Raw genomic sequence first — 50,923 nt, 5'->3', positions numbered from 1 at the left:
CATTAGCCGCTTGAACCCCAGCCAGCTACCCTTGATCGCGCCATATTTGACGATCGCCTGTATCGTATATTCCGAACAGGACGGGGCATAGCGGCAGGTGGGGGGCAAAATGCGCGAAGGGCCGACCTGCCAGAAGCGCGCAATCAGGATCAGCAGGCGGGCGATCACGATTCGCGCCGGTCGCGATAACCATCCCCTATATGCGCCTGCGAAGGCAGGAGCGCAGGGCGATCAGGCGCAGACGCTGCGTCGCTGGATGCCGGGCCTTCCTTCAACCGTGCCGCCCCGGTTCCGCTATCTGCCAAAGGCGCGACATCGCCGCCGGGCATGTGCCCTTCGCGCCCTTTGGCGACGGGCTTTGCTTTGCCGCGATCCTTGCCGCCACGCGGCCGCGAATCGCGCGGCGCGTCGACAGGCCGGGTCATGATCTTGCCCAGCGCCTTGTCCAGTTCGGCGCGCAACTGCGCGAAATCGCGTTCGATCCCGCCTTCGCGGCCGATCAGCACATGGTCCGCGCCCTCAATGCCATGCATCGGTAACAGCTCACGGGCCAATACGCGAAAACGGCGCTTCATCCGGTTACGGACGACAGCGCCGCCAATCTTTTTCGTGACCGTGATGCCGAAACGCATCGCCGGATCGCCATCGCCGCGCTCGCGCACCAGCAGGACGAATCCCGGCATGGGGGCGCGGCGTCCGCGATTCGCCGCCAGAAAATCCGCGCGCCGGACCATCATGGCCGGCGCGATCGTATTTTCAGGCAGGGAAATCAGGCGCAGAGATTCTTGCGGCCGCGGGCGCGACGGGCGCGCATCACATTGCGGCCACCGGGGGTCGCCATGCGGGCGCGGAAACCGTGACGGCGCTTCCGAACCAGATTGCTCGGCTGAAAAGTGCGCTTCATCGTTCATTCCTCAAAACAAAAAAAGAATCGGGGTGACAAAAAAGGGCCGCCAAAACAGCGGCCGCAAGTCAGGGGCCGTCCGATAGGGAAAAGGGGTAGGGAAGTCAATGGCGGCCTTACGCCTCCATCCATTTCCTGTTCCTGCCCGACACATCGCGTCGTCGCAGTCGCCCGGCCGCTGCCTGATCGGCGCACATGCGGCCCGCCCTTATTTCCCCGCCCTTATTTCCCCCGCGCCGCCGCGACGCCGTCTTTCAGCGCATCGAATCCCACGGCGCCGTTCAGCACCTGATCGCCGATGACGAATGTCGGCGTTCCGCTCGCCTGCAATTTCTGGGCGAGCGCGATGTTCGACTGGATTTCCGAATCATATTTGCTCGACGCAATGGCCGATTCGGCTTCCGATCTGGTGATGCCTGCCTTGGCGGCGGCGGCGATGATGGTGTCGCGCGACACCTTGCCCGCGCCATAGAGCGCCTTGTGATAGGTCATATATTGTCCGCGCTCGGCGGCGAAGAGCGACACCTTGGCCGCATCGCTGCTGGCTTCGGACAGGATCGGCAGTTCGCGATAGACCACCTTCACCTTCGCGTCCGACCCTACCAGCCTGGCAAGGTCGGGCAGCGATGCCCGGCAATAGCCACAGGCATAATCGAAAAATTCGACCACGGTGACGTCGCCATTGGCCGCGCCTTCCCACGCCCCGGCATAGGGTTTTTCCAGCGCGCTGCGGCTCGCCTCGATCGTGCCTGACATCCGCTTGGCCTGCAATTTCTCGACCGCCTGCGGGATGATTTCGGGATGCTCCAATATATAGTCATGCACGATCTTCTCGATCGCTGCCTTGTCGGTCGCATTGACGCTGGCAGGCGCCTGCACGGCCAGCGCGGTTCCGGCCGCAGCCGCTATGATGGTAAAGGCGCCAAGGGTCATCTGCATCGTCCTGTTGGAAAGGGCCGCACGAAATCCGGGCCGGTTCTGGTCTGTCATGTCTATCTTTTCTTGCGCTGCTGTTCGATCGCCGCGCGCGATGTCATCGCTATGTCCTGGGCACGCAAATAGTCAACCGTGCCCGGCTTCAACCCCTGCATCGCCGCGTCCGCGCTGCGCAGCGCCATGGGGTGCTGCCCCATCATCGCATATCGCTCCGCCGTCGCCAGCGCGGCGCGGGTGGTGTCGCCCCGCCGTTCGTACACGACGCCCAGCTGATACCAGGCAAAGGGATTTTCCCGGTCCCGCTGTACGGCCAGCCGCAACACCTGCTCCGCCTCGGCGAAATTGCTCTCATCCTCGGTCGCGATCAGCGCGTGGGACAACAGCACGGAAATCAGTGGCTGGTTGGTGATCTTCACCGCTTCGCGCAGCGGTGCGACGGCATCCCTGGGGCGTCCGCTTTCCAGCAGGATCTGCCCCTTCAGCTCCAGATAATAGGGGTCGTGCGGCGCGATGGCCAGCAACGCGTCCGCTTCCTCCAGCGCCTTTTGCGGATAGGCGCTTTTGTGCCAGGCATAGGCGCGGGCATAATGGGCCGGGGCCGACTGGTCGGTCTCAGGATATTTCTGCAGGGTCTGCGTCGGTTCGGACACGAAACCGATCAGCTTTGCCTTCACCCGTTCGAACTTCGCTTCCAGCGCCTTGTCGGGCGGACGGTCCCATGCCGGGTCGATGGTATAGACTTCGCGCAGCACGCTGATGCGTTCGCCCGACAGAGGGTGGGTGCGCCCGTAACTATTATCCTGCGGAATGGCGAGCCGATATTCCTGATTTTGCAGTTTCTTGAAGAACTCCAGGCTCCCCTTGCCGCTCAGCCCCGCCTTGGACAGGTAACGCGCCCCGGCAAGGTCGGCGGAACTTTCCTGCCCGCGCGAAAAGGCCAGAAACTTGCTCATCGCCGCCTGCTGGCCCAGGCCCATGATGCCCATGCCCGCTTCCGCGCCGCCCGCCGCGATCGCCGCCGCGCCCAGCACCAGCGACAGCAGCGTCACGCCGGTTGCTTCCTTGATCCCCTCGCCGAAACGCACGACATGGCCGCCCTCGATATGGCCCAGTTCATGCGCGACCACGCCCTGCAACTGGTTCACATTGTCGGCCTGCGCGATCAGCCCGCTATGGACCCACACGATCTGCCCGCCCGCGACGAAGGCGTTGATTTCCGGATCGTTGATGACCAGCACCTGGACATTTTTCGGCTCCATGCCGGCGGCCTTGACCAGCTGGCCCGACATGTCGGCCATGAAGGCCTCGGTTTCCGCGTCGCGCAGGATCTGCTGCGCGGCGGCCGGGCGCGCCATGCAGGCGATGGTGGCGATTGCCAGCATGCAGAATTTCAGCCGCCGCCGCATCAGTCGCGGCTCCGGGGCAGGGGATTACAGACCGTCACGCGCCCGTCCTGACAGGCGGGGGCTGAACCTGTCGTGAAGCCGCCATGAAAGAAAAGCGCCGCTGCGCACCGGTCGGGACCGGAAGGGCAGCGGCGCTTGTTCATTCTATCGTGTATCCGGCCTTATTGACCGAAGGTGCGCTGCCACCAGCCACGGCGCGGCTCGCCACCGTCCGCTTCACCCTCTTGGGCAGCGGCGGCTTCGGCCACCGGTGCTTCAGGGGCGGGGGCGGGCGCTTCGACGGCCACTTCCGCGACCGGCGCGGCGGCTTCCGCTTCGGCGGGCGCAGCCTTCTTGCGACGGGTGCGCTTGGGCTTGGCGGGCGCTTCCTCGGCCGGTGCCTCTTCCGCAACGGCGACAGCCGGGGCAGGCGCGGCTTCCTCGGCGACCACATCGGCCTTCTTGCGGCGAGTGCGCTTGGGCTTGGCGGGCGCGGCCTCTGCCGGGGCTTCCTCGGCCACGGTTTCGACCGGCGCAGCCGCTTCGACCGGCGCGGCAGCAGCCTCTACGGCCTCCGCAACCGGTTCGGCATCCGCTTTCTTGCGGGCGCGCGGGCGACGACGGGTCTTGGGCGCTTCCTCGGCGGGCGCTTCGGGCGCAGCTTCGACCACGGCTTCCGCAACCGGCTCGGCGACTTCGGCGACGGCTTCCGGCGCAGCGCTTTGCGCTCCATCGGCATCCACGCCATCGGCCTCGACCGCGGCGCCTTCTTCGCCACCTTCGCGACGGCGACGGCCACCACGACGACCACGGCGGCCACGGCGACGACCGCTGCCTTCTTCCTCGGCTGCGGGCGCAGCATCGGCGACGGCTTCCTCGCCATCCTCGACGGCTTCACCATCGGCGTCCGAACCGGCGACGTCATCGCCAGCGTCCTCGCCAGCTTCGCCATGCGGCTCATCGCGCTGGCCGCCACGACGGCGACGGCGACGACGGCGGCGACGACCACCTTCCCGTTCCTCGTCCCCGCGCTCGCCACGCGGCGCGCGCTCTTCGCGCTCGGCCTCGGCTTCCGCCTCTTCGACTTCGATGTCGTCTTCGTCTTCGTCCTCGATGACGTCCAGATCGTCATCTTCGTCCGGCAACGGCGCATAGGTCACGACGCGCTCAGGGCGCGGCCCGCTGGCCTCTACCGACATGCGTGCGCCCTCGATCTCGCCATCGGGCAGGATCGCGATGCGCACGCCATAACGCTGCTCGATCTCGTCCAGCTCGCGGCGCTTGTTGTTGAGGACGTAGAAAGCGGCTTCCTGGCTCGCGCGCAGCGTGATCAGGCTGCCGCGACCACGCGCCGCTTCTTCCTCCAGCATGCGCAGCGCGCCCAGACCCGCCGACGATGCCGTGCGGACCAGACCGGTGCCTTCGCAATGCGGGCACTGGCGGGTCGATGCTTCCAGCACGCCGGTGCGCAGCCGCTGGCGGCTCATTTCCATCAGGCCAAAGCCGGAGATGCGGCCAACCTGAATGCGGGCGCGATCGTCCTTCAGCGCCTCCTTCATCGCCTTCTCGACCTTGCGGATGTTGGAGTTCACCTCCATGTCGATGAAGTCGATGACGACCAGCCCCGCCATGTCGCGCAGGCGCAGCTGGCGCGCGATTTCGCGGGCCGCTTCCAGATTGGTCGCGACGGCGGTCTGTTCGATGCCATGTTCGCGGGTCGACCGGCCGGAGTTGATGTCGATCGACACCAGCGCTTCGGTCGGGTTGATGACCAGGTATCCGCCCGATTTCAGCTGCACGACCGGATTATACATCGCCGCCAGCTGATCCTCGACGCTGGCGCGCTGGAACAGCGACACCGCATCGGCATATTGCTTCACGCGCCGCGCATGGCTCGGCATCAGCAGGCGCATGAAGTCCTTTGCCGCGCGATAGCCATCCTCGCCCTCGACGATGACTTCCTCGATGTCCTTGTTATAGATGTCGCGGATCGCGCGCTTGATCAGGTCGCTGTCATTGTGGATCAGCGCGGGTGCTGCGGCCTGCAACGTCTTTTCGCGAATCTCGTCCCACAGGCGCGCCAGATAATCGAAGTCGCGCTTGATTTCGGGCTTCGTGCGCTGAAGCCCCGCCGTGCGCACGATGCAGCCCATGCTGGACGGCAGCGCCATTTCTGCGATGATCGACTTCAACCGCTTGCGGTCCGCCGCATTGCTGATCTTGCGCGAAATGCCGCCGCCATGACTGGTGTTGGGCATCAGCACGCAATAACGACCGGCCAGCGACAGATAGGTGGTCAGCGCTGCGCCCTTGTTGCCGCGTTCTTCCTTGACGACCTGGACCAGCAACACCTGACGGCGCTTGATGACGTCCTGAATCTTGTAACGACGGCGCAGCGCCATGCGCTTGCGGCGCAGTTCGTCGGCGGCGTCGTCGCCCCCACGGTCACGCCCGCGTCCGCCGCGACGGCCACCGCGCTCACCACCGGTTTCGGCATTTTCGCCGCCCTCGGCCTGCTCGCTTTCTTCCTCATCGTCATGATGATGGCTGGCTTCGACATATTCCACGCCGCCTTCGGGCGCGACATGATCATGATGATCATGGTCGTCGTCATCATCGTCATAATCCGCGCGCAACGCGGCTTCTTCTTCGGCATGGGCGCGTTCTTCGCGCAGCAGTGCTTCGCGGTCTTCGCGCGGGATCTGGTAATAATCGGGATGGATTTCGCTGAACGCCAGGAAACCGTGGCGGTTGCCGCCATAATCCACGAAGGCCGCCTGAAGCGACGGCTCCACGCGGGTGACCTTGGCCAGATAGATATTGCCCTTGAGCTGCTTGTGCTCTGCGGACTCGAAATCGAACTCCTCGATCCGGTTACCCTTGACGACCGCGACCCGGGTCTCTTCCCGGTGGCGCGCATCGATCAGCATACGCATTGTCATTTATGAATCTCCGGCGTGGTCGGGCTGCGGCACAGGGCCGCGCCGCCACGCGATTGTGAAGGGACGGCCGGGCGCGCATCATGAAAGGCGCGGATGTCGGCATCGTCCGGGTTTGAAGGAAATTATGCGCGTCTGCTGCGTCGGCAGGGCCGGACATGTCGCCGGGCCGGACCATCCACGCCGCAACGCCCGTTTCCGGGGTCAGCGTGGAATGGAAATCATGCCTCATGCAGCGTCAACCTGTTTGCGTCATCGACGGGGGTGCGATCCCGCGTCCGTCGATGCTTCTCAATTGCCCTGACACCGGCCCTTTCCATATGGGCGGACCTGTCAGGAATGTTATGGGTAGCAGTCTAATAGGCAGGGGGCAACGGCTGGCTGAAATAATGTGGCAGCTTTGCGACATCGTGCCGCGAAATCCACTTTTCATGCTGAAGCGCCTGTTAACCCTCTCATTTTACGCGACTCAAACCGGTGATCCTTAATCCGGGGTTTAGCGTGGGGACGCTGACACGGATTAGCCCAAATGAAATTTGGCTGGACGGCCAAGCGGGCGGCGTTGCACAAGCGGCGCATGCTCCAAAGCCTTGCCCTGGCAGGCACCATGTTGATGGCGGTGCCCGGCAGCGCCGGTGGAATATCCGGCGTCGATGTGCAGGACGACCGCGTCGTCGTGCGCTTCGATGAACGCATCGATGGTGCATCGGCATTCCTGCTCGATGCGCCGCGCCGCATCGCGCTGGACATTGACGGCGCGCAGATGGGGCGTGGGCGTTTCAACCCCGGCAATGGGGCGATCGCCGCCGTGCGTCAGGGGCAATTGAACGACGGCACCACCCGCGTGGTGCTCGACCTGTCGACGCCTGCGACCTTCGGCAATCCGCAGCTGGCCGCCGACGGCAAGTCGCTCAGCTTCTCGCTACAGGGCGTCAGCGACAGCCGCTTTCGCAGCGAACTGGGCAGGGGGCGCACCCATTTCGACGGCGCCGCCCATATGGCCGCGCGTCCGCAAAAGCCGCTCCATTCCATCACCGTGCCGATCCCGGCCGCCGCGCGCGGCGTCAGCCTGCCTTCGGTCGAAGGCGTCAATGACGGCGCCCGTCCGCTGGTGGTGATCGATGCGGGGCATGGCGGGCATGATCCGGGCGCGATCAACAAGGAAACGGGCAAGCGCGAAAAGGACGTCACGCTCGCTATCGCGCAGGCCATTCGCGATCAGCTGGTCAAATCGGGCCGCGTCCGCGTGGCGCTGACCCGCGACGACGACAGATTCCTGATCCTTCAGGAACGCTATGGCATTGCGCGGAAACTGGGCGCCGATCTCTTCATTTCCGTCCATGCCGACGCCGCCGAAAATACCGAAGCCCATGGCGCGACCGTCTATACCCTGTCCGAAACCGCGTCCGACCGCGAAGCGGCCCGGCTTGCGGCGCGGGAAAACAAGTCGGACATCATCAACGGCGTCAACCTTGGCAACCAGTCGGGCGACGTATCCTCGATCCTCATCGATCTGACGCAGCGCGAATCGATGAACATCTCGGCCAATTTCGCGCGCCTGCTCCAGCGGGAGGCCGCACCCTTCGTGCCCTTCCGCAGCGCCTATCACCGCTTCGCATCGCTGATGGTGCTCAAGGCGCCCGATACGCCGTCGATCCTGTTCGAAACGGGGTATATCAGCAATGCGGCGGACGCGGCCTTCCTGTCCTCGCGCGAAGGGCAGGGGCGGATCGCCCGTGGCGTCGCCCGCGCGATAGAGGTGCATTTCGCCCGCAAACTGGCGATGCGGGGCGGTATGGCGGGGGGCTGACCTGTCCTACCGGGCGTCGTCCTGCTATCATGGCGACGCTTTCCGATAGGATCGGGGCCGCGCAACAAAATGTCGCAATGAGCGGAAAATGTGCGAAGTTAACGGGGGCACCGGCCCGGCGCAAAGGCCGTCCGGGCCACCCGATGCGGCGGATTGCATGATCCCCACTGGCATTGGCGTCATTTTGACCCTAGAGCCTCTCCCTTATGGAAGAGGCCCGTTCCGATACCGCCCATTCGTCCTTCGCCTATCGTCTGCGTCGTGACGCAGGGGGCTTTTTCAGCCGCTTGCGCCCGCTCTGGTCGCGGCGCCTGTTCCGCTGGGGGGCGATCGCCTTTGGCGGGCTGCTGTTTGGCATCTTCCTGTTCTGGCTGATTTTCGCGCGCGGCCTGCCCGATGCCGCGACGCTACTGGAATATGAACCGCCGCTCCCCACCATCGTGCGCGACATCAATGGTCAGCCGGTCCACAGCTATGCCCGCGAACGGCGCGTCCAACTGCAATATAGCGATTATCCGCAACAGCTGATCCACGCCTATCTGGCGGCGGAGGACAAGACCTTCTTCGACCATCATGGCGTGGACATTCCCGGCTTTGCGGGCGCGGTCGTCGACTATGCCAGCAAACTGGGTTCGGGCCAGCGTGCGCGCGGCGGCTCCACCATCACGCAGCAGGTGGCCAAAAATCTGCTGATCGGCGACGAATATTCCCCGACCCGCAAGGTGAAGGAAATGATCCTCGCCTGGCGCATGGAAAATGTGCTGTCGAAACAGCAGATCCTCGAACTGTACCTGAACCAGATTTTCCTCGGCCGGAACGCCTATGGGGTTCAGGCGGCGGCCCGCGCCTATTTCGACAAGGACGTCGCCGACCTGCATCTCCATGAAATGGCCTATCTCGCCATTCTGCCCAAGGGGCCGGCCAATTATCGTCCGGAAAGCGAAACCGGCCATGCCCGCGCCATCGACCGTCGCAACTGGGCGCTGGGCGAAATGGAGAAGAATGGCTGGATCACCGCGGCGCAGCGCAGCGCGGCGCAGGCCTTGCCGCTCGGCACCGTTCAGGCGCACGGTTCCAGCTTCGATGCGCGCGCCGGCGGCTATTATATGGAAGAAGTCCGCCGCCGCCTGATCCAGCTGTTCGGTGAAAAGGCGGAAGATGGCCCCAACAGCGTATATGCCGGTGGCCTGTGGGTACGCAGCCCCTATGACCCGGTGGTGCAGGACAATGTCGCCACCGCCCTGCGCAACGGCCTGCTGCGCTTCGATGCCGGGCGCGGCTGGTCCGGCCCGGTCGGTCATCTCAACATCGAAAATGGCTGGGAACGCGAACTCGCCGCCAGCTATATCGACGTCGATTATGCCCAGTGGCGCGTCGCCGTCATCATCAGCCGGTCGTCGTCCGACGCGCAGATCGGCTTTGCCGACGGCAGCACGGGAACGCTCCCGGCAGGATCGGCGCAGCTCCCCTATCGCAAGAGCGGCGGCCCCGCCTTCTCCGCGATGAAGCCCGGCGACCTGATCGTCGTCGCGCGCAACGGGTCCAGCTGGGCGCTGCGCAACATTCCCGAAGTGTCGGGCGGCATGGTCGCGCAGGAAGTGCATTCGGGCCGCATCCGCGCGATGCAGGGTGGCTTTGATTCGCGCCTGTCCAGCTATAACCGCGCCACCCAGGCGCAACGTCAGCCCGGCTCCACGATCAAGCCCTTCGTCTATGCCGCCGCGCTCGACAACGGCATGACCCCGGCCTCGATCATCGTCGATGGCCCGCTATGCGTCTATCAGGGCGCGGGTCTTGGCCAGAAATGCTTCCGCAACTTCTCCGGCGGCAGCGCGGGTCCGCAGACGATGCGCTGGGGCGTGGAACAGTCTCGCAACCTCATGACCGTGCGCGCCGCCAGCCAGACCGGCATGGACCGCGTCGTGCGCACCATCAAGAATATGGGCATCGGCGACTATCAGCCCTATCTGTCCTTCGCGCTGGGCGCTGGCGAAACCACCGTGGAACGCATGGTCAACGCCTATGCCACGCTCGCCAATCAGGGGCGGCAATTCCCGTCCAAGGTGATGGATTCTGTGCAGGATCGCCGGGGCAAGGTGATCTGGCCCGAACGCTGGCGCCCCTGCGACAATTGCAACATGGCCAACTGGGACGGCAAGCCCATGCCCCGCTTCGGCATGGAGGGGAAGCAGGTGATGAACCCCATGACCGCCTATCAGGTCGTGCACATTACCGAAGGCGTCATCCAGCGCGGCACCGCCACGGCGCTGGCGGATCTGAAACGCCCGCTCTTTGGCAAGACCGGCACCACCAACGGCCCCACCAACGTCTGGTTCGTGGGCGGTTCGCCCGACATCGTCGCGGGCGTCTATATCGGTTACGATCAGCCGCGCAGCCTCGGCGGCTGGGCGCAGGGCGGCCGCATCGCCGCGCCGATCTGGAAGGCGGCGATGGCGCCGGTACTGGAAACCATGCCCAAAACGCCCTTCGTCGCCCCGGCTGGCATCCGCATGGTCGCGATCGATCGTCGTTCGGGCAAGCGCGTCTATGGCGCATGGCCCGGCACCGATGCGAAGCCCGCCGTCATCTGGGAAGCGTTCAAGCCCGAATCCGAACCCCGCCGATCGATCCGCAAGGAAGAGGCGGAGGCTGAGGCAAAGGTCGCCGCCGCCCGCGCTGCATCCGCCACCCGCCGCACCCGCACCGACGCCGATTTCCTGGAAGGACAGGGCGGCATTTACTGACCGGGTGCCCGCCTTTTGACAGGCGGGTCTTCGGGCAGGATTATCTTCCCAAAATCCGCTGCGTCGGATAGGGGCGATCGCTTGATGCGTTGACGCGCCAAGACATTTCTGGAGAATTCCCATGCGCGCCGAAGCGCAGCAACATATCGACCGTATCGACGCCGCCCTTGGCCTGCTGCGCCAGTCGCTCGACTGGGACCGTGCGCTGCGGCGTCTGGACGAACTCAATGCCCGCGTCGAAGATCCGACCCTGTGGGACAATGCGAAGCTGGCGCAGGAGGTGATGCGCGAACGCACCCGTCTCGACAGCGCGATCGGCGCGACCCGCGCCATCGAGACGGAAAAGAGCGACACCGCCGAACTCATCGAAATGGCCGAGGCCGAAGGTGACGAGGATATGGTGGCCGAAGCCATCGCGTCCTTGAAGGCGCTGGCCGACCGCGCGGACGAAGACAAGATCAAGGCGCTGCTGTCGGGCGAGGCGGACGCGAGCGACACCTATCTGGAAATCCATGCCGGCGCTGGCGGCACGGAAAGTCAGGACTGGGCCGAAATCCTGTCGCGCATGTATCGCCGCTGGGCCGAACGGCGCGGCTACAAGGTGGAACTGGTCGATTATCAGGCGGGCGAAACCGCGGGCATCAAGTCCGCGACCTTCCTGTTCAAGGGCGAAAACGCCTATGGCTATGCCAAGACCGAAAGCGGCGTCCACCGCCTCGTCCGCATCAGCCCCTATGACAGCGCGGCGCGCCGCCACACCAGCTTCTCGTCGGTCTGGGTCTATCCGGTGATCGACGACAATATCGACATTGAGGTCAAGGAAAGCGACCTCAAGATCGATACCTATCGCGCATCGGGCGCGGGCGGTCAGCACGTCAACACCACCGATTCGGCGGTCCGCATCACCCACGTTCCGTCGGGCATCATCGTCGCGTCGCAGAATGACCGGTCGCAGCACAAGAACCGCGCGACGGCCATGAACATGCTGAAGGCGCGCCTGTACGAAGCGGAACTGCGCAAGCGCGAAGAAGCTGCCTCCACCGACTATGCGGCAAAGACCGAAATCGGCTGGGGCCACCAGATCCGCTCTTACGTCCTCCAGCCCTATCAGCTGGTGAAGGATCTGCGCACCGGCGTCACCTCCACCGCGCCCGACGATGTGCTGGACGGCGCGCTCGATCCGTTCATGGCCGCCGCCCTGTCGCAGAAGGTGACGGGTGAAAAGGTTGATGTGGAGGATGTCGACTGATGATCCGGGCGGTACTGGCGGGCGCGTTTCTCCTGCTGACCGCCTGCGACCAGATTGGCGGCGGCAATCAGAGCGACCGGTCGGCCGTGGCGGACCCGTTCCCGCAGGCTGACCGCCCCGTCGCCCCCATCGTATCGACCCGCTGGTCGAGCGAGGAAGCCCGCGACCGGGTCAATGAAGCCGAAGACATCATGAACCGGGCGGGCATCCGTCCGGGAATGACGGTGGCCGACATCGGCGCGGGAGAGGGCTATTATACCGTCCGCCTCGCCCGGCGCGTCGGGGCCGAAGGCCGCGTGCTGGCCGAAGACATATTGCCCGAAGTCATAGAAGCGCTGTCCCGTCGCATCACCCGCGAAAAATGGGACAATGTCAGCGTGAAACTGGGCATGGCGGAAGATCCGCGCCTGCCCGAAAACAGCTTCGACCGGATATTGATGGTCCATATGTATCATGAAATCGCCGAACCCTATGCCTTTCTCTGGCATCTCAGCCCTGCGCTCAAAAAGGACGGCGAACTGATCGTGGTGGACGCCAACCGCCCGACCGATCAGCATGGCACGCCGCCGCGCCTGCTCGCCTGCGAAATGGCGGCCATGGGGTTCCGCATGGAAGAACTGATCGCAAAGCCGACGGCGGGTGGCTATCTCGCCCGCTTCCGCCGCATCGCCGCGCGGCCCGATCCCGTCAGCATCGTTCCCTGCGCCTTGAATGGATAAGGGCTGTAACCATGCATTTCGATGATCAGCTGCAACGCTATTTCGGCACGACCGACCTCGACGCCCTGCCATCGGGCGCGCTGGACGCGGGGATCGACCGGATGCGCGTGGACCTTGGGCTGGAGGAGGATCGCGGTCGCCGCTTCGCGCTCTGGTCGCTTCTCTATCTGCTGGGCGCCGCGCCCGACCTCGACATCGCGTTCGAGGACTCCGCCGATCGCGAAGCTGCCCGCAATTTCATGGACCTGACGGACCACGGCTGACCCGCTCATCAATCGATGAGTTTTGCGCAGCCATCTTCCCTTCGCCTGATCGTCAGCTAATACAGCGGCATATCAGCCAGAAAGAGGATTGCATGGACTATCGCACGCTCGGCCGCACGGACCTTCGGGTCAGCCTGATCTGCCTAGGCACCATGACATGGGGTTCGCAAAATAGCGAGGCGGAGGCGCATGCCCAGCTCGACTATGCGACCGCGCAGGGCGTCAATTTCATCGACACGGCCGAAGGTTATCCGGTCACCCCGGTGGCGGCCGATACGCAGTTCCTGACCGAAACCTATATCGGCAACTGGATCGAGCGGCGCGGCAAACGCGACGACATCATCCTGGCGACCAAGGTGTCCGGTCCATCGCGCGACCCCATCCGCAAATTTCGCGGCGGCGACAATCGCCTCGATCGCCGCAACATCCTCGCTGCGGTGGACGACAGCCTGCGTCGCCTGAAAACCGATTATATCGATCTTTATCAGGTTCACTGGCCCGACCGCCCGGTGCCGTCTTTCGGCGGGCGCGGCCTGATGGACATAACCGACGGTCCGCAAGTCGTGACAGTGCACGAAACGCTGGATGCGCTGGGCGACCTCGTGAAAACGGGGAAGGTCCGCCATGTCGGCGTCTCCAATGAAACGCCATGGGGCGTCAGCGAATATCTGCGCCTGTCGCGCGATCAGGGCCTGCCCCGCATCGCGTCGATCCAGAACGCCTACAGCCTGCTCAATCGCATCTTCGAAATCGGCCTGTCGGAATTTGCCCTGCGCGAAGATGTCGGCCTCCTCGCCTATTCGCCGTTGGCGGGTGGCAATCTGACCGGCAAATATCTGGGCGGCGTCATCCCGTCAGGATCGCGCCGTGACGTTGCAAAGCAGTTCGTCCGTTACAACCTGCCCAATCAGGCGATTGCCAGCGCGCGCTATGTCGCCGTTGCCCATGCTTTCGGCCTCGACCCCGCGCAAATGGCGCTGGCCTTCGTCAACAGCCGCCCCTTCGTCACGTCCAACATCATCGGCGCGACCAGCCTCGACCAGCTGAAGGTGGACATCGACAGCGTGAACATCCACCTGACCGAAGATCATCTGGCCGCGATCGAGGACATTCACCGCATCCTGCCCGATCCCTGCCCATAATATCGGGCTGAGCTGAATATCGCGTCAGGGTTAAATATCGCGTCAGGCGGCGCGCGATGCGTCGGATGGCGCGGCATCGTCCATCGCCTCTATCCCCTGCCACCAATCATCCACTGGTGGCAGCAGGATCGCCAGCGCGCCGTGACGGGCGATCGCATGCCATGTCGCGGCAACCCGGACATAGCGCCATTGGGGATCGCAATTGATCGGAACCTGCCGGAAACGGACCTGCGTCCCTACTGCCGTCGGGTCGATCGGGCACAGCTGACTGGCGACTTCGCGTTGGCTGCCATCGGGAAACTGCACAATAACCGCCATCGCCTGTCCTCCATCCTGCCGTTCCCGATTTCCCAACGCGTGGCAAGCCGTTGAGTTCATTACTGCCCGCCGGAAAAGCGGTGAATGGAATTGCGAATCTATCGCAATATCTATAGTTCGTCGCCACTATTCCAAGGAGACGAGATAATGCGCAAACTGCCCTTCGCCCTGCTGGCGCTGGTCGCCCTGTCACCGGTGGCGCAGGCCCATGAAGTGTGGGTGGAACGCGACGGCAGCGGCCCCGCGCGCATCTATCTGGGCGAACCGGGCGACGTCCTGCCCGCAGGCGGCGATCCTGAGTTCGAAAAGCTCAAGGCCCCGCGCCTCGTTCCCGCATCCACGGCGCAGCAGACCCGCAAGGCGGGTTATATCGAGGTTGCCGCTCCGGCGGGCGACGTCCGCGTCATAGACGACAGCGTGTTCGCGCCATGGGGCGAGGACGGCAAGAAGGAAGGCGTGATCTATTACGCCCGCGCCGGTCGCACAGAGGCGAAGGCTGGCCTGCCGCTGGAAATCGTGCCCACCGCCGCCCATGCCAACAGCTTCACCCTGATCCGCGACGGCAAACCGCTGGCGGACACCAAGGTCATGGTCATCTCTCCCGACAAATGGTCAAAGAATGTCACCACCGACGCGCAGGGGCGCGTGACCGTGCCGTTCAGGGAAAGGGGCCGCTACATCCTGACTGCGACGCACACGGAAAAGGGCGACCTGACCCTCGCCGATCAGAAGGTCGCGACCCTTTATCATATCGCGACGCTGACCTTCGTTAACTGATCGTCCGGCGCGGGGCGGGCGGCGGGCGGTCTCCGCCCCGCGCCATTATGACATCCCTGTCACGATTATGACTTCGCGCTGTCAACCAGCGCACATTGCGGTGCAACATCGCGCGGATAGGTCGCGCCCCAATCATAATCTCTCAGGGGGAACAACCGACCATGCGTATCACCACCGCCTTGCTGATGGCGTCGACCGCCATCATCTCCACCCCCGCCTTCGCGCAGGATACGGCGCCCGCCGATGCCGTCGCTGCCGCTGCGGGCGCGGAAATCATCGTGTTCGGCCGTGGCGAAACCCGTCAGGTTCAGGAAATCGCGGCCAGGGACATCGTGACCCTTACGCCCGGCACCAATGCGCTCAAGGCGATTGAAAAGCTGCCCAGCGTCAATTTCCAGTCGTCCGACCCGTTCGGCAATTATGAATGGTCGCAACGCGTCACCATTCGCAGCTTCAACCAGAATCAGCTCGGCTTCACCTTCGACGGCATTCCGCTGGGCGACATGAGCTATGGCAATCATAACGGCCTGCACATCACCCGCGCCGTCAGCAGCGAAAATATCGGCAATGTCCGCGTCAGCCAGGGCGCGGGTTCGCTCGGCACGCAGTCGACCAACAATCTGGGCGGTACGGTCGAAACATTCTCCATGGACCCGACCGGCGAATTCGGCGCACAGGGCAACTTCACCTATGGCAGCAACGACACGATCCGCGCCTTCGCCCGCCTGAACCTTGGCACGCGCGATGGCGTTCGCGGCTATGTCTCCTACGGCTATGGCTCCACCGACAAGTGGAAGGGGCAGGGCGTGCAGGACCAGCATATGGGCAATGCAAAGGTCGTGATCCCGGTCGGCGAAGCGAAGATCGACGGCTGGCTCAGCTATTCCGACCGTCGTGAGCAGGACTATCAGGACATGTCTAAAAACATGATCGAACGCCTCGGTTATGACTGGGACAATAGCTATCCCGACTATGCCCGCGCCATCGACTATGCCAGCCGCCTGAACGACGTCGATCGTTTCAGCAACAGCGGCGGTTCGCCCTTCCCCGATGGCCTTTACGACTATAGCGGCGCCCCGGTTGCCGGTGGTCAGGTCTATCCCGGCAACGTCACCAGCGCCGACGACGCCTATTATGACGCGGCGGGCCTGCGCAAGGACTGGCTGGGCGCCATCGGCTTGACCACACCCATCGGCGAAAACGCCACCTTCAAGCTCAAGGGCTATTATCATAATAACAGCGGCATGGGTCTGTGGGCGACGCCCTATACCGTCAGCCCGAACGGCGTTCCCATGTCCGTGCGCACCACCGAATATGACATGGATCGCATCGGCGTATTCGGCAGCGTCGATTACACGCTGGGCATCCAGAATCTCAGTGTCGGTGGCTGGTATGAAAACAACAAATTCCATCAGGCGCGCCGCTTCTACGCCTTTGCCAGTCGCACCGATCCGGGCCTGTCGTTCCGCGACTATCCCAAAAACCCCTTCGCCACCCAGTGGGAGTTCGATTTCACCACCGACACGTTCCAATATCATGTGCAGGACAAGATCGATCTTGGCATGATCACCATCAATCTGGGGTGGAAGGGTTTCAGCGTCACGAACAAGGCGGACGCGATCGTCCAGGCGACCTTCCCCGAAGGCAAGATCAAGGTGCAGGACTGGTTCCAGCCCCATGCCGGGTTCGCGGTCGAACTCAGCCCGCAGGCGGAAGTGTTCGGTGGCTTCACGCAGGTCACCCGCGCCTTCGCCTCGGCGACGACGGCCGGTCCCTTCTCGACCAATCAGGCCGGTTTCGATGCGATCCGCGACAGCCTGAAGCCTGAAACGTCGGACACGTTCGAACTGGGCCTGCGGTATCATAACCCGGTCTTCAACGGTGTGCTGGGCGCCTATCTGGTGAATTTCAAGAACCGTCTGGACGCCGTGTCGGTCGGTTCGGCCATTCAGGGCAATCCGTCCGCGCTGCAGAATGTCGGGAGCGTGCGGTCGGTCGGTTTCGAAGCGGCCGGTGACCTGAAACTGGGCGGCGGCTTTGGCGTCTATGCCAGCTACAGCTACACCGACGCCACCTATCGCGACGATGTGTTCGACGGCGATGGTGCGCTGATCGCCGCGCTCGACGGCAAGACGGTGGTGGACAGCCCCAGGCACATGGTGCGCGGCGAAATCAATTATGACGACGGTCAGCGCTTCTTCCGCATCGGCGGCAACTATATGTCGCGTCGCTATTATAACTACACCAATGACGAACCGATCGCCGGTCGCCTGATCGTCGATGCGTCGCTGGGCTATCGCCTGACCGACAAGATCGAAATCCAGCTGAACGCGACCAACCTGTTCGACAAGAAATATATCAGCACCATCGGGTCGGGCGGCTTTGCCAATAGCGGCGACCGCCAGACCCTGCTGATCGGCGCGCCGCAGCAATTCTTCGCGACGCTCAAGACCGGTTTCTGATCGGGCGCATTGCGAAGTCATCCGGAAACAGATGACGGCTTGTACAATGCGCTGAACAACAGACGCCAAAGATGGACGGTTCGGTCACAAATATGTGGCCGAACCGTCATCATTCCGACCATCCGGGATCATCAGCCTGAAACCGCAGCGTAAGCGGCGCGTCATGCACGACCTGTAAATCTGCCGTCATGATGACAGCCATCCATCCCCGCCAGATGCACATCCCTGCCGCCGACAAGGCGCGACTGCGCATCCTCTTCCTCGCCAAACATGCCTGTGCGGACGGCAGCCCGGATGCGCAGGACGGCAACCACGCCATCTATCATCATGAAATGCGCACCACGCTGGAATCGATCGGCCTCCATGTCGCCCTCGCCAACAGCTATGATGCGGTCTATGATCGGCCCGACGCCGATTTCGTTGTGACCCTGCTCAATCGCGGGGGTTTCCAGAATAGCGAGATGCTGGCCCCGCTGCTGCTCAGCCGCCGGGACATGCCCTATCTTGGCGCATCGCCCATCGTGCGCGGCCTCTCCGATGACAAATATCTCAGCAAGATGGTCGCCCGTGCGCGTGGCGTGCCGACCATGCAGGCGCAACTGTTCCGGCGCGGCGGCCTGTTCGATGCGCCGTCCTTCGATGCCGACCGGCTGGTGGTGAAACCCAATGCGTCCTCCGCTTCGTGGGGCGTCAAGATGGTGGATGACTGGGCGCAGGCGCGCGACCATGCCGACAGCCTGTTCGCGCTGGGCCATGATGTGCTGGTCGAACAATGGGCGCCGCTGCTGGACGTGGCGGTGCCGGTGGTGGGCGGCAGCGGCGGTCAGCCGTGGATATTGCCGCCGATGATGTATGTCCCCGCCGATCCCAACCGCGAACGCAGCTATGAGGAAAAACGCGGCCTGATCGACGCGGGCGACGACCCGCTCATTCTGATCGAGGATGCGGATCTGCGCAGCCGTCTGGAATCGATGACCGCCGCGTTGCTGACCGAACTCTGGCCGTTCGACTATGGCCGGTTCGAATTTCGCTATGATCCGGTCAGTGGGCAGGCGCTGTTCATGGAAGTGAACCTGTCCTGCAACCTCTGGTCGAAGAAGACGATTTCCCGTTCGGCCGCTTCGATCGGGGTCGATCATGCGGCGCTGGTGGAAACGATCATCGGCCACAGCCTGGCGCGACAGGGCCTGCTGAACGAAACGATCGTGCAGGTGGCGGCATGATCAGAGGCAAGACCACCGCGATCCTGCTCGCCGGGCGCCGCGATGGCGCGACGGACCCGCTGGCGATGGCGGCGGGGGTCAGCCACAAATGCCTGGTCCCGGTCGCGGGCCAGCCGATGCTGCTCCATGTCATCGACGCGCTGGTCGCCAATCGCCGGATCGGCGAAGTGCGCGTGGTGATCGAAGACCCGACGCTGCTCGCCACCATCCCGGCGCTGCGTGGATTGCTCCACAGCGGCCGGGTCGTCGGCGTCGCGGCGCAGCCCAATCTGGTCGACAGCGTGCTGGCGGGCGCGGAGGGCGCCGCTTTCCCGCTGCTCATCACCACCGCCGACAATGTGCTGCTGACGCCCGAAGCGGTGGATGAAATGATGGACGGCTGCGCCACGCAAAATGCCGCCGCCGCCGCCGCCTTCACCCGGCGTGCTTCCGTGCTGGCCGCCCACCCGCAGGGGCAGCGCAAATTCTACATGTTCGCCGACGATGCCTATTCCAACTGCAACACATATTGGATGCGGGATCGCGCCGCATTGACGGCCGCCGAAACATTCCGCACCGGCGGGCAGTTCGTGAAGCATCCCGCCCGCATCATCGGCGCCTTCGGTCTTCTCAACCTCATCCGGTTCCGCTTCGGCATCGGCACGCTGGATCAGGCCTTCGCCCGCTTTTCCCGCCGGTTCCGCATGATCATCTGCCCGGTGATCCTGACCGACGGCGCGGTGGCGATCGATGTCGACAATCACCGTTCGCATGGCGTGGCGACGACTTTGCTCGACCAGCGTCTGGCATTGGCGCAGGCGGCAGAGTAGCGCGCCTTGCTGACGATGCGCGCCCTTCCGGTGCGGGGCGACCGGGGCAATCCGCTGCTGCGCGCCTATCATGACGGCCTGACCCGTCACTGGACGCCGATGCAGCGGGTGGCGGGGCATCTGATTTCCGCCATCGGCCGGGGCGGATGGACGGCGGGGGAAAGGCTCTATCTCAGCGACACCGTGCGCGATCGTGGCCTCAGCATGCGCGACCGCAAGGGGCTGCACCGGCTGCTCAATCCCGCCGCCTTTCCGCTGGCCGACAATCCGCTCAAGAACAAGCAGCTGTTCGCGCGCATGGCCGCTGGCCTGCCGCTGCCCGACGCCTGCGATCCCGACCGCGACGATCTCGACCGCTGGTTGGATGCGCAAAGCGACATCATCGCCAAACCCAGCTATTGTTCGAAGGGGCAGGGCGTCGAACGCTTCACGCGCGAAGGCGCGCAATGGCGCGGCTGCGACGGGATGCTGGACGCGGCCCGGCTGGCCGACCATCTGCGCCATGTCTGGGCGCGGGGCGGCGTCATCCAGACGCGGTTGCCTACCCATGACGCGCTGATCGCCCTGTCGCCCGGCGCGTTGCCGACCCTGCGCATCGTCACCTGCCTCAACGAGGCGGGCGATCCCGAAATCTGCGACATGGCGCTGCGCCTTTCGGTCGGTGGGCCACGCCCGGTAGATAATTTCAACGCGGGCAATCTGGTGCTGGCGGTGCAGCCCAATGGTCGCTGCGGTCCCGCATGGCGCAGCGGCGGCAGGCGGCCGCCATCACGCCACAGTCGCCATCCGGCAACCGGCGCCGTGATCGAAGGGTTGCTGCTGCCCGATCATCAGGCCGCCTGCGCGCTGGCGGCGCGGGCGCATGATCATTTCCGCGACGGCTTTACCCTGATCGGCTGGGACATCGGCATGACCGCGCAGGGACCGGTGCTGATAGAGGGCAACTGGAACCCCGGCACCGACATCGTGCAGCTGGTCAACGGCCGGGGGTTGGCGGACAGTCGGCTCGGCATCCTCTATCGCCACGCGCTGGACCGGCTGAGCGAACAGGCATGGCGTGACGCGCGGGCGGTGCAGCGGGACCGGCGGTGAAGATCGCGCTTTACGTCCACGCGCTGGCGGCGACCGGGGTGGTGCGCAATATCCGCCTGCTCGCCGACGATTTCCGTGCGCGCGGCCATGACGTGGAATTGCTGACGGCGCTGCCGGGTGGGGATGGCGTGGTCGGCGTGCCCCATCATGCGCTGCTGCCCGGTGCGGGCGGATCGCGCTTGCTCCAGAAATGGCGGGCCATGCCGCGCCTTAACGCCCATCTGCGCCGGTCTCGCCCGGACCTGTTGCTGTCGGCGGGCAATCATGGCCACCTGACCGCCCTGATCGGCAGCCGCACGCTGCCCGGCCTGCGTCGCATCTATCGCATCAGCAACGACCTGCGCCGCGCTGCGCCGGGCACCCCGCGCAATCGCATGGCGACCGTCGGCCGCGCGCTGATGACGCGGCTGCTGGCGGCGGACGCCGATCATCTGGTGCTGGTGTCGCCGACATTGGGCAATGGCATTCCGGCTTTCGCCAGCGCTACCGTGATCGAAAATGGCATCGACATCGCCACCGTCCGCGCCCGCGCCAATGCGCCGTCACCCCATGGCTGGCTGGACGATGGCATCCCGATCGTCATCGCCATCGGTCGTCTTGCCCCGCAAAAGAATTTCACGACGCTGCTTGACGCCTTCGCCCTGCTCCGCAACGCCGGTACGCAGGCGCGCCTTATCATCCTGGGCGAAAGCCGTGATCAGGCCCGCTGCGCCTTGCAGGATCGCGCGGCGGCGCTGGGCATCGCCGACGATCTGCTGCTGCCCGGCGTGGTCGACAATGTCTTCCCATGGCTGATCGGCGCCAGCACCTTCATCCTGCCATCCTGGTGGGAAGGGTCCGCCAATGTCCTGCTGGAGGCGATGGCGCTCGACATTCCCGTCATCGCCTCGCGCAGCGCAGGCAATGCCGCGTCGGTGCTGGCCGATGGCCGGCACGGCCTGCTGGTCGATCCGGCCGATCCCGCCGCCATGGCGCAGGCGATGGCGCGCCAGATCGATCCCGATACCGCCCTTTCCCCCGGCGATCGGATCGCCGCCTATGGGCTGGATGCGACGCTGCATCGCTGGGCGATGCTGGTCGACGGCATCGTCCCGCGTTGCCGCCGCGCGCCGGACCGGCTATCGCCCGTCCTCAGCCATGACCGAAGCCAGCCCGATCCTTCACCCCATAACCCATGACGATTTCCTGATCGCGGTGCAGGCGCTCGCCCGCGCGGTGGAGGCGGACGACTGGCGCCCCGCCATGGTCGTGGGCATCGGGCGCGGTGGCCTCGTCCCCGCCGTCTACCTGTCGCACCGGCTGAACCTGCCGATGCTGTCGGTCGATTATAGCAGCCTGTCCGCCGACGCCGCGCTGGTCGATGTCGCCGCACGCAGCGCTGCGGGCACGGACCTGCTGATCGTGGACGACATCAACGACAGCGGCGGCACCATCGCGCAACTGCGCGCGCGCCTGACCGCGTCGGGGGCCGATGCCGCGCGCCTGCGCTTTGCCGTGCTGCTCGACAACGGTCGCTCCGGCGAACGGGTCGATTATCGCGCCGACATCATCGACCGCGCAACCGACAAGCGCTGGTTCGTCTTCCCATGGGAGGCGCTCGCCACGCAGCAGGCGATCGTCGACGAAGCGACATCGCTTCCCCATCGCCTCGCCTGACGCGCGCTAATCGCGCTTTCCATCCAGGCCATGTCTCAGGCCACGTCCAGCCCCCGGATCAGAAAGGGCAGGGCCACGCCGCCCGTTTCCGTCAGCATCAACCGGTCGCCATCGTGCAGCGCATCCAGCCGGTCGATCCGCTCGGCCCGCGCGCCCTCGCCATAGGTCAGCGACCATCCCTCGCCGGTGCGCAGCACCTGCCCATGCCGGTCCGGCTCGTTGGGCCAGAAACGCCGCACCGTCGCCAGTTCGGGCCGCCGCCGATATTCCTGCTCGTCGATCGTCCCGCCCGGTTGCAACGGCAGGCGCAGGACATAGCTGCGCGCAGCCGATCCGTTGGGATAACCCGGTGTCCGGCCCAGTTCCAGGCGTATGGTGGTCCACATCATGCCGACATGAATCCGCCTTCCTGCCCGCAATTTCCATAAGGACTATCCCGGATGGCACCCATGGCGGGGACGGCCATAATCGCGCCGCACAGCAATGGAAGGCGCTGCCATGACGATGATCCTGCTGCTTGGGCGCACCGCACGCGCACCGCTCTTGCTGGCGTCGACAAAGGTCGGCATGCTCCCCTGATGGCGGTATCGGACGACGAAAGCGAAGGGCTGGACCTGCGCGACCACAGGCTGGAACAGGCGCTGCTGGGGTCGATCCTTACCACCGTGCCCGATGCGCTGATCGTGATCGACATGGCCGGGCGGATCATGTCCTTCAGCCCGGCGGCACAGCGCATGTTCCAATATGCCGAAACCGATGTGCTGGGCGAAAATATCTCCATGCTCATGCCATCCCCGGACCGGGAACGGCATGACGGCTATATCGGCCATTATGTCGCGACCGGCGAAAAAAGGATCATCGGCGTCGGCCGCCTTACCAGCGCGCGGCGGCGCGACGGGTCGACCTTTCCCATCGAATTGTCGGTGGGCGAAGTGCAGGCCGATGGCCGTCGCCTGTTCACCGGCTTCATTCGCGACCTGACCGAACGGCAACAGGTCGAACGGCGCGTGGCGGATCTTCAGGCCGACCTTGCCCATGCCGGGCGCGTCACCGCCATGGGCACGCTGGCCGCCGCGCTTGCCCATGAACTCAATCAGCCGCTGACCGCCATCGCCAATTATATGGAGGCCGGCCGCGATCTGCTCGACGGGGATGGTCCGGTCGATCGCGACCTGTTGCGCGAAGCGATGGACGAAAGCGCGGGGCAGGCGTTGCGCGCGGGCGAAATCATCCGTTCGCTGCGTGAATTCATCCGACGCGGCGAAACCCTGCGCCAGCCTGAATCCCTGCGCGGACTGCTGGGCGAAGGGGCGGCGCTCGCCTTCATCGGTATCGACAGCCGGGGCATCGACATGGACGTCAGCGTCGATCCCGTCATCGACAGGGTGATGGTGAACCGCGTGCAGTTGCAGCAGGTCGTCATCAACCTCGTCAAAAATGCGGTGGAGGCGATGCAGGATCGCCCCGTCCGCATCCTGCGTATTACCGCTATCCTGTCCCCCGACATGCCGGGCAAGGCGCAGGTGACCGTTGCCGACAGCGGGCCGGGGCTTGATCCGGACATGTCGCGCACGCTCTTCACCCCCTTCACCACCACGAAGGCGCGGGGCATGGGCGTCGGCCTGTCGATCAGCCAGACCATAGTGGAAGGGCATGGCGGGCGCATATGGGCGACGTCGTCTCCATGGGGCGGCACCAGCTTTCACTTCACCCTCGACATTGCCGACGATTCATCCGGAGACGCTTCATGATCGAGCCTTATCCCATCTATGTCGTCGATGATGACGATGCGATCCGCCGGTCGCTGTCCTTCATGCTGCGGACCAGCGGCTATGCCGTGCGCCTGTTCGATGGCGGTCCTGCCTTTCTGAAAGACGCCGTCGACCTGTCGCCCGGCTGCGTACTGCTCGACATGCGCATGCCGGACATGGATGGCATGGCGGTGCAACAGGCGCTGCGGGCGCGGGGCCTGATGTTGCCGGTCGTCATCATGACTGGCCATGGCGACATCGACATGGCGGTTGCCGTGATGAAGGCGGGGGCCAGCGACTTCATCGAAAAGCCGTTCGAAAAATCGACGCTGATCGCCTGTATCGAATCCGCGCGGCACCAGTCGGTCGCCGCGCGCGGCGCAAGCGTTCGCGCGCGGGAGGCGCAGGCGCGGCTCAACATACTCACCGATCGCGAACGCGATGTGCTGAATGGCCTGGTCGCGGGGCTGCCCAATAAAAGCATCGCCTATGATCTGGGTATCAGCCCGCGCACGGTGGAAATCCATCGCGCCAACCTGATGCAGAAACTCGACGCGAAAAGCCTCGCCGAAGCCCTGCGCATCGCCTTTCACGCGGACGAAGGCGTGACGGAACGGTGACAATCCTAAACCACCCCTGCGCCTGTCCTACAGTTCGTGATTGTCGTTAGATTGGCGCATATGATCCGGCGCTAAACTTGTAATAAAATAATCAGAGATAGTTCCAAAATGTCGCATTGAGCGGGAAATGTGCGAAGTTAAGCGCCGCTGTTCCATCCACTCCGTCCTCGACCAGGCCCGTCCTTACCTTCCCTCTGATCTTCTGCGCGCCAGAAAGAATGTCGCCATTGCGCGCGATGCATCGGGACCGTCCGGGTCGGTATGGCTTCCCGCCCGGCTGCCGCCCGACCAGGCATGGCCGCTGCCATGGACCGTCCATTCTTCCAGCAGCACCGGCCCGCGTCCATGGCGATACAGCGTCCGGGTGAAGGATCGTCCCCCCGCGATCACGCCCTGTTCCGACCGGGCATCCAGCGGCAGGTCGCTCGACCGGCGCAGCTGACTGACGAAGGCGTCGGCGTTCGACGGGTGAACCACCCGGTCACGGTCGCCATGGAACAGGATCATCGGCGGCGGCGCAATCGTGGGACCGGCAGAGGGCTGCCTTTGCCCGCGCATCGCCGTCAATGCTTCGCTGATCGTGCCGATCTCGCCCGCCGCCACGCCGGAATGCACGCCGACAGCGGCATAAAGTTTGGGATAGGCGGCCGCGATGATCGCCGCCGCCGCACCCCCGGCGGAAATGCCCGCGATATAGACGCGGTCTTCATGCCCTTTGCATCGCTTCAGCATCTGGCGCGTCATGCCCGCGATCACCGCCGCTTCCCCGCCGCCGCGTATCCGGTTCGACGGGCGATGCCAGTTCCAGCATCGGTTCGGATGGGCGCGGGCGGACTGTTCGGGGTACAGCACCAGAAATCCCAGCTCGTCGGCCAGCCTGTTCATCGCCGTCCCCGCCGCGAAATCCGCCGCCGTTTGCGTGCAGCCATGCAGCATGACGATCATCGGCAGGCGGCGGCGCGTCGAACCGACGGGGGTATAAAGGCGATAATGCAGCTTGCCCTGCGCACAGCCATAATCCCCTTCGACGAACGTACCGGGCGCCGGGCGGTCGATACCCGTTTTCGCCTTTGCCACGCCCCTGCGCCGGACCGGCTTCGCCGTCGCGGCGGCGATCGGCGCGGACAGGAATGTGCGTTGCAACAACAGGGCCGCCGACAAGGGGCGTCCCTTTCGGGTCAGGCGCGTCGCCTTGCGCATGGTGGGGAAGGGGTTTTTCATGTCGACGCATCATGCCGCGCTGATCGCAATGCATGAAATGGCGGAATGGCGTGATCTGGCATTGCGGCGCATTGCTCCCTTATCCGAAGCTGTAATGCCCTGGGGGGACGATATATCCCGTTCAGCCCGCCCCCATGATCCCGCGCAATGCCATCAGTCCGCCAGCGCGCGGATGTCCGCCGCCAGCGTCAGCGGGTTGAAGGGTTTCAGGATCACGCCCTTCGCGCCCGCCGCGCGATAGCTTTGTACATCCGCTTCGCGCGCGCGGGCGGTCACGAATATGAAGGGCGTTCGCGCAAAACCCGGCAGGTCGCGCAGCGCAGCCATCAAGGTCGGGCCGTCCATGCGCGGCATCATCACGTCCAGCATGACCAGATCGGGTCGCCAGGCATCCGCCTTCATGCCGTCCAGCGCTTCGGCGCCTTCCTCATACAGGCGCAGGTCGATCGCCGGGTCCAGCGCCAGCGACAGGCGAACGATATGGCGAATATCCCGGTCGTCATCCACATACAGGACGCGCAGTCGATCCGCCTCGCTCATGCCCCTTCCTCTCCCCCAGTTTTCGCATGCCGCGTGGAAAATACGCGGCGAACCGTGGCCTTCAGATCGGGCAGGGACGTGCGGGATTTGACCAGCACGGCGTCGATCTGCCCCGCAATTTGCATATCTATATCATGTGCGGAATAGATGATGGTGGGAATGGCGACCCCCTGATCGTTCACCAGTTCGGGCAACAGGTCCAGCCCCAGCCCCTTTTCCAGATGCACGTCCAATATCGCCAGATGCGGCGTTTCCACCCGGATCAGCGCCCGTGCCTCCTCCAGCGTCGTGGCCTTGAGGATATAGGCGATGCCGCGCAGCGCGGATGCCGTGATTTCCAGCGTATCCTGATCATCGTCCAGATGCAGCACGGTCGGCCGTTCGATGCCCGAACTGGGGAATGACGCCGCGATCGCGGTCTTCAACCGTTCCGGATCGATCGGCTTGTCGATCCAGTCGACCAGATCCAGCGGCAATGGCGCGTTGATGTCATCGCCCTGCGCCGCCACCATCAGGATCGACAATTCATGCGGCCCTTCCACCCGCCGCACTTCGCGCGCGAACTGGAAAGCGTCCGCATCGTCCAGCGCCATGTCCAGCAGCAGGATATTATAGCCATTGGCGGCAATGGCGGTGCGGGCGGCGCGGGCGCTGCTGACGACGCGACAGCTATAGCCTTCCTGCGACAGTTGCGATTGCAGCATCCGGGCAATGACCGGATTGCTTTCGCAGATCAGGATGCTGGCCTCGCTGCTCCTGATCCGGGGCAGGGCGACAGGCAACATCACCGGCAGGGAAAATGCGAAGCGCGTGCCGCCGCCGGGCCGATCCTCGAACCAGAGTTCGCCGCCATGCTGGCTGACGATTTCCCGCGCGATGGCAAGGCCAAGGCCGGTGCCCGGCGCCGTTTCGCCCCCGGACGCGCGTTCGAACCGGCCGAATATGCGCGACCGGAACTCATCGGGAATGCCCGGTCCCTGATCGTCGACATAGACGGTCGCGCGCCGCCCGTCCCCGCTCTGGCGCAGGCCGACCGTGACATGATGGCCGTCGCTCGACGCCTTGACCGCATTGGACATCAGGTTGGTGATGACCTGAAGCAGCCGTTCCTCATCCCCCTGTATCATCACCGGGTCGTCGCCCACCGCGCGATCCAGCACGGCATGCGCCGCGCGCACCAGCCCGCCATTATCCTCGCACGCGCGCATCACCACATGATGCAGGTCGATCGGCGCCAGCGTCATGCGCAGCTTGCCCGAATCGATCCGGTCAATGTCCAGCATGTCGTTGATCAGGCGGATCAGGCGCTGGGCATTATTTTCGGCGATGGCGACCAGCCCGGCGGATTCGCCGTCCAGCCGATTGCCCACATCCAGCCGCAGCAACGCCAGCGCGCCCACGATCGACGTCAACGGCGTGCGCAGTTCATGGCTGACGGTGGAAATCAGATCGTCCTTCAACCGCTCGATCCGCTTGCGCTGGACGATGTCGCGCAACGACATGACGATATGGTCGCCGTCGGGCAGGGTCATCACGCCCAGAGCGATGTCGACGGGCAGCAGGCGACCATTTTGATGGCGGACCTGCCGGTCGGTCCAATAGGGCATCTTCAATTCGCCATCGACCAGCCCGATCCGGTCCAGAAAGCTGCCGACGCCCGGCGCAATGTCGGAAATGACGTCGAAATCCCGACGGCTCAGATCCGCCGGGTCATAACCCAGCATTCGGGATGCCGCCTTGTTGATGGTTTCGATGCTGCCGCTGGGGTTGACGATGATGATCGGGTCGATCGTGCTGTCGAGGATCGTTTCGTTGCGCTGCGCCGCGTCGAAGGCGTTGAGTTCGCCATGATATTGCGCCACCCGCTGACGCCACAGGCCCAGCAGCGCCAGAGCGAGCGATAGGCTGCTGAGCGCCACCAATATCCACATCACCCGTTGCAGGGTATCGGTCCGCGCGCGATAGGCGGACAGGCGCGCATCGCCGACGCTCTGTTCGTCTGCGATGATGTCGTCCAGCTGCTGTTGCAGCCTGGTCATCAACCGCTTGCCTTCACCATCGGCAACGCGTCGGCTGGCCGCGACAGGGCCGGCGGCGGCGTAAAGCCGGATGACACCGTCCATCTCCGCGATCTTTGCCTCCGCGGTGTCGCGCAGTCTGGCGAAGTTCGTGCCGGGAACACTCGTGCCCTGATAGAGTCTGTCGGCCGTGACGAAGGATGCGGTGATACGCGCGCGCCATTCGTCATATCGCGCGGTAAATTCGGGATCATGGGTGATGACGAAGCCGCGCTGCGCTGATTCCGCCGCCCGCATCTGCGACAATATGCCGGACAACAGGACGCGCCTTTCCGCGGACTGTTCGGCGTCCATCCGCAACCCGTTCCAGCGGTCATATTCTCCACCCAGCCAGAAAAGCAGCCCGGCGAGGATGAGCGGAACGGTGAGTGCCAGCAAAAGAAAAGGTAAGGGGCGCGGTGGGCGGGGTGGCTTACTGTTCATGATGCGCGTGCTGCCGCGACGTCGCCTAACAAGGGTTGCACCGCCAACAGCGCCTGCGCACGATTGCCGACGTCCAGCTTGCGGAAAATGGCGGTCAGATGCGCCTTCACCGTGGCTTCCGACACATCCAGATCGGCGGCGATCTGCTTGTTCAGCCGTCCGTCGGACAGGGCGATCAGAACGCGCAGCTGCGCGCCGGACAGGGTGGCGATGCGTTCGCGCAAATCCCCCGTGCCGCCCGCGCTGCCGTCCATGGCCGGGAAGCAGACCTGCCCATCGACGATCCGCCTGATGTCGCGCGCCAGATCGTCGAAAGGACGGGTCTTGTACAGGAAACCGGCGGCGCCCAGAGCGCGGGCGCTTTCGACCAGCGCGGGATTTTCATTGGACGAAATCAGGGCGATGGGGGTGCGTCCGGCCTCATGCTGCAATTGCAGGAAGCCGGAAAATCCGCGTGCGTCGGGCAGCACGAAATCCAGCAGGATCAGCCGATATTTGCCATGGCGGGACAGGACATCCCGCGCTTCGCCGATGCTGCCTGCGGTATCGACGGCAACGCCGGGAACGACCGCACGCGCCGCCAGTCCCAATCCCTCGCGTATCAAGGGGTGGTCGTCCGCTATCAAAATGCGGCCGCCGGATATGGTGTCTGCCATAGCCCTGCCCTGTTATTGCCCATTCCGGACGGGATGGGTTAGCCTCGCTCTCAAATGCTAGGACGTAATGCATCCATGTCTCAACCGCAAAATACATTGGCTGTCATATTTGCGCCACTGGCTGTGGCTTTCCCGCATGTCGTGGATGCTGTGGAGCAGAGCGGATGGGCCTGTCGCCTGCCGATGGACCTGAATGAAGACCTTGAAAAGGATGTCGGCATGATCCTGATCGACGGCCGGGAGCCGATGCCCGATTTGCATGGACGGCCGGTGGTCGTGGCTATCGCGGCCAATGGCGTATCGCCCGTCTTCCCGGCCGACGTCGTAATCGATCCCGCGCATGATGTCGCCGGGATCGTCGCGCAGCTGGCGCCGTGGCGGATACCCGGCGTCGATGCGCTGGCCCGGATGGCGGACATGTTCGGGCGCGACGGGCTCCTGCCGGTCGTCGAGGGATTGAGGGTGGAGCTGGAACGGGCGCTGTCCGGGCCTGACCATGCCGATCCCCATCGTATCGCTGGATTGTCGGGTACATTAGGGTTCGGCGCGGCCAGCGCCAGCTGGCAGGCGGTGGACCGGGGCGAAGGGGAATGGGATGCGGCGTTGCGCGACAGCCGAACTGTCCTGATCGCGATCGACGGCTGGATGCGTCGTTCATGATCGCGATGCCCTGACAAGCGATGATCCGGGCGTCGATCATCGTCCTGCGGCCCTGTATTCTCTGTCCCACCGGTCGCTGGACGTGATGCGCGCCATAGCGACCAGGCGCCATGTGGATATTCTGAAAGGATGACCGGTTTTGAAAGACAGGATCGCGCTGCAACTGGGACCATTGTCCGATTATCTGGAAACGGAACTGGCGAGGCGTTGCCCTGTCACGCGCTGGTATGACATGGATGATGCAGGCAGGCGCGACTGGCTGAACGATCATGCAGACGCGGTCGACCTGGTGGTGACCGGTGGCCAGACGGGCTGTCCCGACGATCTGATCGCCGCGCTGCCGTCCCTGCGCCTGATTGCGATCCATGGCGTGGGATATGACAAGGTGAACGTGCCGATGGTGCATCAGCGCGGAATATATGTCAGCACCACGCCCGATGTTCTGACCGACGATGTCGCCGATCTTGCCGTCGGGCTGACCATCGGGTTGCTGCGCGGCCTGCCGCGGGCGGACCGTTTCGTGCGGGACGGGCGATGGACCGGCGGCGGCTTCCCGCTGGGACGCCGCGTCAGCGGACGGCGGTTCGGGATCGTCGGGTTGGGACGAATCGGCCGGGCGATCGCCGACCGGCTGCATGGGTTTGGCGGGGTCGCCTATCATGGGCGCACGGCCAAGGATGCGCCCTACCGCTTCGAACCGGACCTTCGGGCGCTGGCGCAGACCAGCGACATATTGCTGCTGGCGTGCGCGGCCAATGCCCAAACATATCATCTGATCGACGCCGATATATTGGGGGCGCTCGGACCGCAGGGCTATCTGGTCAACGTCGCGCGGGGATCGGTGGTGGATGAAACGGCGTTGATCGCCGCGCTGGAACATGGCGGGATAGCGGGCGCGGCGCTGGATGTATTTGCCGACGAACCGTCGGTTCCCGACGCTTTGATCTCCAGCCCGCTGACGCATCTGACCCCGCATATCGCCAGCGCGACGATCGAAACGCGCATGGCCATGGCCGACATGGTTCTGGCCAATATCGACGCGCTGATCGCGGGTCGGCAACCGCCAACGGCGCTGGCGCAGCCGTAACGGAAATTCCGGGATCACTAAAGCCTTGTTTACGATCTTGTTCTACAGGGTTTCAAACATCTGAAAGCCTTGCCCTTTGGAAACGATCAGGACAGCCATTGTACGGAGAGTGTGGGACCGCCTGTCTTTTCCGGCGACGATCCTGCTGAGCTTCATCCTGTCCGCCACGCTGCTGATCGGTGCATTGCTTCTGTACGGCATCCATGAGGCGCAGGGGCAGGACCGCGCGGAAATCACCTATACCAGCAACGCCGTCACCGCAGCGATCGACGCCAAGGCCAAGAATTTTCGCGGCTGGCTGAAAGGCTATGCGATGTGGGACGAACTCTACACCCACATGGTGCGCGCAAATGACGCTGCATGGACGGCCGACAATGTCGGGCCGGGCGTGTGGAAGAGCTTCACGATGCCGATGCAGGGCATGTATATCAACGATGCATCCGGCCATATCTTTTACAGCTACTGGAATAACGGCCGCCCGCCGGCGCTGGGCGCCTTCACCGGCGCCGACATGCCTGCGCTCTACCGCGCCAGCGATGGCACCGACATGCCGGTCATCCGCCGCATTCTGTACCATGGCGATCCCTATTTTCTGGGCGTTGCGCGCATTCGCAGGACGGACGGCTCCTTGGGCGGGGGCGATCCCCGGCGCTATCTGATCTGGCTGCAACCCATCGCAGGCCGCCTGCTCGACGACATCGGCCAGTCCATGGCCATTACCCATCTGCGCTGGCAGGCCGGCGATCCTCAGCCCGACATGCCCCATCTCGACCTTTTCACCGAACAGGCCGTCGACGCCCATGTGACGTGGGACGCGCGCAGGCCGGGCATGACGACGCTCAAAAACGGCTGGCTGCTGGCGGTCGGGCTGATCCTGGTGACCGCGCTGGTCGGTCTGGGCCAATATCTGCTGGCGCGGCGGCTGAACCAGTTGTTGCTGGAAAAACAGGCGGAGGCGCAGTCGCAGGCGGAACAGAGCCGCCGTGCGTCCGATCTGTCGCACCGCGCGGAACAGGAGGCGCAGGCGCTGATGGCGCGGCTGCGCGAACAGGAAAGGGCCGTGGCCCGCCTGTCGGAAGAGCGCGACCGGGAACGGGACATGCGCAAGGCGGAAGTGCGCGAAAAATCGCTGGCGATGCTGGCGCTGTTCGAACAGGATTTCGACACGGTGCTGCGCCCCATGCTGGAAATCGCGGTGGCCCTGAAGGCGCAGTCGGGCGAACTGGAACGCGGGGCGGAGGCCGGGCGCGACGCCACGGCCATCGTGGTCAGTTCGGCCCATCATTCCACCGAATCGATCGACATCGTGGTGGACGGCAATCAGGCGCTCAGTCAGGCGACGATCAGTCTGGACGGCGATGTCAGCGCAGCCGTCGCCTCGACCCGACGGGCGGAACGGACGATCGACGATCTGGTGGCGCGTCTGGCGGATCTGAGCGCGAACACCGTCGCGGTCGAAGCGGTGGTATCGTCCGTGGCCGAAATCGCCGCGCGCACCAACACGCTGGCGCTCAACGCCCGGATAGAGGCGGCGCGCGCCGGCGAAAGCGGTCGCGGTTTCGCCATCGTCGCCAATGAAGTGCGCCAGATGGCCGAACTGACCAGCCAGTCGACGGCAACGATCGCATCGGTGCTGCGCATGATGCAGGACACGGCGCAGACGGCGACATCGGGCATTCATGCCGTGCGCGAACTGGTGGGCGAAATTGCCGTCGTCACCGGTTCGTCGCGTTCGGCGCTCGACCGTCAGTCGCTGGTCGCGGACGAAATCCATGATGCGATCATGGGGGCAAAGGCGCGAATGAACGATACGGACGCCGCCATCCGCCAGCTGGAATGGGTGATCAGCGCATCCGAACGCACCGCAAAGGCGGTGACGACGGCGGCGGGCGAACTGCGCGACCGGACCGAACAATTACAGGCGCGCGCCGGGCAGTTCGCACAGGCATTGCGCCATGAAGGGCATATCTGACGCACGATCCCTCGCTGAAAGGTGGGTGACAGTTTCCTTTCCTAGGGGCGGCGATGGTCGGCGCATGGGCGCCCGGCCATGCTTTTCTGACCGGCAGGCGCCGTTGACGCGGCGGCAGCGCGCGGCATGGCGCATCCCGGCACGGCGAGAGGATTTATGAACGACATCTGGACCCATATCGTCGCCGATTTTTCCAATCTCGGCTCGCCTTCCGCGCTGGCCGCCTTTGGTCAGGTCGTGTTGATCGACATCATGCTGGCGGCGGACAATGCGATCGTCGTCGGCGCGCTGGCGGCGGGCCTGCCCCCCGCATCGCGGCGCAAGGTCATCGCCATCGGCGTGATCGCCGCTTTGGTGCTGCGCATCGCATTCGCCCTGCTGGTGACGCAGTTGATGCAGCTGGTCGGCCTCGTCTTCGCCGGTGGCCTGCTACTGGTCTGGGTCGCGTGGAAGATGTGGCGCGAACTGCGTTCGGGCGGCGAAGCGGAAGATGGCGAGGACATCGCGGGCAAGGCCGCACCCAGGGGCTTTGCGCAGGCGGCATGGGCCGTCGCCATCGCCGATGTCAGCATGAGCCTCGACAATGTTCTGGCGGTGGCCGGGGCGGCGCGGGAACATCCCGGCATCCTCGTCATCGGCCTTGTCCTGTCGGTTGCCCTGATGGGCGTTGCGGCCAACCTGCTGGCTCGCGTCATCGAACGCTATCGCGCCATCGCCTATTTCGGCCTGCTGGTGATCCTCTATGTCGCGGGCAAGATGATCTACGAAGGTACGATCGATCCGGCGACGGGCCTGATTACGCTGTTCTGATCCATGATGTTGCGGGGCCGTTCATGCGGTCCCGCCATTCTTCGCTATCCATTTGAAGCCCGGCGGCCCGCCGATCAGGACCAGCACCACGCGGGTCAGATGGTGGATGGCGACCACGCCCGGCTCCAGCGCCAGACTGAGCGCCACCATGCTCATTTCGGCAAGGCCGCCCGGCGAGTAGGCGAGCGTCAGCAAGATCGGGTCCAGCCCGGTGACCGCGCTGACGGCGGCGGCCCATGCAAAGGTGACCGCCAGCAGGATCAGCGTCGATCCCGCCGCCAGCGCCAGCGATCGCAGCAAAGCCCCCAATGTCAGTCCGACGAAGCGGCAGCCGATCGTGGCGCCCAGCCCCACCTGAGCGGCGGCCAGTGCCCAGCCGGGAATATGGAAATTGGCAAGGCCGCTCATATGCACGGCGGCGCTGACGGTCAGCGGCCCGACCAGATGCCATGCGGGCAGGCGCAGCAACCCGCCGATCAGCAACCCCAGCCCCGCGCAGCCCACCGTCCACAGCAGCAGCGTCCAGTCCGCAACGCTGCCCGTCACCGCCGCGGCTGGCGCGACGGGGACGGGCGCATGATCCAGCCGGATCAGAAAGGGCAGGATAAACACCACCAGAAAGATGCGCGCGCCATGGATCAGGCCGACGGTGCGTTCGTCCGCGCCGCGTTCCGCGCCCATCACCACCATTTCGGCGATCCCGCCGGGCATTCCCGCGAAATAGGCGGTGGCGGGATCGAATTTGGCGACCTTGCGGAAATAGGTGACGCATAGCAGCGCCGCGCTGCCAAGAAAGAAGGGCAGGGCGAGCAGCGGGACGATCCAGTCCTTCCCCTGCGTGAAGAGGTGCGGGCCGAAACTGCTGCCCAGTACGACGCCGATCACCGCGGCCATCGGGCGGCGGGTGGCGGACAATGCCCGGATCGGCAGGCCGATGACGCTGGCGATGGCGCAGGCGGCCATCGAACCCAACACCCATGGCAGGGGCGCGCCGATTTCGAAGAACAGCGCGCCGCCCGTTGCTCCCACGGCCAGAGCGGCGATGAAGCGCAGGATCGTCCCGATACTGTCAGACCATGATCCGATGGAGAGGGGGCGGACCGTGGTCTGATTCCTTATATTTGCGCGATGCTCATGATGGTCGCGTCCTTTATCGGTCAGGCGACGAAGGGGAAGGCCAGCGCGATCATCCCCACCAGCGTCATGACGATGCAGACGGCGGCGGCGGGCAGCAGCGTGAAACGCTGATGATCGGCAAGGTCGATACCCGCGAGGCTGACCAGCAGATAGGTGGATGGCACCAGCGGGCTGAGCAGATGGACCGGCTGGCCCATCAGCGACGCGCGGGCGATCGCCATCGGATCGACGCCATAATGGGCGCCCGCTTCCGCCAGGATCGGCAGCATGCCGAAATAGAAGGCGTCGTTGGAAATGAAGAAGGTGAAGGGCATGGACAGCAGCGCCGTGATCGGCGCCATATAGGGGCCTAGTGCGGGCGGAATGAAGCCGACCACTTCCTTGCTCATCGCTTCCACCATGCCGGTGCCGCCAAGGATGCCGGTAAAGATACCGGCGGCGAAGATCAGCGATACGACCGACAGGACATTGCCGGCATGGGCCGCGATGCGCTCCTTCTGCTGGGCGACGCCGGGATAGTTGACGATCATCGCGATGGCGAAGGCGATCATCATCAGAACCGACAGCGGCAATATGCCCCAGACCAGCAGGCCCAGCAGCGCGACGACGAGGGTGGCGTTCACCAGCCGCAGATGCGGGCGGCGCGCTTCGGGATATTGCGACACGCCAAGGTCGGCGACATCGACCGGCTCGCTCTGCGGCAGGTGAACGTGGCCAAGGCGCCGACGTTCCTTGATCCCGAACCAGAAGGCAAGGCCGAGCAGGAAGGCGAGGCCCGCGATCATGCCGGGGATCAGCGGCAGGAACAGGGTGGCGGCGTCCAGCTTCAGCGCGCTGGCGGCGCGGGCGGTCGGGCCGCCCCATGGGGTCAGGTTCATGATCCCGCTCGTCACCATGAGCAGGCAGACGAGGTAAATGCGCTTCATGTCGAAACGCTTGTAGAGCGGCAGCAGCGCGGCGATGGTGATGATGTAGGTGGTCGATCCGTCGCCATCCAGGCTGACGATGGCGCACAGCACGACCGATCCCAGCAGGATCAGCAGCGGATCGCCATGGACCAGCTTGACCAGTCGCCCGACCAGCGGATCGAACAGGCCGGTGTCCGTCATGGTCGAGAAAAAGAGGATGGCGAACAACAGCATCACGCCGGTCGGCGCCAGATTCTTGATGCCGTCGATCATCATGTCGCCAAGGCCCGCGGCCTGCCCGGCGATGACGCCGAACAGGGAAGGAATGACGATCAACGCCACCAGCGGCGTCATCTTTTTGGTCATGATCAGCGTCATGAAGGTGGCGACCATCAGGAAGCCGAGCAGGGCAAGGTTCATCGCTGCGTCCTTGAAAGGGCTGGATGGAAAGGGATCAGAAGGTCACGCCGACGCGTGCGCTGACGGTCTGACCGTCGTCGCTGCCGGTAAAGGTTCCGGTGCGGTTGTTGGTGCGCCAGTGGATGCCGTTCAGCTGAAGCCGGGTGAAGCTGTTGAGATACCAGTTCACGCCCAGCGTCGCGGCCCAGCCGTCGCCGCCCAGGACGAGGTCGGTATAGTCGAGATTTTCGTAACGCGCCGTCAGTTCGATCGCGCCGCTGCCGCCATCGAATGTGGGGTCCAGCACATTGGGCTGGCCAAAGCTGCCAAGGCGCGGGTTGTAAGGCGGCAGTTCGCCGGTCAGGAAAAAGCCGGTCGACAGGCTCCACGCCTTGCTTTCGAAATCGGGGCGGCCGCCGGTCAGGCGGGCGACGCGGCGACCCGCTTCGCCCATCACCCACAGGCTGCCGGTATAGCCGCCCAGTTCCATGCCATAGCCGGTGGTGGACCTGCCGCCCAGCAATTCGCCGGTGCCCACGCGCACCGCGCCGTTAAAACGACCGCCGATGACGGTGCTGCGGGTCAGCGTGGTCGCGGCGGCGGACAGTGCTTCGTCGAAACCCCATGCGCCGATGTGCAACAGCGACCGGTCGGTCTTGATCGGGTTCCAGTGCGCGCGCGCACCCAAAGTGCGGCTGTCGTTGGTGGCCTGCTGACCGTCGATCCGGTCCCCGGTCACGCTGACCGATGCGTGCCAGTTGGGGCCGAACATCCGGCCCATGATGCCGATGCCGTAAAAGCCGCGCTGCGGAATGATCGCGGTGGATACGGTGCTGCGTTCCAGAAATGGCGTGGAATCGGACCCGGTGCTGCCTTCGAACGCGCGGTCGTTGAACAGATGGCCCGCGCGGATGTCGTAATCGATCTTGCTGCTCAGGCGATTGCGCCAGCCCAGGAAAGCGGTGACGATATCAACCTCATTTTCCGAAAAGTCGCTTTCGAACTGATAGAAGAAATGCGGCCCGACCCCGCCTTCCAGACCAAGGCGCAGCGCACGCATGCCGGTGGTCGTGGTGTTGCGGCCATTATAGCGCGATCCCGTGGTCGAACTGACGTCCACCAAAATGCGCCCGCGCGGTTTGTAGGTGAACACGCCGTCGGCGGAACGGAATACGGGCAGGCCCGCGCCCCATTCGGTGGTGACGCCTGCCGGATTGGCGGCAACCGCGCGTGCCTGCGCTACGTCGAGGTCCGCGGGGCCGGGCGGCACGATCTGCGGCGCGAAGGGGGTGATGACGACCGGAGGCGGGCTGGCCTGCTGCTGCGCGACCTGTGGCGCTGGCTGCTGTGCGGGGACGGGCGCGGCATTTTGCGCCATTGCGGCCGCGCCTTGTCCTTCCAGCCTGTCGAGCCGCGTCTTGAGCGCCGCGATTTCGGCGGCCTGCGCCTTCACCAGGGCGGCCAGTTCGTCGGCGCTGGGCGTTTGGGCCAATGCGGGCGTGGCGATGATCAGCGCCAGCGCGGCACAGCCGCCGCGCAACAACAGGGACGTCATTCTTATTGGGCTCCAGAAGCGAGGATCGCGTTCCATTCGCGCAGGAAGCGCTGCTGTTTCAGGCGATCGAGATTGACGAGAAGCTGCGGGCCGACGCGCACGGGGCGGGCCTGGGCAGCGGGCAGGCGGCGCCCCTTGATGTCGGTGCGCACCGGCCAGAGGCTGTGCTGGGCGAGCAGGGACTGGCCCTGACGCGACAGCAGGAAATCGAGGAAGAGTTTGGCGGCGGCGGGATGTCGCGCCTCCCGCGCGATGAAGGCGATGCGCGACATCACGATGGTGTAATCCTGCGGGAAGATGACGCCGATGCGCGGGTCGCGACGCGCGCGCTCCATGGCATAGGAACCGATCACATTATAGGCGATCGACAGCCTGCCTTCGGCCACCCCGCGCAGCATGGGTTCGGTGGTGATCGACAGAAGGGGCCTGGTCGCCGCCATCGCTTCCACCAGCGACCTCGTGTCGCGGGTGATGGCATAATCCTGCGTCAGATAAAGATAGCCGGTGTTGGACCGGGCGGGATCGAACGTCGCCACCTTGCCCGTCAGCGCGCGGCGATCCTTGCGCAGCATCGCTTCCAGCCCGGCGCGGGTGCGCGGCGGATTGGGAATCGCTTTTTTGTTATAGGCATAGGCGATCGGTTCGGCGGTGACGCCGAAACCCATGTTCTTCCAGACCGCCGACGCCGGCAATGCAGGCTTTTCGGGGCTGGCATAGGTCTGCGCATAACCGTCGTTGATCAGCTTCACCTGCTGGTCCATCGCCGAAGACCAGACGATGTCGGCCGACGGTTTGCGCGTCCGCGATTCGGTGACGAAACGGCGATACATTTCGTTGGAGCCAAGATCGGCATATCGAACGGTGACGCCGGGGTAACGGCGCTGGAACGCGATGATGACGGGCGCCATTTCGGACGTGTCGGCATTGGCATAGACGATGACCTGCCGTTCGGCCCGCGCATCGGCGATCAGCTGGTCATAGGATCGCGGATAGCCGGTCGGCCGTTCCGCAACCGCCGTTGCGGTCGGGATCGCCAAACTGGCCCCCATGCTTGCCAAGCCCGCAACTATCTGAATAACCCTTCGCATCACCCGTCCTTTGCTTTTCCGTTTCTGTCGTCGGATAAGATGTACGGGTCAGTTACGTAGCCAAGCTGTCATCAACCTTTCAGCATCAGGTGCCCCATTCGGATTTTGATGATCGAGGATGACGCCGCGCTGGCGCGTAGCATTTCCGCCCTGCTTCGTGCGGGCGGCCATGCCGTGGACCATGTGGCGACCGGGGAAGACGCACTGTCCGTGGTGGGCAGCGAACCCTATGCGCTGGTGATTCTCGATGTCGGCCTGCCGGGCATGGACGGTTTTGCGGTGCTGGCCGATCTGCGGCGGCGCGGGGAAAAGGTGCCGGTGCTGATGCTCACCGCGCGCGATGCGCTGGACGATCGGGTGCGCGGGCTGGACCTTGGCGCCGACGATTATCTGCGCAAGCCCTTCGATCCGGAGGAACTGGAGGCCCGCGTCCGCGCATTGGGGCGGCGGCGCGGCGGCGATCCGACGCCGGAACTTGCCGTCGGCACGCTGACCATCAACCGTTCGACCGGGGCTGCGGATGTGGCGGGGCGCGCGCTCGACCTGCGCCGCCGCGAACTGGCGGTGCTCGAATCGCTGGCGACGCGGGCGGGGCAGGTGGTGCCGCGCGAATTGCTGATCGGCGAGGTTTTCGGTTTCGATGAGCCGGTTGGCGGCAATGCGATAGAGGTGCATGTGACCCGCCTGCGCGGCAAGCTGGCGCCCGATGGCCCCGGTATCCGCACCGTGCGCGGCGTCGGCTATATGCTTGATGCCGGTTAGGGTGGGGTCGATCAGGGGGCCGGGAAAGGCGCATGCCATCGCGCTGCGGACGCGGTTGCTGGCGGCGATGCTGGGGCCGTTGCTGGGCGCGGCGGCCATCATCGGCGTGGGCGGCGCGACCCTGATTTCGGACGTCGTGCGTCGGACCAACGACCGTGTTCTGGGCGGCGCGCTGGGGGCCATTGCCGAAACGGTGCAGGTCGAACGCGGCGAAGTGACGCTGGATCTGCCGCCCGCCGCCTTTGGCATGCTGGAAAACAGCGAACGCGACAATGTCTATTACCGCATTGCCGTGGGGCCTGAACTGCTGACCGGCTATGTCGATCTGCCCGCGCCCGATCCCGCGACGATGATCGTGGATCAGCCGCGTTTCCGCTTCGCCCGCTATCGCGATCAGGGCATCCGCATCGCCGAAGTGAAGCGGATGCTGCCCCGGATCGCGCAGCCGGTCATCGTGCAGGTCGCCGAAACGCTCGACAATCGCAAGGCGCTGGCGCAGCGGCTGATCTATGCGCTGTTGCTGGGGGAAGTGGCGCTGGTCGGCGTGGCGGTGCTGCTGCTGCGCCCGGCGCTGGGCTGGAGCCTGCGGCCGCTCGCGCGGCTGCGCCGTTCGGTGGAGGTGCGCGATTCGAGCACGCGCCCGGACTTCTCGCCACTGGATGCCGGGCCGCTTCCCAACGAATTGCGCCCGCTCGCAACCGCCTTCGACCATCTGCTGGCGCAGCTGGACAAGGCGACGGGCGGCGTGCGGCGTTTTACCGCCGATGCCTCGCACCAGATGCGCACGCCGCTGTCGGTGCTGAAGGTGCAGGTGGAACTGGCCCGGCGCGGATCGTCCGCCGCGCTGGATGAAATCGCCGACGCCGTGCAGCGGCTGGAGCGGCTGGTGACGCAATTGCTGGCGCTCGCCCGTGCGGAGGAGGGCGGCGTATCACCGCCGCTGGAAATCGTGGATCTGCGCGAAGTCAGCAGCGCGGTCATCGGCCGCCTCATCAATCAGGCGATACAGGCCCAGGTCGAACTCGACCTCGAATCGGATGATGGCGATGCCTATCGGGTGCAGGCACATCGCACGCTGGTGTTCGAAATCATCGCCAATCTGATCGACAACGGCATTCGCTACAATCGCCGCTGCGGCACGGTCACCGTCACCCTGTCGCGCGAACCAGGGCATGTGCGGCTGACCGTCGGCGACGACGGGCCGGGCATCGCGCCCGAACATCATGACCGGATATTCGAACGTTTCTTTCGCGCGACAGGTCCCGATGGCGCGGATGGCACGGGACTGGGCCTTGCCATCGTTCAGTCGGCGGCGTCGCGCATGGGGGCCAGCGTCGCCATCGCGCCGCGCGGCCCCGGCACGCATATTTCGGTCATTTTCCCGGCTCTGGACCTCGTCAGCTAATCCGGCGGATCAGGTCCGTCGCGGGCACCATGGCGCGCTCCGTCACGGCCTTTGCGATCGGCGTTCCATCGCTGACCCTGCGCAACATGATATGATGGGTCAGGCGATCGCCGTGCCTTTCGATCTGGTGCAATGTCGCCTGCACCCGGTCGCCCAACTCGATATTGCCCAGAAACTGGATCATGCGCGACCGCGTCGTCGTCAACGGATCGCTATGCCGGAACCATTGCCATTCGGCACGGTCCAGCATCGCCTGGAACGACGCGCAATAGAGCATGCCGACACCGTTGAAATCTTCATGCGGTGTCGGGTCGATGATGGTTTCCGACAGTATGGGGCCTTCCGGCCACACCATGTCCGGGCGCGATGGCCTGTCGGTGGTGGTGGGGGACAACAGGCAGGGCTGCGCCACCGTGCCGCGCCGCGCCGACAGATTGACCCCTTCGACCGCGCGCAGGATGAAGGCGCTTTCGATCGTGACGGTTGCGATGTGGCGGCCCGCGACCGTCAGCGCGACTTCGCTGTCGAAACCGGCCCTGCTGGTCCGGCGCAGCGTCAGCACCATGTCCAGCAGGTCATTTTCGCCGGCTTCCTCCAGCCGCCCGTCCAGCACGCGCACCACCCGGAATGCGGGGTAGAGCCGGGCGCCTTCACTGTTTCGAAAAACCGGCTGGTCGATGCCATGCGCCTGCGCCAGCGCCTGCCAATGCAGATGCCCGCACATGCGGACCAGCCAGGTTTCCGACAGGCCGGTCCGGCACAGTTCCGGCATGCCCAGCCGCAGCTGACAGGCAATGGAGCTATGGACGATGTCCGCGGGATCGCCGATGTTCAGGGCGGGAACGGCCATGTTCATGTCGTCATTTCCTTTGAGATGATGGTCAGAACCCCACGTTCAGGCCGACACCGAATTGCAGGTGATCGCGCCCGGTATCGCCGCGATTGATCGCGGATTTGACGAGGACCAGATTGTCGTTGGCCAGATGATAATATTGGGCCGTAGCGTAGATCGACCATTTGCCCGCGCGCGGACCAAGGTCGATGGGCTTGATGACCTTCAGCCCGGTCGTGACGAGGCCCAGATTGCCGTCGTCGATCGGCCCGAAAAAGCTTTTGGGACCGACGGTGACCCATGTCGGCGCGGCGATGGTGACGCCATCCAGCTTCAGCGTCGGCGTCGCGCCGATCCATGCGTCCCATGTCTTGCCGCCCTTGCCCACGCCGATCACCGAACTGCCGTCGACTTCGTAGAAGAAGACCGCATAGGGATTGATCGTCAGGGCCTGCCCCGGCTTGCCGTCGGCATAGCTGGCGACCAGCGCGACATTATGCGCGGTTTCGGGCAGGTTGTTGCCGACGAAGGCGATATATTTGGCGGTCAGCGCCAGCTTTTTGGTCACCGGCACGGTGATGGCGAAGAACGGATCGGTTTCGTTGACCGTGCGGGTCGTGTTGCCGATCTTGTCATAACCGGGATTGAAATCGGTCCATACGCCGCCGGTAAAGGCAATGCCCGAGGGCAAAGTCAGCGTCGCCTGCGCGCTGGTCTGGACCGATCCGCCGCGTGTCGTCGCCACCAGCCCGTGGGGCGTGATGTAGTCATTGCCGACCCACAGGTCGAAACTGCCGTTCAGCACCGGCCCATCGGCGGGCGCCTCCTGTGCCTGAACGGTGCTGACGGTCCCTGCCGCCAGTAAACAGGACACAGCCACTCCCTTGACGAACGATAGCATCGTCGCCTCCCTTTTCCCTGATTGTCACATGTCATGCGCCGCAGGCCGCTATCGGGCGTGTCGGCGCGCGCCCCTCTCCCCTATCTCGTCAGCCTACGGCCAGCCTTTCGGCGGATGCGATGCGGCTGGTCAGATGGTCGACAATATGTTCGGCGTCGCGCGCCACGCCCGCGAACCGGCCCGATCCCCATGTGTGCAACCATGGCAGGCCGATGAAATAGAGGCCGTCATGGCTCGACACGCCGCGATGATGGCCGGGATAGCCGCGGCCGTCGAAAACCGGCACGTCGATGAAGCTGAAATCCATCCGAAACCCGGTGCACCAGATGACGGTGCTGATGCCTTCGGCCGCCAGGTCCAGGCTCGTCGGCTCCTCTTCGGGTGCCCATGGCGGCGCATAATCCGCTTCGGCCGGCGCATCGATCCCTTCGCGTTCGATATAGGCGTCGATGGTCTTGCGGATGCGCATGAAGGTGGCGTCCGCCTGATCCAGATGATGGGTCAGGTCGGGCTTGAACCGTATCTGATGCCCTTCGATCGCATCCAGCATGCCGTATAATTTCATGCCCTGAAGCGCGAATGTGCGCAGGTCGATCTCGCGCCCGCCACCGCGCCCGGTCAGATAGTGATTCTCGTTCTGCCGGACCTTGGCCGACGACGGATGTTCGTCGATCGGCATGTCATAATGGCCCATTTCCTCCAGCCAGTCGGTGGAATCCCGCCCGCGATAGACGCGCGGAGCACGCGGCGCATCGCCGACCGCCAGATGCACCTTGCGCCCGGCCAGATGCAGGTCTTCGGCGATCTGGCATCCCGACTGGCCGGACCCGACCACCAGCACGGCGCCTTCGGGCAGGGCGTCGGGGCTGCGATAATCGAGCGACTGGACCTCGTGGATGGCGGAAGGCAGGGCGGCGCCCGGTCGCGGGACGATGGGGATGTGGTATCCGCTGATCGCGACGATCACCTTGTCGGCGGTATAGGCGCCGTCGGTCGCCTGTACGTCGAATCCACCGCCCGGCCGCGCGCTGATCTTCGTCACCGCCACGCCTTCGCGGATCGGCGGCGAGACAATCGCGGCATAGCGTTCGAGGAAGGTGACGATTTCATCCTTCAGCATGAAGCCGTGTGGGTCCGTGCCACCATATTCCCCGGCATAGGAAAAGCCCGGCAGGCGACACTGGCGGTTGGGCGTGACCAGACAGAAACTGTCCCACCGCTCGTTGCGCCAGCTATGGGCGATGCGGTTCTTTTCCAGGATCAGATGCTCGATCCCCTGTTGCTGGAGCAGATAGCTGAGCGACAGGCCGCCCTGTCCGCCGCCCACGATCAGGACGGGCATATGCTGGCGCGGCGGGGTCTTCAGGATTTCGACGGACATGGTCGTTTCCTCATCGGTCATGGTTGAAAACTCTGGACCCGCACGGTCGCGCCGGGCGTGTCCGCAAACTGGCTGACGCGCCGGTCGATCTGCGCGATCTGGTTCATTGCCTGTGCGCACCCCATGCCGAACCGGGCGCGGACGCGGGCATTGGCGGCTTCCAGCGCGGTCGTCGCCAGGGCATGGAAATCGGCGATCGGATAATCGGTGCCGGGCGTGAAATGCTCGCGGATGACGGTGGATGGCGAATAGCAATCCTCCTCCACGCCGTCGGGCCAGCAGATGCGGAACGTCATTTCAGGCATGGGCGGGTTCCTTTGCATGGCAACCGATAAGGGGCGTCTGACTGGTCCATACGGTCGCGGCCTCGCCATCATGGGCGATGGCGACGTCCGCCTGCGTCACGGTGCCGACCTGCGCACAGGCGACGCCGCCCCGCGCGAAGCGTTCGATGATCCGGGGCACGTCATGCCCCTTTGCCGTCATGATGAAGCCGAAACTGGGAAAGGCGGTCAGCCACCGTTCCAGCCCCTGACCGGCGGGGCGCGGCAGGGCGTCAAGGTCGATGGTCATGCCGACCCGCGACGCGTCCGCCAGCATGATGGCGGTGCCCACGACGCCCGCCATGCTGATGTCCTTGGCTGCGGTCAGCAGGCTATCGGCGGCAAGGTCCGGCAGGATCGGCAACAGCCCGGCGATATGCGCGTCATCGGCGCCCGTGCTGGCATCCCACCATGGGAAAGGATCGCGGAAACGCCCGCCAAGGTCGGTGGCGACCAACAGGGCGTCGCCCGGCTGTGCACCGAAACTGGTGACCAGATCGTCCGCCCGGCCCAGTATCGCGACGGCCAGCTGTCCGGCCGCCGATCGCAAATTGCTGTGCCCGCCCACGACCGGCACATGGTAACGGCGCGCCGCTTCCCGCATGCCCGCCAATATCCGCGCGCCCCCTTCATCCCCATCGCACCACAATGCATCGACGATGGCCAGCGGCCGTCCGCCCATGGCCAGCACGTCCGACACATTGACCATCACGCCGCAATAGCCCGCAAACCATGGATCGGCGGCGACGAAATCCTCCACGAACCCCTCGATGGCGAACAGCAGATGGCCATCGCCATCGGGGATCGCGGCGGTATCGTCGCCCACCGGCACCGCGCCTTCGCCGCCGATGCCCAGCCTCCGCATCACCGGCGCGATGTCGCCCTTGTGCATCAGGCCCCGGCTGTCGCGAATGATCCGGACCAGACTGGCGATGTCGGTCATGCCACCCTCCGCATTTCTGCGCGAAATCCGGTCAGCCCGTCGGCAAAGGGCGGATATTGCGCCATGTCCGCCTGCATCAGCGCGTGGAGCATGCCATGCAGTTCGATTTCGGCCAGCCTTTTCCAGTGCAGGCGGCGGAACAGCAGTTCGTTCTGCGACTGGACATGGGCGTGGAACCGCACGCACCCCATCGCATGGGCGCTGGTCACCGCCAGCCGGATCAGCGCGGGGCCGAGCGTGCCGACCCGGCGATGGCTGGCCGCGACCGCCAGCCGCGATCCCCACCACATGCCCGGTTCCGCCTCATGGATGCGCACCGTGCCCACCACCTGATCCAGTTCCCCCGCGATGGTGGAAATCGCCACCAGCGGGATCGCGACATCATCGATGACATCGCGGTCATGGCCGTCGAACACGCCCTGTTCGGTGCAGAAAACCGCCGCCCGCAACCGCGCCGCACCGGCCAGTTCCCATGGCTCGCTGGCGAAACGGATCACATAATCGGGCGCGCGATAGGGGGGCGGGGCGATGATTTCCATCACGCGGCCTCCCGCACCGGCTTCAACAGCTTTTCAAAGGTGGACAGCGCCGAACAGGCGCCACATTTGGCGCAACCGGCCTTCACCTTTTCCGATGCCAGGCCGCCATTCTTCAACATCTGGGCCAGCGGTTCCAGCACCGACGCCATGAAATCGGGCGAGGGCGAAGGATGATCCTCCAGCGGCGTTCCCGAAATCGGAATGAACGGCACGATGAAGGGATAGACGCCAATGGCGACCAGCCGTTCGGATATGGACAGCAATGTTTCGCGCGTATCGCCCAGCCCTGCGAGGATATAGGTCGACACCTGCCCCCGGCCGAACACCGGGACGGCGGCTTCGAACGCGGTCATATAGCGTTCGACGGGCACGCTCGCCTTGCCGGGCATGATCCGCGCGCGCAATTCCGGGGTCACGACCTCCAGATGCATGCCCAGACTGTCGATCCCCGCATCGCGCATGCGTTCGAACCAGATGTCGGCGGCGGGCGGTTCGCACTGGCCCTGTATCGGCAGGTTCACCGCCGCCTTGATCGCGCGGGCGCTGTCGCACAGGACGGCGGCGCCACGGTCGTCGGTCGGGGGCGTCCCGGTCGTCATCACCATATGTTTGACGCCGTCCAGTTCTACCGCGGCTTTGGCGACTTCGGCCAGTTGCGCGGGCGTCTTGTGGGCGATGGTGCGACCCGCCGCCAGCGACTGGCCGATGGCGCAGAACTGACAGCTTTTGGTGCGGCTCTGATAACGGATGCAGGTCTGAAGGATGGTCGTGGCCAGCACGTCGCGGCCGTGCAGCGTCGCAATGTGGCTATAGGGCACGCCGTCGGCGGTCTTCAGCCCATAGAAATGGGGCTGCGGCGGAAAGCTGATGCGGCCGATCTTCTGCCCTTCGCAGGAAATCTCCGAAACGCCCTGCGCGTCGGGCGTGCTGGCGGTAAAGGGACTATCGAAAGCGGTGGCGGTATGAACCGGCACCATGACGGTGACGCCGTCGATGGTCACGGCCTTGTGATCGGATGGTCCCGCGCCGCCGCGACGGCTCGCCGCCCCGGCCCTGGGATCAGCCAGCCTGATTCCGAACGACTGCAAATCGGCGATCGTCCTGGCTGTCAGGGAACTGGGCATCGTGCTGGGGCATGTTTCCATCGTCGATCTCCCGATCGTGAGAAGAAGAAGGGCAGGCACTGGTGCGGACGATGCCGCGCGCAGGCCGGTCGTCGAGGTGGAGGGACAGCAGCTCCGGCCGGGCATAATGGCCGACCGAATCCATCATCCGCTTGCGCTTCATCACCAGCGCCATGTCGCAATCGGCGATCAGCAATCCTTCGCCCTGCGTCAGCGGCGGAACGACATGCTGCCCTTCGGGTGATATGATCGCGGTGTGGCAACCGCCCGAAATCGCCTTGCGATGGGCTTCGTCCGGGGCGATCGCGGCGCGCTGCTCGTCGGTCAGCCATCCCGTCGCATTGACGACGAAACAGGCGCTTTCGGCGGCATGATGGCGGATGGCGGCTTCGATCTGGTCGTGGAACATCTGGCCGACCATGGATCCGGGGAACTGGCTGGCGTGGATTTCCTCGCCATCCGTCATCAGCGCATAGCGGGCCAGCGGATTATAATGTTCCCAGCATGCCAGGGCGCCGACCCGGCCGACGGCGGTGTCCACCGCCTTCAGTCCTGCGCCGTCGCCTTGCCCCCACACCATGCGTTCATGATAGGTGGGGGTGATCTTGCGGCGTTTCAGCACCAGCATCCCGTCCGCGTCGAACACCAGTTGCGTGTTGTACAGCGAACCACCGTCCCGTTCGTTGACGCCCAGCACGATCACCATCTGGTGACGCCGCGCCGCTTCCGACATCGCCTGCGTAACGGGGCCGGGCACCACGACCGCTTCGTCATATAGCGCCAGATGCTTGGCCCCCATGCGATAGGGCGGGTCGATGAACGAGAAATAGGGGTAATAAGGAACGAAGGTTTCGGGGAATACCATGAAGCCCACGCCCTTGGCGGCTGCTTCGGCCACCGCGTTCAGCACCTTTTCCAACGTGCCGCCCGGCCGGTCGAGCACCGGCGCGATCTGCGCCGCTGCGACCCTGACTATGCGTTTCTCGCTCATCGACCGGCTCCCTTCAGAGCGTCCAGGTGTGGAGCGTGAAGGCATTGTCCTTGCGATGCAGCAGGATGAGGTCGAGCACATCCTGCGGCGCGATCGGCCTGATGCCGGGGATCAGCGACGGTTCGCCATGGCCATACAGCGCCTGAAGCGCGAAGCGGCAGGCATAGACCTTACCCCCTTCGCCGATGAATTTCTCGATCTGGTTGTTGACTGCCAGATGGCCGGGAAATGCTTCATCGCCCAGCTTGGGGAAGCCGCGCTGGATGCCCAGCGTCACGCCAGGGCCGTATAGCAGGACGCTGGTGTCGAAACCCTTGCGCTGAAGCCGCGTCGCCTGAAGCATGTTGACCAGGCCAATGGAGCCTTCGAACGCGACGGTGTGGAATGTGACCAGCGCCTTTTCGCCGGGTTCGGCCTTTACGTCTTCAAAGACCTTTTCCTCATAATCGACGAAGAAATCGCCCTTTTGATGGGCGGGGGCGCTTACGACTGCCATGTCGAACTCCTGTTCTGGGTGGACCCGGTATGGGTTCGAAGACAGGCTGACTGTATTGTAAAAAGCGGTCAATATGGTGTTTCTGTTACGATGATTGAATGCATTCAATTTCAGCGATGATGCACGATGAAGCGTTCCTATTTAGCGACGCAAGGAAATTTACGTAATGCACACGTATGAAGTTAAGGATTTTTGCCAGATTGGATTTGCGGTCGATTATATAAATTTCCATTCAATTATGATCTTGATTGAATGGAAATTGACTGCAACAAGGTGGCCGACTCAAAAAGGGGCTGCTCCATGTCCGATGACTGGACCCCGGACCTCAACCGGTTCGGCAAACCGCATTACAAGGCGATAGCGGATGCCATCGCGCAGGATGTCAGGGACGGCCGGTTGCGCGTCTCCGACCGGCTGCCGCCGCAACGCGACCTCGCCCTTCGCCTCGGCATCAATTTCACCACCGTCGCCCGCGGCTATGTGGAAGCACAGCGGCGCGGCCTGATTGAATCGCGCGTGGGGCAGGGCAGCTTTGTCGCGGGCCAGCCGCGACGGTCGCGGCAATCGATCCGGCCTGCCGTTGCGGACCTCACCATGAACGTCGCCCCAGAACCGGAGGACCGCGCCCTGCTCGACCGCATGCAGGCCGGGCTGGTGAAGGTGGCGGCGGACCTGCCGACGCTGCTGCGCTATCAGGCGTTCGGCGGCACCTATGTCCAGCGGGAGGCAGCTTCGCGTTTCCTGTCCACGCGGGGCATTCTGGCGGACCCCGAACGGCTGGTCATCTGTCCCGGCACCCATCTCGCCTTTCAGTCGGTCCTCCAGACGCTGCTGCAACCGGGCGACGTCCTGCTGTGCGAAGCGCTGACCTATCCCGGTATTAAGGCGATAGCAGGACGCCTGGGCATCAAACTCGTGGGCGTGGCGCTTGACGACGAAGGCATCGAACCGGCTGCCTTTGCGCAGGCGTGCCGCGACCATCAGCCGAAAGCGGTCTACCTCAATCCGACGCTGCTCAACCCGACGACGTCGACCATGCCCGAAGCGCGGCGCGTCGCCATCATCGAAACCGCCCGTGTTCATGGCATGGCGGTCATAGAGGATGATGCCTATGGCGCGCTGCTTCGCAAACCACCGCCCGCCTTTGCTACGCTGGCGCCCGACATCACCTATTATGTCGCCAGCCTCTCCAAATGCATCGGCGCGGGGTTGCGCATCGCCTATCTGGTGGCGCCCGATCAGCGACGGCTCTGGCCGGTAAACGGCATATTGCGCACGGCGGCGGTGATGGCTTCGCCTCTGACGACGGCACTATCGACCCAGTGGATAGAAGATGGCACGGCCGAAGCGGTCATCGCCGCCGTACGAAAGGAGTGCGTCGCGCGTCAGAAAATCGCGTCCGAGATCCTGCCGCCTGACAGCTATGTCACCCATCCGGAAGGGTTCCATCTGTGGCTCGCCCTGCCAACGCCATGGCAGCGTGCGGCCTTTACCACGCGAATGCGCGCGTCGGACATGAGCGTGGTCGTCAGTGACGCCTTCGTGGTGGGCGATACGCCGCCGGAAGCCGTCCGCGTGTCGCTGGGCGGGGTGCTCAGCCGCGCCGAAGTCCGCACGGCTTTGGAATTCCTAACCCATGTCATAGAGGATGAAAGCCCGTACGACCCCAGCTTCGCCTGATGAGGCGGGGTGTCGTGCGGCTCCGGCCTCTTATTCCCACCCAATTGTTCCGCCAGCCATAAGAAATTGATTTAGGCTGTGGTGACGATTTAATCATTTGAGCCATAGCATGATGCTGGCGAGTTTGATGAAGCCGAAGAAGTTGGCAGCGATTTTGTCGTAGCGGGTGGCGATGCGCCGCCATTGCTTGAGTTTGGCGAAGAAGCCCTCGAC

46 protein-coding genes and 2 pseudogenes are annotated in these 50,923 nt (G+C 64.5%); 22 read left to right on the top strand and 26 right to left on the bottom strand.

The genetic code is table 11. The features are described from left to right. The 6 genes and pseudogenes from yidD to ACOJSJ_RS17060 all read right to left on the bottom strand — a co-directional run. Positions 1–168 (bottom strand): membrane protein insertion efficiency factor YidD (gene yidD, locus ACOJSJ_RS17085; RefSeq protein WP_420146158.1); only part of this gene is annotated, 168 nt, incomplete at its 3' end. A 191-nt stretch (positions 169–359) separates the two neighbouring features. Further along, positions 360–734, bottom strand: a pseudogene (gene rnpA, locus ACOJSJ_RS17080) (ribonuclease P protein component); the annotation flags it as partial. Between the two features lie 35 nt (positions 735–769). After that, positions 770–904 (bottom strand): 50S ribosomal protein L34, encoded by a 135-nt coding sequence (rpmH, locus tag ACOJSJ_RS17075; RefSeq protein ID WP_021227954.1) that lies wholly within the window; start codon positions 902–904, stop codon positions 770–772. Between the two features lie 222 nt (positions 905–1,126). Then, on the bottom strand, positions 1,127–1,894 hold the full coding sequence (locus ACOJSJ_RS17070) for a DsbA family protein (RefSeq protein ID WP_420146153.1): 768 nt from the start codon (positions 1,892–1,894) through the stop codon (positions 1,127–1,129). 2 nt (positions 1,895–1,896) lie between these two features. Then, positions 1,897–3,246: a M48 family metalloprotease gene (locus tag ACOJSJ_RS17065; RefSeq protein WP_420146152.1), complete on the bottom strand. Its 1,350-nt coding sequence runs from the start codon at positions 3,244–3,246 to the stop codon at positions 1,897–1,899. A 161-nt stretch (positions 3,247–3,407) separates the two neighbouring features. Then, positions 3,408–6,167, bottom strand: coding sequence for an Rne/Rng family ribonuclease (locus ACOJSJ_RS17060; RefSeq protein WP_420146151.1), 2,760 nt, complete (start codon positions 6,165–6,167; stop codon positions 3,408–3,410). Between the two features lie 526 nt (positions 6,168–6,693). Here ACOJSJ_RS17060 and ACOJSJ_RS17055 point away from each other — a divergent pair. From ACOJSJ_RS17055 to ACOJSJ_RS17030, 6 genes are all read left to right on the top strand, one after another. Continuing rightward, positions 6,694–7,974: an N-acetylmuramoyl-L-alanine amidase gene (locus tag ACOJSJ_RS17055; protein ID WP_420146150.1), complete on the top strand. Its 1,281-nt coding sequence runs from the start codon at positions 6,694–6,696 to the stop codon at positions 7,972–7,974. Between the two features lie 206 nt (positions 7,975–8,180). Further along, positions 8,181–10,718 carry a penicillin-binding protein 1A gene (locus ACOJSJ_RS17050; protein ID WP_420146149.1) on the top strand — a complete coding sequence of 846 codons (2,538 nt, stop codon included), beginning with the start codon at positions 8,181–8,183 and terminating at the stop codon, positions 10,716–10,718. A gap of 121 nt (positions 10,719–10,839) precedes the next feature. Continuing rightward, a complete protein-coding gene (gene prfB / locus ACOJSJ_RS17045) occupies positions 10,840–11,967 on the top strand; it encodes a peptide chain release factor 2 (RefSeq protein WP_420146148.1) in 1,128 nt (375 codons plus the stop codon). Next, positions 11,967–12,686 (top strand): class I SAM-dependent methyltransferase, encoded by a 720-nt coding sequence (locus ACOJSJ_RS17040; protein ID WP_420146147.1) that lies wholly within the window; start codon positions 11,967–11,969, stop codon positions 12,684–12,686. Before prfB ends, ACOJSJ_RS17040 begins: the two co-directional genes overlap by 1 nt. 11 nt (positions 12,687–12,697) lie before the next feature. Further along, entirely contained in the window at positions 12,698–12,949 is a 252-nt protein-coding gene (locus ACOJSJ_RS17035; protein WP_420146146.1) for a hypothetical protein, read from the top strand. A 92-nt stretch (positions 12,950–13,041) separates the two neighbouring features. Beyond that, positions 13,042–14,091 (top strand): NADP(H)-dependent aldo-keto reductase, encoded by a 1,050-nt coding sequence (locus tag ACOJSJ_RS17030; protein WP_420146145.1) that lies wholly within the window; start codon positions 13,042–13,044, stop codon positions 14,089–14,091. Positions 14,092–14,133: 42 nt separating this feature from the next. Here the strand turns inward: ACOJSJ_RS17030 and ACOJSJ_RS17025 are convergent, their stop codons facing one another. After that, positions 14,134–14,409, bottom strand: a complete 276-nt coding sequence (locus ACOJSJ_RS17025; RefSeq protein WP_420146144.1) for a hypothetical protein — start codon at positions 14,407–14,409, stop codon at positions 14,134–14,136. Positions 14,410–14,556: 147 nt separating this feature from the next. Here ACOJSJ_RS17025 and ACOJSJ_RS17020 point away from each other — a divergent pair, with 147 nt between their 5' ends. The 7 genes from ACOJSJ_RS17020 (at position 14,557) to ACOJSJ_RS16990 (ending at position 22,428) form a co-directional block, all read left to right on the top strand. Continuing rightward, complete coding sequence (locus tag ACOJSJ_RS17020; protein ID WP_420146143.1) at positions 14,557–15,186, top strand: DUF4198 domain-containing protein; 630 nt, start codon at positions 14,557–14,559, stop codon at positions 15,184–15,186. 161 nt (positions 15,187–15,347) lie between these two features. Next, the gene (locus ACOJSJ_RS17015) at positions 15,348–17,648 is read left to right on the top strand and encodes a TonB-dependent receptor (RefSeq protein ID WP_420146142.1); all 2,301 of its coding nucleotides are present in this window, start codon (positions 15,348–15,350) and stop codon (positions 17,646–17,648) included. Between the two features lie 188 nt (positions 17,649–17,836). Continuing rightward, positions 17,837–18,871 (top strand): phosphoribosylglycinamide synthetase, encoded by a 1,035-nt coding sequence (locus ACOJSJ_RS17010; RefSeq protein WP_420146141.1) that lies wholly within the window; start codon positions 17,837–17,839, stop codon positions 18,869–18,871. Then, positions 18,871–19,680, top strand: coding sequence for an NTP transferase domain-containing protein (locus tag ACOJSJ_RS17005; protein ID WP_420146157.1), 810 nt, complete (start codon positions 18,871–18,873; stop codon positions 19,678–19,680). Before ACOJSJ_RS17010 ends, ACOJSJ_RS17005 begins: the two co-directional genes overlap by 1 nt. Positions 19,681–19,695: 15 nt before the next feature. Continuing rightward, the gene (locus ACOJSJ_RS17000) at positions 19,696–20,772 is read left to right on the top strand and encodes a sugar-transfer associated ATP-grasp domain-containing protein (protein ID WP_420146156.1); all 1,077 of its coding nucleotides are present in this window, start codon (positions 19,696–19,698) and stop codon (positions 20,770–20,772) included. Beyond that, positions 20,769–21,950 (top strand): glycosyltransferase, encoded by a 1,182-nt coding sequence (locus ACOJSJ_RS16995; protein WP_420146140.1) that lies wholly within the window; start codon positions 20,769–20,771, stop codon positions 21,948–21,950. Before ACOJSJ_RS17000 ends, ACOJSJ_RS16995 begins: the two co-directional genes overlap by 4 nt. Then, positions 21,910–22,428 (top strand): phosphoribosyltransferase, encoded by a 519-nt coding sequence (locus ACOJSJ_RS16990; protein ID WP_420146139.1) that lies wholly within the window; start codon positions 21,910–21,912, stop codon positions 22,426–22,428. The genes ACOJSJ_RS16995 and ACOJSJ_RS16990 overlap by 41 nt, the downstream gene beginning before the upstream one ends. 35 nt (positions 22,429–22,463) lie before the next feature. On the opposite strand, the gene ACOJSJ_RS16985 is transcribed toward ACOJSJ_RS16990, so the two are convergent. Beyond that, the gene (locus ACOJSJ_RS16985) at positions 22,464–22,817 is read right to left on the bottom strand and encodes a hypothetical protein (protein ID WP_420146138.1); all 354 of its coding nucleotides are present in this window, start codon (positions 22,815–22,817) and stop codon (positions 22,464–22,466) included. Positions 22,818–23,006: 189 nt separating this feature from the next. Between ACOJSJ_RS16985 and ACOJSJ_RS16980 the strand changes: the two genes are divergently transcribed. Together ACOJSJ_RS16980 and fixJ are read left to right on the top strand one after the other, a co-directional pair. Next, positions 23,007–24,179 (top strand): PAS domain S-box protein, encoded by a 1,173-nt coding sequence (locus tag ACOJSJ_RS16980; RefSeq protein ID WP_420146137.1) that lies wholly within the window; start codon positions 23,007–23,009, stop codon positions 24,177–24,179. Then, positions 24,176–24,799 carry a response regulator FixJ gene (gene fixJ, locus ACOJSJ_RS16975; RefSeq protein ID WP_420146136.1) on the top strand — a complete coding sequence of 208 codons (624 nt, stop codon included), beginning with the start codon at positions 24,176–24,178 and terminating at the stop codon, positions 24,797–24,799. Before ACOJSJ_RS16980 ends, fixJ begins: the two co-directional genes overlap by 4 nt. A 183-nt stretch (positions 24,800–24,982) precedes the next feature. On the opposite strand, the gene ACOJSJ_RS16970 is transcribed toward fixJ, so the two are convergent. The 4 genes from ACOJSJ_RS16970 to ACOJSJ_RS16955 all read right to left on the bottom strand — a co-directional run bounded on the left by ACOJSJ_RS16970 (position 24,983) and on the right by ACOJSJ_RS16955 (position 29,717). Next, positions 24,983–26,020, bottom strand: coding sequence for an alpha/beta hydrolase family esterase (locus ACOJSJ_RS16970; RefSeq protein ID WP_420146135.1), 1,038 nt, complete (start codon positions 26,018–26,020; stop codon positions 24,983–24,985). Between the two features lie 153 nt (positions 26,021–26,173). Next, complete coding sequence (locus tag ACOJSJ_RS16965) at positions 26,174–26,560, bottom strand: response regulator (protein WP_420146134.1); 387 nt, start codon at positions 26,558–26,560, stop codon at positions 26,174–26,176. Further along, positions 26,557–29,061 (bottom strand): ATP-binding protein, encoded by a 2,505-nt coding sequence (locus ACOJSJ_RS16960; protein ID WP_420146133.1) that lies wholly within the window; start codon positions 29,059–29,061, stop codon positions 26,557–26,559. The genes ACOJSJ_RS16965 and ACOJSJ_RS16960 overlap by 4 nt, the downstream gene beginning before the upstream one ends. Then, positions 29,058–29,717, bottom strand: coding sequence for a response regulator (locus ACOJSJ_RS16955; protein WP_420146132.1), 660 nt, complete (start codon positions 29,715–29,717; stop codon positions 29,058–29,060). The genes ACOJSJ_RS16960 and ACOJSJ_RS16955 overlap by 4 nt, the downstream gene beginning before the upstream one ends. Before the next feature lie 75 nt (positions 29,718–29,792). Here ACOJSJ_RS16955 and ACOJSJ_RS16950 point away from each other — a divergent pair, with 75 nt between their 5' ends. The 4 genes from ACOJSJ_RS16950 to ACOJSJ_RS16935 all read left to right on the top strand — a co-directional run bounded on the left by ACOJSJ_RS16950 (position 29,793) and on the right by ACOJSJ_RS16935 (position 34,246). Next, positions 29,793–30,377 carry a hypothetical protein gene (locus ACOJSJ_RS16950; protein ID WP_420146131.1) on the top strand — a complete coding sequence of 195 codons (585 nt, stop codon included), beginning with the start codon at positions 29,793–29,795 and terminating at the stop codon, positions 30,375–30,377. Positions 30,378–30,516: 139 nt separating this feature from the next. Further along, on the top strand, positions 30,517–31,464 hold the full coding sequence (locus ACOJSJ_RS16945; protein ID WP_420146130.1) for a 2-hydroxyacid dehydrogenase: 948 nt from the start codon (positions 30,517–30,519) through the stop codon (positions 31,462–31,464). 76 nt (positions 31,465–31,540) lie between these two features. Next, positions 31,541–33,436 (top strand): methyl-accepting chemotaxis protein, encoded by a 1,896-nt coding sequence (locus ACOJSJ_RS16940; protein WP_420146129.1) that lies wholly within the window; start codon positions 31,541–31,543, stop codon positions 33,434–33,436. A 156-nt stretch (positions 33,437–33,592) separates the two neighbouring features. Continuing rightward, the gene (locus tag ACOJSJ_RS16935) at positions 33,593–34,246 is read left to right on the top strand and encodes a YjbE family putative metal transport protein (RefSeq protein ID WP_420146128.1); all 654 of its coding nucleotides are present in this window, start codon (positions 33,593–33,595) and stop codon (positions 34,244–34,246) included. Positions 34,247–34,267: 21 nt separating this feature from the next. On the opposite strand, the gene ACOJSJ_RS16930 is transcribed toward ACOJSJ_RS16935, so the two are convergent. The 4 genes from ACOJSJ_RS16930 to ACOJSJ_RS16915 all read right to left on the bottom strand — a co-directional run bounded on the left by ACOJSJ_RS16930 (position 34,268) and on the right by ACOJSJ_RS16915 (position 39,333). Next, a complete protein-coding gene (locus tag ACOJSJ_RS16930) occupies positions 34,268–35,311 on the bottom strand; it encodes an AbrB family transcriptional regulator (protein WP_420146155.1) in 1,044 nt (347 codons plus the stop codon). 92 nt (positions 35,312–35,403) lie between these two features. Then, positions 35,404–36,711, bottom strand: a complete 1,308-nt coding sequence (locus ACOJSJ_RS16925) for a CitMHS family transporter (protein WP_420146127.1) — start codon at positions 36,709–36,711, stop codon at positions 35,404–35,406. 34 nt (positions 36,712–36,745) lie between these two features. Beyond that, positions 36,746–38,245, bottom strand: coding sequence for an OprO/OprP family phosphate-selective porin (locus ACOJSJ_RS16920; RefSeq protein ID WP_420146126.1), 1,500 nt, complete (start codon positions 38,243–38,245; stop codon positions 36,746–36,748). Positions 38,246–38,247: 2 nt separating this feature from the next. Further along, complete coding sequence (locus ACOJSJ_RS16915; RefSeq protein WP_420146125.1) at positions 38,248–39,333, bottom strand: ABC transporter substrate-binding protein; 1,086 nt, start codon at positions 39,331–39,333, stop codon at positions 38,248–38,250. Positions 39,334–39,441: 108 nt separating this feature from the next. Here ACOJSJ_RS16915 and ACOJSJ_RS16910 point away from each other — a divergent pair, with 108 nt between their 5' ends. Together ACOJSJ_RS16910 and ACOJSJ_RS16905 are read left to right on the top strand one after the other, a co-directional pair. Continuing rightward, positions 39,442–40,095, top strand: coding sequence for a response regulator transcription factor (locus ACOJSJ_RS16910; protein ID WP_420146124.1), 654 nt, complete (start codon positions 39,442–39,444; stop codon positions 40,093–40,095). Between the two features lie 67 nt (positions 40,096–40,162). Next, positions 40,163–41,500, top strand: a complete 1,338-nt coding sequence (locus ACOJSJ_RS16905; RefSeq protein ID WP_420146154.1) for a sensor histidine kinase — start codon at positions 40,163–40,165, stop codon at positions 41,498–41,500. On the opposite strand, the gene ACOJSJ_RS16900 is transcribed toward ACOJSJ_RS16905, so the two are convergent. The 9 genes from ACOJSJ_RS16900 to ACOJSJ_RS16860 all read right to left on the bottom strand — a co-directional run bounded on the left by ACOJSJ_RS16900 (position 41,493) and on the right by ACOJSJ_RS16860 (position 49,030). Then, positions 41,493–42,356 (bottom strand): Pnap_2097 family protein, encoded by an 864-nt coding sequence (locus ACOJSJ_RS16900; RefSeq protein ID WP_420146123.1) that lies wholly within the window; start codon positions 42,354–42,356, stop codon positions 41,493–41,495. The genes ACOJSJ_RS16905 and ACOJSJ_RS16900 overlap by 8 nt on opposite strands. A 25-nt stretch (positions 42,357–42,381) precedes the next feature. Then, complete coding sequence (locus tag ACOJSJ_RS16895) at positions 42,382–43,206, bottom strand: hypothetical protein (RefSeq protein ID WP_420146122.1); 825 nt, start codon at positions 43,204–43,206, stop codon at positions 42,382–42,384. Between the two features lie 115 nt (positions 43,207–43,321). After that, on the bottom strand, positions 43,322–44,614 hold the full coding sequence (locus ACOJSJ_RS16890; RefSeq protein WP_420146121.1) for an MSMEG_0569 family flavin-dependent oxidoreductase: 1,293 nt from the start codon (positions 44,612–44,614) through the stop codon (positions 43,322–43,324). A 17-nt stretch (positions 44,615–44,631) separates the two neighbouring features. Further along, positions 44,632–44,919, bottom strand: coding sequence for an MSMEG_0570 family nitrogen starvation response protein (locus ACOJSJ_RS16885; protein ID WP_420146120.1), 288 nt, complete (start codon positions 44,917–44,919; stop codon positions 44,632–44,634). Beyond that, positions 44,912–45,880, bottom strand: a complete 969-nt coding sequence (locus ACOJSJ_RS16880; RefSeq protein ID WP_420146119.1) for a sll0787 family AIR synthase-like protein — start codon at positions 45,878–45,880, stop codon at positions 44,912–44,914. The genes ACOJSJ_RS16885 and ACOJSJ_RS16880 overlap by 8 nt, the downstream gene beginning before the upstream one ends. Then, the gene (locus ACOJSJ_RS16875; protein ID WP_420146118.1) at positions 45,877–46,419 is read right to left on the bottom strand and encodes an MSMEG_0567/Sll0786 family nitrogen starvation N-acetyltransferase; all 543 of its coding nucleotides are present in this window, start codon (positions 46,417–46,419) and stop codon (positions 45,877–45,879) included. Before ACOJSJ_RS16875 ends, ACOJSJ_RS16880 begins: the two co-directional genes overlap by 4 nt. Next, positions 46,419–47,507: an MSMEG_0568 family radical SAM protein gene (locus tag ACOJSJ_RS16870; RefSeq protein WP_420146117.1), complete on the bottom strand. Its 1,089-nt coding sequence runs from the start codon at positions 47,505–47,507 to the stop codon at positions 46,419–46,421. Before ACOJSJ_RS16870 ends, ACOJSJ_RS16875 begins: the two co-directional genes overlap by 1 nt. Then, positions 47,479–48,534, bottom strand: coding sequence for a Nit6803 family nitrilase (locus ACOJSJ_RS16865; RefSeq protein WP_420146116.1), 1,056 nt, complete (start codon positions 48,532–48,534; stop codon positions 47,479–47,481). The genes ACOJSJ_RS16870 and ACOJSJ_RS16865 overlap by 29 nt, the downstream gene beginning before the upstream one ends. 13 nt (positions 48,535–48,547) lie before the next feature. Beyond that, a complete protein-coding gene (locus ACOJSJ_RS16860) occupies positions 48,548–49,030 on the bottom strand; it encodes an MSMEG_0572/Sll0783 family nitrogen starvation response protein (protein WP_420146115.1) in 483 nt (160 codons plus the stop codon). A gap of 300 nt (positions 49,031–49,330) precedes the next feature. On the opposite strand from ACOJSJ_RS16860, the gene ACOJSJ_RS16855 reads away from it, so the two are divergent. After that, entirely contained in the window at positions 49,331–50,710 is a 1,380-nt protein-coding gene (locus ACOJSJ_RS16855) for a PLP-dependent aminotransferase family protein (protein ID WP_420146114.1), read from the top strand. 93 nt (positions 50,711–50,803) lie between these two features. Here the strand turns inward: ACOJSJ_RS16855 and ACOJSJ_RS16850 are convergent. Then, positions 50,804–50,923 (bottom strand): annotated as a pseudogene (locus ACOJSJ_RS16850) (IS5/IS1182 family transposase); the annotation flags it as partial.

The organism is Sphingobium sp., from assembly GCF_048594625.1.
Lineage (GTDB): Bacteria > Pseudomonadota > Alphaproteobacteria > Sphingomonadales > Sphingomonadaceae > Sphingobium.
This window is presented reverse-complemented; position numbering and strand designations above follow the sequence as displayed.

Coding starts and splice junctions, on each gene's coding strand:
- rpmH (WP_021227954.1), bottom strand. CDS start 904: ATGAAGCGCACTTTTCAGCCGAGCAATCTGGTTCGGAAGCGCCGTCAC.
- ACOJSJ_RS17070 (WP_420146153.1), bottom strand. CDS start 1,894: ATGACAGACCAGAACCGGCCCGGATTTCGTGCGGCCCTTTCCAACAGG.
- ACOJSJ_RS17065 (WP_420146152.1), bottom strand. CDS start 3,246: ATGCGGCGGCGGCTGAAATTCTGCATGCTGGCAATCGCCACCATCGCC.
- ACOJSJ_RS17060 (WP_420146151.1), bottom strand. CDS start 6,167: ATGACAATGCGTATGCTGATCGATGCGCGCCACCGGGAAGAGACCCGG.
- ACOJSJ_RS17055 (WP_420146150.1), top strand. CDS start 6,694: ATGAAATTTGGCTGGACGGCCAAGCGGGCGGCGTTGCACAAGCGGCGC.
- ACOJSJ_RS17050 (WP_420146149.1), top strand. CDS start 8,181: ATGGAAGAGGCCCGTTCCGATACCGCCCATTCGTCCTTCGCCTATCGT.
- prfB (WP_420146148.1), top strand. CDS start 10,840: ATGCGCGCCGAAGCGCAGCAACATATCGACCGTATCGACGCCGCCCTT.
- ACOJSJ_RS17040 (WP_420146147.1), top strand. CDS start 11,967: ATGATCCGGGCGGTACTGGCGGGCGCGTTTCTCCTGCTGACCGCCTGC.
- ACOJSJ_RS17035 (WP_420146146.1), top strand. CDS start 12,698: ATGCATTTCGATGATCAGCTGCAACGCTATTTCGGCACGACCGACCTC.
- ACOJSJ_RS17030 (WP_420146145.1), top strand. CDS start 13,042: ATGGACTATCGCACGCTCGGCCGCACGGACCTTCGGGTCAGCCTGATC.
- ACOJSJ_RS17025 (WP_420146144.1), bottom strand. CDS start 14,409: ATGGCGGTTATTGTGCAGTTTCCCGATGGCAGCCAACGCGAAGTCGCC.
- ACOJSJ_RS17020 (WP_420146143.1), top strand. CDS start 14,557: ATGCGCAAACTGCCCTTCGCCCTGCTGGCGCTGGTCGCCCTGTCACCG.
- ACOJSJ_RS17015 (WP_420146142.1), top strand. CDS start 15,348: ATGCGTATCACCACCGCCTTGCTGATGGCGTCGACCGCCATCATCTCC.
- ACOJSJ_RS17010 (WP_420146141.1), top strand. CDS start 17,837: ATGATGACAGCCATCCATCCCCGCCAGATGCACATCCCTGCCGCCGAC.
- ACOJSJ_RS17000 (WP_420146156.1), top strand. CDS start 19,696: ATGCGCGCCCTTCCGGTGCGGGGCGACCGGGGCAATCCGCTGCTGCGC.
- ACOJSJ_RS16990 (WP_420146139.1), top strand. CDS start 21,910: ATGACCGAAGCCAGCCCGATCCTTCACCCCATAACCCATGACGATTTC.
- ACOJSJ_RS16985 (WP_420146138.1), bottom strand. CDS start 22,817: ATGATGTGGACCACCATACGCCTGGAACTGGGCCGGACACCGGGTTAT.
- ACOJSJ_RS16980 (WP_420146137.1), top strand. CDS start 23,007: ATGGCGGTATCGGACGACGAAAGCGAAGGGCTGGACCTGCGCGACCAC.
- fixJ (WP_420146136.1), top strand. CDS start 24,176: ATGATCGAGCCTTATCCCATCTATGTCGTCGATGATGACGATGCGATC.
- ACOJSJ_RS16970 (WP_420146135.1), bottom strand. CDS start 26,020: ATGAAAAACCCCTTCCCCACCATGCGCAAGGCGACGCGCCTGACCCGA.
- ACOJSJ_RS16965 (WP_420146134.1), bottom strand. CDS start 26,560: ATGAGCGAGGCGGATCGACTGCGCGTCCTGTATGTGGATGACGACCGG.
- ACOJSJ_RS16960 (WP_420146133.1), bottom strand. CDS start 29,061: ATGAACAGTAAGCCACCCCGCCCACCGCGCCCCTTACCTTTTCTTTTG.
- ACOJSJ_RS16955 (WP_420146132.1), bottom strand. CDS start 29,717: ATGGCAGACACCATATCCGGCGGCCGCATTTTGATAGCGGACGACCAC.
- ACOJSJ_RS16950 (WP_420146131.1), top strand. CDS start 29,793: ATGTCTCAACCGCAAAATACATTGGCTGTCATATTTGCGCCACTGGCT.
- ACOJSJ_RS16935 (WP_420146128.1), top strand. CDS start 33,593: ATGAACGACATCTGGACCCATATCGTCGCCGATTTTTCCAATCTCGGC.
- ACOJSJ_RS16925 (WP_420146127.1), bottom strand. CDS start 36,711: ATGAACCTTGCCCTGCTCGGCTTCCTGATGGTCGCCACCTTCATGACG.
- ACOJSJ_RS16920 (WP_420146126.1), bottom strand. CDS start 38,245: ATGACGTCCCTGTTGTTGCGCGGCGGCTGTGCCGCGCTGGCGCTGATC.
- ACOJSJ_RS16915 (WP_420146125.1), bottom strand. CDS start 39,333: ATGCGAAGGGTTATTCAGATAGTTGCGGGCTTGGCAAGCATGGGGGCC.
- ACOJSJ_RS16910 (WP_420146124.1), top strand. CDS start 39,442: ATGATCGAGGATGACGCCGCGCTGGCGCGTAGCATTTCCGCCCTGCTT.
- ACOJSJ_RS16905 (WP_420146154.1), top strand. CDS start 40,163: ATGCTGGGGCCGTTGCTGGGCGCGGCGGCCATCATCGGCGTGGGCGGC.
- ACOJSJ_RS16900 (WP_420146123.1), bottom strand. CDS start 42,356: ATGAACATGGCCGTTCCCGCCCTGAACATCGGCGATCCCGCGGACATC.
- ACOJSJ_RS16890 (WP_420146121.1), bottom strand. CDS start 44,614: ATGTCCGTCGAAATCCTGAAGACCCCGCCGCGCCAGCATATGCCCGTC.
- ACOJSJ_RS16885 (WP_420146120.1), bottom strand. CDS start 44,919: ATGCCTGAAATGACGTTCCGCATCTGCTGGCCCGACGGCGTGGAGGAG.
- ACOJSJ_RS16880 (WP_420146119.1), bottom strand. CDS start 45,880: ATGACCGACATCGCCAGTCTGGTCCGGATCATTCGCGACAGCCGGGGC.
- ACOJSJ_RS16875 (WP_420146118.1), bottom strand. CDS start 46,419: ATGGAAATCATCGCCCCGCCCCCCTATCGCGCGCCCGATTATGTGATC.
- ACOJSJ_RS16865 (WP_420146116.1), bottom strand. CDS start 48,534: ATGAGCGAGAAACGCATAGTCAGGGTCGCAGCGGCGCAGATCGCGCCG.
- ACOJSJ_RS16860 (WP_420146115.1), bottom strand. CDS start 49,030: ATGGCAGTCGTAAGCGCCCCCGCCCATCAAAAGGGCGATTTCTTCGTC.
- ACOJSJ_RS16855 (WP_420146114.1), top strand. CDS start 49,331: ATGTCCGATGACTGGACCCCGGACCTCAACCGGTTCGGCAAACCGCAT.